The sequence below is a fragment of the Alkaliphilus hydrothermalis genome, from assembly GCF_016908555.1.
In the GTDB taxonomy this organism is placed as follows: Bacteria; Bacillota; Clostridia; order Peptostreptococcales; family Natronincolaceae; genus Alkaliphilus; species Alkaliphilus hydrothermalis.
Genome location: NZ_JAFBEE010000007.1, coordinates 1 through 57,671 on the forward strand (window position 1 = coordinate 1; position 57,671 = coordinate 57,671).

48 protein-coding genes, 2 tRNA genes and 1 other RNA gene (1 of these 51 running past the window's edge) are annotated in these 57,671 nt (G+C 36.1%); 12 read left to right on the plus strand and 39 right to left on the minus strand.

Translation table 11 applies throughout. From position 1 onward, the window contains the following. Nucleotides 1–222 precede the first annotated feature (222 nt). The 8 genes from JOC73_RS06520 to JOC73_RS06555 all read right to left on the minus strand — a co-directional run bounded on the left by JOC73_RS06520 (nt 223) and on the right by JOC73_RS06555 (nt 9,682). Complete coding sequence (locus JOC73_RS06520) at nt 223–831, minus strand: hypothetical protein (RefSeq protein ID WP_204401378.1); 609 nt, start codon at nt 829–831, stop codon at nt 223–225. Between the two features lie 184 nt (nt 832–1,015). After that, a complete protein-coding gene (locus tag JOC73_RS06525) occupies nt 1,016–1,729 on the minus strand; it encodes a M48 family metallopeptidase (protein WP_204401380.1) in 714 nt (237 codons plus the stop codon). A gap of 21 nt (nt 1,730–1,750) precedes the next feature. After that, nucleotides 1,751–4,942, minus strand: a complete 3,192-nt coding sequence (locus tag JOC73_RS06530) for a type I restriction endonuclease subunit R (protein WP_204401382.1) — start codon at nt 4,940–4,942, stop codon at nt 1,751–1,753. A gap of 18 nt (nt 4,943–4,960) precedes the next feature. Continuing rightward, complete coding sequence (locus JOC73_RS06535; protein ID WP_204401384.1) at nt 4,961–5,173, minus strand: hypothetical protein; 213 nt, start codon at nt 5,171–5,173, stop codon at nt 4,961–4,963. 21 nt (nt 5,174–5,194) lie between these two features. Further along, a complete protein-coding gene (locus tag JOC73_RS06540; protein WP_204401386.1) occupies nt 5,195–6,388 on the minus strand; it encodes a restriction endonuclease subunit S in 1,194 nt (397 codons plus the stop codon). Between the two features lie 15 nt (nt 6,389–6,403). Beyond that, nucleotides 6,404–7,921: a type I restriction-modification system subunit M gene (locus JOC73_RS06545; RefSeq protein WP_204401388.1), complete on the minus strand. Its 1,518-nt coding sequence runs from the start codon at nt 7,919–7,921 to the stop codon at nt 6,404–6,406. Between the two features lie 730 nt (nt 7,922–8,651). Next, nucleotides 8,652–8,954: an ATPase gene (locus JOC73_RS06550; protein ID WP_204401390.1), complete on the minus strand. Its 303-nt coding sequence runs from the start codon at nt 8,952–8,954 to the stop codon at nt 8,652–8,654. 209 nt (nt 8,955–9,163) lie between these two features. Next, nucleotides 9,164–9,682, minus strand: a complete 519-nt coding sequence (locus JOC73_RS06555) for an NUDIX domain-containing protein (protein ID WP_204401392.1) — start codon at nt 9,680–9,682, stop codon at nt 9,164–9,166. A gap of 145 nt (nt 9,683–9,827) precedes the next feature. On the opposite strand from JOC73_RS06555, the gene JOC73_RS06560 reads away from it, so the two are divergent. Continuing rightward, a complete protein-coding gene (locus JOC73_RS06560) occupies nt 9,828–10,433 on the plus strand; it encodes a class I SAM-dependent methyltransferase (RefSeq protein WP_204401394.1) in 606 nt (201 codons plus the stop codon). A gap of 51 nt (nt 10,434–10,484) precedes the next feature. Here the strand turns inward: JOC73_RS06560 and JOC73_RS06565 are convergent, their stop codons facing one another. The 3 genes from JOC73_RS06565 to JOC73_RS06575 all read right to left on the minus strand — a co-directional run bounded on the left by JOC73_RS06565 (nt 10,485) and on the right by JOC73_RS06575 (nt 13,459). After that, nucleotides 10,485–10,676, minus strand: a complete 192-nt coding sequence (locus JOC73_RS06565; protein WP_204401396.1) for a hypothetical protein — start codon at nt 10,674–10,676, stop codon at nt 10,485–10,487. Between the two features lie 246 nt (nt 10,677–10,922). Further along, nucleotides 10,923–12,032, minus strand: a complete 1,110-nt coding sequence (locus JOC73_RS06570) for a Ger(x)C family spore germination protein (RefSeq protein WP_204401398.1) — start codon at nt 12,030–12,032, stop codon at nt 10,923–10,925. Then, complete coding sequence (locus JOC73_RS06575; RefSeq protein WP_243427877.1) at nt 12,029–13,459, minus strand: spore germination protein; 1,431 nt, start codon at nt 13,457–13,459, stop codon at nt 12,029–12,031. Before JOC73_RS06575 ends, JOC73_RS06570 begins: the two co-directional genes overlap by 4 nt. A 113-nt stretch (nt 13,460–13,572) precedes the next feature. Here JOC73_RS06575 and JOC73_RS06580 point away from each other — a divergent pair, with 113 nt between their 5' ends. Next, nucleotides 13,573–14,658 (plus strand): GerAB/ArcD/ProY family transporter, encoded by a 1,086-nt coding sequence (locus tag JOC73_RS06580; protein ID WP_204401400.1) that lies wholly within the window; start codon nt 13,573–13,575, stop codon nt 14,656–14,658. Nucleotides 14,659–14,746: 88 nt separating this feature from the next. Here the strand turns inward: JOC73_RS06580 and JOC73_RS06585 are convergent, their stop codons facing one another. Together JOC73_RS06585 and JOC73_RS06590 are read right to left on the minus strand one after the other, a co-directional pair. After that, a complete protein-coding gene (locus JOC73_RS06585; protein WP_204401402.1) occupies nt 14,747–16,441 on the minus strand; it encodes a hypothetical protein in 1,695 nt (564 codons plus the stop codon). A 109-nt stretch (nt 16,442–16,550) separates the two neighbouring features. Further along, nucleotides 16,551–17,693 (minus strand): CapA family protein, encoded by a 1,143-nt coding sequence (locus JOC73_RS06590; RefSeq protein WP_204401404.1) that lies wholly within the window; start codon nt 17,691–17,693, stop codon nt 16,551–16,553. Between the two features lie 324 nt (nt 17,694–18,017). Here JOC73_RS06590 and JOC73_RS06595 point away from each other — a divergent pair, with 324 nt between their 5' ends. The 4 genes from JOC73_RS06595 (at nt 18,018) to JOC73_RS06610 (ending at nt 22,288) form a co-directional block, all read left to right on the plus strand. Next, nucleotides 18,018–19,523, plus strand: a complete 1,506-nt coding sequence (locus JOC73_RS06595) for a spore germination protein (protein WP_204401406.1) — start codon at nt 18,018–18,020, stop codon at nt 19,521–19,523. Nucleotides 19,524–19,528: 5 nt separating this feature from the next. Then, nucleotides 19,529–20,620, plus strand: a complete 1,092-nt coding sequence (locus tag JOC73_RS06600) for a GerAB/ArcD/ProY family transporter (RefSeq protein ID WP_204401408.1) — start codon at nt 19,529–19,531, stop codon at nt 20,618–20,620. Beyond that, nucleotides 20,617–21,732 (plus strand): Ger(x)C family spore germination protein, encoded by a 1,116-nt coding sequence (locus JOC73_RS06605; RefSeq protein ID WP_204401410.1) that lies wholly within the window; start codon nt 20,617–20,619, stop codon nt 21,730–21,732. Before JOC73_RS06600 ends, JOC73_RS06605 begins: the two co-directional genes overlap by 4 nt. 379 nt (nt 21,733–22,111) lie before the next feature. Continuing rightward, entirely contained in the window at nt 22,112–22,288 is a 177-nt protein-coding gene (locus tag JOC73_RS06610; RefSeq protein WP_204401412.1) for a hypothetical protein, read from the plus strand. A 56-nt stretch (nt 22,289–22,344) separates the two neighbouring features. Here JOC73_RS06610 and ssrS read toward each other — a convergent pair. The 9 genes from ssrS to JOC73_RS06655 form a co-directional block, all read right to left on the minus strand. Continuing rightward, a non-coding RNA gene (gene ssrS / locus JOC73_RS06615) (6S RNA) lies at nt 22,345–22,535 on the minus strand. Nucleotides 22,536–22,541: 6 nt separating this feature from the next. After that, a tRNA-Leu gene (locus tag JOC73_RS06620) sits at nt 22,542–22,626 on the minus strand. A 119-nt stretch (nt 22,627–22,745) separates the two neighbouring features. Continuing rightward, a complete protein-coding gene (locus tag JOC73_RS06625) occupies nt 22,746–24,380 on the minus strand; it encodes a peptide ABC transporter substrate-binding protein (protein ID WP_204401414.1) in 1,635 nt (544 codons plus the stop codon). A gap of 111 nt (nt 24,381–24,491) precedes the next feature. Continuing rightward, on the minus strand, nt 24,492–25,115 hold the full coding sequence (locus JOC73_RS06630) for a lytic transglycosylase domain-containing protein (protein WP_243427878.1): 624 nt from the start codon (nt 25,113–25,115) through the stop codon (nt 24,492–24,494). 28 nt (nt 25,116–25,143) lie between these two features. Next, nucleotides 25,144–25,740, minus strand: a complete 597-nt coding sequence (coaE, locus tag JOC73_RS06635) for a dephospho-CoA kinase (RefSeq protein WP_204401416.1) — start codon at nt 25,738–25,740, stop codon at nt 25,144–25,146. A gap of 14 nt (nt 25,741–25,754) precedes the next feature. After that, nucleotides 25,755–28,457, minus strand: a complete 2,703-nt coding sequence (polA, locus tag JOC73_RS06640; protein WP_204401418.1) for a DNA polymerase I — start codon at nt 28,455–28,457, stop codon at nt 25,755–25,757. A gap of 217 nt (nt 28,458–28,674) precedes the next feature. Next, entirely contained in the window at nt 28,675–29,424 is a 750-nt protein-coding gene (locus JOC73_RS06645; protein WP_204401420.1) for an SIMPL domain-containing protein, read from the minus strand. Then, complete coding sequence (locus JOC73_RS06650) at nt 29,414–30,772, minus strand: DUF4349 domain-containing protein (RefSeq protein WP_204401587.1); 1,359 nt, start codon at nt 30,770–30,772, stop codon at nt 29,414–29,416. Before JOC73_RS06650 ends, JOC73_RS06645 begins: the two co-directional genes overlap by 11 nt. A 13-nt stretch (nt 30,773–30,785) precedes the next feature. Further along, the gene (locus JOC73_RS06655) at nt 30,786–31,373 is read right to left on the minus strand and encodes an RNA polymerase sigma factor (RefSeq protein WP_334297441.1); all 588 of its coding nucleotides are present in this window, start codon (nt 31,371–31,373) and stop codon (nt 30,786–30,788) included. Between the two features lie 183 nt (nt 31,374–31,556). On the opposite strand from JOC73_RS06655, the gene JOC73_RS06660 reads away from it, so the two are divergent. Then, nucleotides 31,557–31,643 (plus strand) — tRNA-Leu (locus JOC73_RS06660). 65 nt (nt 31,644–31,708) lie between these two features. Here the strand turns inward: JOC73_RS06660 and JOC73_RS06665 are convergent. Next, on the minus strand, nt 31,709–32,200 hold the full coding sequence (locus JOC73_RS06665; protein ID WP_204401424.1) for a hypothetical protein: 492 nt from the start codon (nt 32,198–32,200) through the stop codon (nt 31,709–31,711). A gap of 142 nt (nt 32,201–32,342) precedes the next feature. Between JOC73_RS06665 and JOC73_RS06670 the strand changes: the two genes are divergently transcribed. Next, the gene (locus tag JOC73_RS06670; RefSeq protein ID WP_204401426.1) at nt 32,343–33,257 is read left to right on the plus strand and encodes a cation diffusion facilitator family transporter; all 915 of its coding nucleotides are present in this window, start codon (nt 32,343–32,345) and stop codon (nt 33,255–33,257) included. Nucleotides 33,258–33,326: 69 nt separating this feature from the next. Next, nucleotides 33,327–34,229 (plus strand): selenium metabolism-associated LysR family transcriptional regulator, encoded by a 903-nt coding sequence (locus tag JOC73_RS06675; RefSeq protein WP_204401428.1) that lies wholly within the window; start codon nt 33,327–33,329, stop codon nt 34,227–34,229. Between the two features lie 87 nt (nt 34,230–34,316). Here JOC73_RS06675 and JOC73_RS06680 read toward each other — a convergent pair whose 3' ends face one another. The 9 genes from JOC73_RS06680 to JOC73_RS06720 form a co-directional block, all read right to left on the minus strand. After that, the gene (locus JOC73_RS06680; RefSeq protein ID WP_204401430.1) at nt 34,317–36,152 is read right to left on the minus strand and encodes an ABC transporter ATP-binding protein; all 1,836 of its coding nucleotides are present in this window, start codon (nt 36,150–36,152) and stop codon (nt 34,317–34,319) included. A 57-nt stretch (nt 36,153–36,209) separates the two neighbouring features. Then, nucleotides 36,210–38,027 carry an ABC transporter ATP-binding protein gene (locus JOC73_RS06685; RefSeq protein ID WP_204401432.1) on the minus strand — a complete coding sequence of 606 codons (1,818 nt, stop codon included), beginning with the start codon at nt 38,025–38,027 and terminating at the stop codon, nt 36,210–36,212. 630 nt (nt 38,028–38,657) lie between these two features. Then, nucleotides 38,658–40,076 carry an aminopeptidase gene (locus JOC73_RS06690; RefSeq protein WP_204401434.1) on the minus strand — a complete coding sequence of 473 codons (1,419 nt, stop codon included), beginning with the start codon at nt 40,074–40,076 and terminating at the stop codon, nt 38,658–38,660. Between the two features lie 111 nt (nt 40,077–40,187). Further along, the gene (locus tag JOC73_RS06695; RefSeq protein ID WP_204401436.1) at nt 40,188–40,838 is read right to left on the minus strand and encodes a response regulator; all 651 of its coding nucleotides are present in this window, start codon (nt 40,836–40,838) and stop codon (nt 40,188–40,190) included. Nucleotides 40,839–40,860: 22 nt separating this feature from the next. Then, nucleotides 40,861–42,012: a sensor histidine kinase gene (locus JOC73_RS06700; protein ID WP_243427879.1), complete on the minus strand. Its 1,152-nt coding sequence runs from the start codon at nt 42,010–42,012 to the stop codon at nt 40,861–40,863. A gap of 165 nt (nt 42,013–42,177) precedes the next feature. Continuing rightward, complete coding sequence (locus tag JOC73_RS06705; protein ID WP_204401440.1) at nt 42,178–42,678, minus strand: hypothetical protein; 501 nt, start codon at nt 42,676–42,678, stop codon at nt 42,178–42,180. Nucleotides 42,679–42,821: 143 nt separating this feature from the next. Further along, on the minus strand, nt 42,822–43,271 hold the full coding sequence (locus JOC73_RS06710; RefSeq protein WP_204401442.1) for a chemotaxis protein CheW: 450 nt from the start codon (nt 43,269–43,271) through the stop codon (nt 42,822–42,824). Nucleotides 43,272–43,446: 175 nt separating this feature from the next. Further along, the gene (locus tag JOC73_RS06715; RefSeq protein WP_204401444.1) at nt 43,447–43,617 is read right to left on the minus strand and encodes a DUF896 domain-containing protein; all 171 of its coding nucleotides are present in this window, start codon (nt 43,615–43,617) and stop codon (nt 43,447–43,449) included. 82 nt (nt 43,618–43,699) lie between these two features. Next, the gene (locus JOC73_RS06720) at nt 43,700–44,545 is read right to left on the minus strand and encodes a hypothetical protein (protein WP_204401446.1); all 846 of its coding nucleotides are present in this window, start codon (nt 44,543–44,545) and stop codon (nt 43,700–43,702) included. Nucleotides 44,546–44,780: 235 nt separating this feature from the next. On the opposite strand from JOC73_RS06720, the gene JOC73_RS06725 reads away from it, so the two are divergent. Next, nucleotides 44,781–45,065 carry a hypothetical protein gene (locus JOC73_RS06725; protein WP_204401448.1) on the plus strand — a complete coding sequence of 95 codons (285 nt, stop codon included), beginning with the start codon at nt 44,781–44,783 and terminating at the stop codon, nt 45,063–45,065. Nucleotides 45,066–45,155: 90 nt separating this feature from the next. Here the strand turns inward: JOC73_RS06725 and hutH are convergent, their stop codons facing one another. The 4 genes from hutH to JOC73_RS06745 all read right to left on the minus strand — a co-directional run bounded on the left by hutH (nt 45,156) and on the right by JOC73_RS06745 (nt 53,205). Then, entirely contained in the window at nt 45,156–46,676 is a 1,521-nt protein-coding gene (gene hutH, locus JOC73_RS06730; protein ID WP_204401450.1) for a histidine ammonia-lyase, read from the minus strand. A gap of 275 nt (nt 46,677–46,951) precedes the next feature. After that, nucleotides 46,952–47,206, minus strand: a complete 255-nt coding sequence (locus JOC73_RS06735) for a YkuS family protein (RefSeq protein WP_204401452.1) — start codon at nt 47,204–47,206, stop codon at nt 46,952–46,954. 101 nt (nt 47,207–47,307) lie between these two features. Further along, entirely contained in the window at nt 47,308–52,734 is a 5,427-nt protein-coding gene (locus JOC73_RS06740; protein WP_204401454.1) for a diguanylate cyclase, read from the minus strand. Nucleotides 52,735–52,764: 30 nt separating this feature from the next. Then, on the minus strand, nt 52,765–53,205 hold the full coding sequence (locus tag JOC73_RS06745; RefSeq protein WP_204401456.1) for a MarR family winged helix-turn-helix transcriptional regulator: 441 nt from the start codon (nt 53,203–53,205) through the stop codon (nt 52,765–52,767). Nucleotides 53,206–53,421: 216 nt separating this feature from the next. Here JOC73_RS06745 and JOC73_RS15405 point away from each other — a divergent pair, with 216 nt between their 5' ends. After that, nucleotides 53,422–54,342, plus strand: a complete 921-nt coding sequence (locus tag JOC73_RS15405; protein WP_330613136.1) for a M23 family metallopeptidase — start codon at nt 53,422–53,424, stop codon at nt 54,340–54,342. 21 nt (nt 54,343–54,363) lie between these two features. Then, complete coding sequence (locus JOC73_RS06755; protein WP_204401458.1) at nt 54,364–54,753, plus strand: bactofilin family protein; 390 nt, start codon at nt 54,364–54,366, stop codon at nt 54,751–54,753. Nucleotides 54,754–54,811: 58 nt separating this feature from the next. On the opposite strand, the gene JOC73_RS06760 is transcribed toward JOC73_RS06755, so the two are convergent. The 3 genes from JOC73_RS06760 to JOC73_RS06770 all read right to left on the minus strand — a co-directional run. Beyond that, the gene (locus JOC73_RS06760) at nt 54,812–55,732 is read right to left on the minus strand and encodes a diacylglycerol/lipid kinase family protein (protein WP_204401460.1); all 921 of its coding nucleotides are present in this window, start codon (nt 55,730–55,732) and stop codon (nt 54,812–54,814) included. Nucleotides 55,733–55,888: 156 nt separating this feature from the next. Further along, nucleotides 55,889–57,373, minus strand: coding sequence for a MocR-like pyridoxine biosynthesis transcription factor PdxR (gene pdxR / locus JOC73_RS06765; RefSeq protein ID WP_204401462.1), 1,485 nt, complete (start codon nt 57,371–57,373; stop codon nt 55,889–55,891). Nucleotides 57,374–57,530: 157 nt separating this feature from the next. Further along, nucleotides 57,531–57,671: the 3' portion of a hypothetical protein gene (locus JOC73_RS06770; RefSeq protein WP_204401464.1), read on the minus strand. The gene runs 51 nt beyond the window's last position; only the last 141 of its 192 coding nucleotides appear in the window; the start codon falls outside the window, past its right edge; the stop codon is at nt 57,531–57,533.

Sequence of the window (57,671 nt, forward strand, 5' to 3'; positions counted from 1 at the left end):
ACAATCCAGTAGAGCAGGCAACAACTAACCTCTACTGGATTTATTGTATCAACTATTGGATTTAGTTTCTATACGTCGATTCTTTGGCGGTTACATTATTGTACGCTTACGAACATTTGGGTGGTTGACAATTCAAATGAATAAATGAAAAAAGTGGAGTCTAATGGTATTCGACTCCACTTTTTTTATTTATTTCCTATTTTCTAATCTGTCACCCTAATATTACCTTGAAAAACCTTCTTTGAATCTATCAAATACACCTTTTTTTCCTCTTTCTTCTACAGCTCTGTTTACTTGAAGAGCTATCTGTTCTATCTTAGCAATATCTCCAACTCTACTTAGAAATTCTGGAACTATAATACTCATCTCATAATCATCTAGTTCAAACTCTTCTTGTATCCATTCTAATCCCACCAATGTTACAGCATTTGCATCTATTTCTATCCCCAACAACGCCATTTCATTAATTCTTTCATTGTATAATCTTATCTTAGACCTAAACTCCCCATCTAATTCTGATGCTAAAAAAGCAACAGCCTCATTTGATTTATCCTTAGATAATTCATATGAAGTCTTTATTACAATACTTTTCAAACTTTGTTCCATTAAATCTCTTCTTAAAGAAGGATTATCTAAAATTGACCAGACTCCAGTTGCAAATGCCCAATTAAGAAATGAAAAAATTTCGAAACATACGTTCCTCTGTTCATAGGATAATGTTCTGTCTGTAGTGTCATTAATAATCTCTAAAAGAAGCTCATTGTGATGGAGTGCATATCTAGCTCCTTCATTTGCAACTAGGTTACATAAATCATTCATGGCCAAATTCATCTAATTTCCCCCTGTGTAATTAATAATTTTAATTTGTAAAATATGTATTTTAATAAATTATCTAAAGACTATACATCATTATTCTATCTAAGTGATTTTAATACCTGTAAGTTTAAATAGGAAAGGTTGAATAGAGTAGAAAGTTACAATCTAAAGAACCACTATTTATTATTGTTCTTCCATATTACAAATCCATCCTAACCCCATAATTCTTTAGCCAGCCTTTCCTTACTTCATAGTCTGGCAATACTGAAGCCAGGAGCTCCCAAAACTCCTTTGAATGATCTTTATGGTACATATGACACATCTCATGAACTACAATATAATCTAATGCACTGGATTTAGCCATAGCACATCTCCAATTAAATAGCAGTTCATTTTTTGATGTACAGCTACCCCATCTCTTTTTTTGTTCTTTAATTTTAATTGCCGCAGGCCTTATGTTAAAGAATCTTTGGTAGTAGTTGACTCTTTCTTCTATTAGTGTCTTAGCCCTATCCCTAAACCATTGCTCCATAGCTTTTCGTATGGATTCTTCAGCCTTATCCTTCACAGTAACAATAAACTTACCCCTATATAGCTTCACTTCAGGTATCTTTATATTTGGATCTATTTCTATCATCATGGAGTAATTTCTCCCTAGATACATAAAGGATTCACCACATACAAATTCCCTGGGGATAGGCTGGTAATGCATATGTTTAAAGGAGTATATCTTTTGAATAATCCAACTTCCTTTACTTTTTACTTTATCTATTATTTGTTCTTCACTTGTACCAACTGGAGCAACAATGGTGATAACATCAGGGGATTCTACTGAAATTTCCATCGTTTTTCTGTTTTTAAAAACTACATTGAATTCTATATTTGTTGTACCATATTTAAATTCTAATTTCATTTAACTCCCTCTAATCTTCAATTATCTTTCTAGTATTGAGAAATGTCTCTTAGCTAAATTTAATAGTGGGTTAACCATACTCTTTCTTATATTTAACTTAATCTGCTTGTGGTAGTTCTTAATTAACATCATAAAAATGGCTCTTTCTATATCAGAGGTTTTTGTTTGATTATTGACCCAGTCTACAACATAGTTTTCTTCTACAACCCTACGAATATCTATTGCAATATTTTTTGATAGATCTATTATGTCATTTCCTAAATAACTTTCAGTTTCTTCCTTAACGACACCATCATCAGTCGCTTCATCTACTATATATTTCTTAACAACCTCGAAGAAAGCAAACTCCTTCTCACTTAAACCTAATACTCTAGATTGGGATTTTGTGCCTACTTCTACTTCTCTTTCAATAAACTCCTGAAGTTTCTTTTTTCTTTCTATAAAGTCGGTTGTAGTATCATCTAATATCTTTTGAAGCTTTTCTAATAGACTTTGATAGAAGACAGGGTTATCATCCATCTTTACATTTATGGCGTGTTTTACAGCATGTTCCATGGCTGAAGCTTGGGCTTCATCAGACTTTAAGGTGTTGATTTTAGTCTTAAAATCATCCTCAAATAGGGTTATTGGTTCTATCCATTGGATGACACCAAGAGATTCTAGATATTCTTCTATAATTTCTCTTACCTTCTCTCCACAATCGCTAATATCCAGCTCTTCATGGGGGCTATATTTCGCCTTTGCACCAGCTCTGATATAACCAAGCCACTTCAGATCATTTAATATATCTGTCCCCACATGGGATGGAAGCAGCATATCTACTGCACCTGAGAATCGCTTATAGCCTATTTCAAATTCTGCCCTCTGATCCTGTGGTTCTAATACCTTTATTAATTCATCGAGGTTATTCTTATCTTTTCCTATGAATAGTCCCATGACGTCTTCTCTATAGGAGAGCATTTCTTTATATAAGTCATTCATTGGCTGCATTGGTTCTCCTAAGTCTTCCTTGTCAAATATCGCTAAAGCTTCTTCTAGGTTATCGGAAACGCCATAATAATCAACAACATAACCACATTGTTTTATAATGTTACTTTTCTTTATCTTTTCTTCTTCAACCTTCCGTACAACCTCCATAGTATGGGTTCTATTTACTCTGGCAATTGCCTGTAATAAGTTATGTTCCTTCAGAGACCTGTCAAGATACATGACCTGTTCTATAGGAGCATCAAAACCTGTCAAAAGCATATCCTTTACAAGAATAAAGCATAGTTTATCCTTTTCAATTGGCTTCTTAAACCTTTCAATTATCCCTTCCTGCTCTGCCTTTGTAGAGAAATGTTTCTTTAGATGAGGAGGATCATTTAAATCCCCAGAAAAGATAACCTTACACTCTAGCTCTTCACCTACAATATCCTTCATATACTTAGTTAAAGCATTGTAGTATTTTACACAGGCTTCTCTACTAACACATACAACTTGGGCTTTAAAACCATTTGGGAGTATATTATCCCTATAATGCTCTAACATATCTATGGCGATATCTTTAATCCGATCTTCAGATTCAACAATAATCTTCTTATTGGCATACTTTTTCTTTATTGCTTCCTTTTCATCCTCTGTTTTATCTTCAAAGGCTTCATTAAATAGATCATCTAATGTTGTATCTTTAATATGAAGACGAGGCATTCTTCCCTCATATACAATCTTTACTGTTGCCCCATCATCTACTGCTTCTTTGATACCATATTTATCAATATATCCCCCAAAGGTTCTTGGGGTAGATTTGTCCTCTTTATCTATTGGTGTACCCGTAAATCCTATAAAAGTCGCATTAGGTAAAGCTGTTCTCATATTAGCAGCTGTGTCCTTATATTGACTTCTATGGGCCTCGTCTGATAGTACAATCACATTAGATTTTGTTGTTAGCACTTCATAGGGAAGACTAAACTTCAGCTTCACCTTCTTACCATCCTCAATGACTTCTCTTTCTTCTGTTTCACTTTCAAACTTCTGAATGGTAGTCATAATTATCTTTGGTTGAGCTTCAGATAAAAGTTCCTTCATAACAGCTATTTTATCTGCTCTTATAGGAGTAGTAATTTTAGATAGGGTTCTTATGAAAGTCCCAAAGATTTGTTTATCCAAGTCTATTCTGTCGGTTACAACCACAATCGTTGCATCTGAGAGCTCCTTAGTTCGTTTTATTTTCCTAGCCAACATTACCATCGTCAAAGACTTACCGGATCCCTGGGTATGCCATACAACACCACCCCTTGATAAGGAGTCTCTTCCCTCAACTAATCTTTTAATAGCTTTGTTCACCGCTCTAAATTGTTGGTATCTACAGATTTTCTTAATTGTAATACCATTATCTGTTTCAAACAATATAAAGTTTCTCATTATATCTATTAAATTCTTCTTTTCTAGTAGTCCCTGTAAGAATAAGTTCTGTCCAAATTCATCTACCCCTTGTACCTTATCCTTTCCAACTGGGTAGGGATCTTTCCATTCTAGATAATGGTTATACTTAGAGCTAATGGTACCTACATAGGCATGATACTTATTCATTATCCCTGTAAAGAAATTCGTATAGAAAAGCCTTGCATTTCCTTCTAATATATTAGGGTCCCGCTCATTCATATATCTTCTAAGCTGTTCAAAAGCTTGCTTTTTACCTATGTTTTCATTCTTAGTCCTTTCTAGAAAGGGTGATTTACACTCTATCACAACTACTGGTATCCCATTAACAAAGACAACTAAATCAGGAAAAATAGATTTTCCTGAAAGAGTTTTCACTTCAAACTGTCTAGTGATTAAAAAGTCATTATTATCTACATTTTCCCAGTCTATAAAATGGACTGTTTGGGGTTTCTTTTGTCCATTACCATAGATATCTTGATCCACCGTATATTTTAAATCTACTATGGCTTCATATAACTTTTCATTAATCTCTAAAAGACTTGCCCCAAGGTTCTCTAGTCTACTTAAATATCGAATGCATTTGTTAATATTTCCTTCATCCATCCATGGATTCAATCTCTTTAATGCAGCATGCAGCCTTTTAATTAATATGACTTCAGTTAGGGTATCCCGTTCATCCTTTTCTGGTACTAATTGAGTACCATGTATGAAGTCATACCCTAAAATATTCTGCATGTAGTCTATCGCTGGAAGCTCTACGAGAGTTTCCTCATTTCCCAAATAGGTCATTCCCCCACCCCCTATTTCCTAACCTATTATTTTAAAATATCTAAATGCACTTTCAATATACTGTTGTTTATCTTCTGGACATGGATACTTTCTTATACTATCATCCATTCTATTATATGCTTTTCTGCTCTCTATCCCCTTAATTTCTTTCATATGAGCAATCCAACAGGACTTAGGGACAAAGCCATAAGTCTCTTTAACATATGTTTGTATTTGTTTATACGTTGCCATATCAAATCCCCCCCCTTATATCTATACTTTTACTCTGATTTTTCCTGTTAGGAGTTTTTGCATTAGTCCTTTTTTAAGAGTTTGGAGACTTTCTCGTTTTGATTCATATTTTTCTATTTGATTGTCTACTGATAGTAATATTGCTGAAATTTTTTGTTGTTCGATATAATCTGGAAGGGGTACTTTCAGCTGATAAATTTTTTGCCCCGAAATAACAGGTTGGGCATTTTGATTAGCAAATTGATTTAAATTCAGATACCCTAATAAATAAAACATAAAAGTAATTTCAAATTTAGTAATTTCGTCTGATATAAATAATGCATTATCAGTGATCCATGATTTTGGTTCCGATATACATACACACCCACACTTTGCACCAACTCTACCTATTACAATTTTAGATTCCTCAATTAAGTATTGATTATGATAACCTGTAATCCCATTACCACCATAAACCGGATATTCTCCCAAAACTATATTCTTTTGAGATAAAAAGTTACCACTTGAAAGCTTAAATACTTCTCCTAAATCTTTTACCTCCCACTCCTCAGGTATCCTCCCAATCTCCGTATCCTTAAACTTTGTATGTCCAATTCCTTTTGTAAGAAGCTTCTGCATAAGCCCTTTTTTCAGTTCCTTTGTTTTTTCTATAAGATTATCGGTGATTTCTATTTGTTGGTCTACTGATGATAGCATGGAGGCTATTTTTTGTTGTTCATTTAGTGGAGGAACTGGTATTAATGTTTCTTGTATATCAGTTGAGTTTACTGCTGGATAATTTGAACCAACCATTTTGTTTGATAATTGATTTAAAAAGCCATCACTTAATGTACATTGATATATATATTGAAATTCTATGTTCTCTTTCGCTCTTAAAACAGCGAAACCAGTTGAACACACTAAATTTTCTAAGTCATCTTTTACTATTGCAAAAGCTTTTAAATATGGTCTTACAGTTGAGATAATAACATCATTTTTCCTAACTTTCCTTCTTGCCCTACTTGGTGCTTCATCAAAAGAATATACTTTTGTATTATTAATAACTCCTGTGCTAACACTTTCTATATCGATATAATTAAGTATAAAGTCTTTATTGGTTTTATTTCCTAGGCTTTCTGGATTTATATTAACAACTTCTCTTATCATCCTCAAGTTCCAACTCTCTGGTATCTCACCTAAATCTGTCATCTTATATCCTTCTCTAACCTTTTTCATTCTTCTCACCTACCTCTATATTGTATCAAATCCCAATTCTTGAAGATACTGGTTTAGTTCCTCTTCAGAATGTGCCATCTTTAATTTTAGCTCTCTTATATCATCTAATACTACCTCAATGTTTACTTCTTCCTCTTCTTCTGTCGTATCTACATATCTACTGATATTAAGGTTATAGTCATTTTCTTTAATCTTATCAAGCTCCACTACATTGGCATACTTTTCTATATCTACATATTCATCAAAGCCTTCTACAATTTTATTTATATCTTTTTCCCTTAATTTATTCTTATTTCCGTCTTTAACAAATCCTTCACTTGCATCTATAAATAATACTTTGGTTCTTCTTTCTTCTACTTTGTTCTTATTGATCACTATTAGAGCCGCAGGAATACCCGTTCCATAGAAGATATTTTGTGGAAGTCCGATAATGGCTTCTACCAAATCATCCTTTAAGAAGCCTTCTCTAATCTTTCCTTCAGCTCCACCCCTAAACAAAACTCCATGGGGTACAACTGTTGCCATTTTTCCCTTAGTATTTAAACTGGCAACCATGTGGGATACAAAGGCAAGGTCTCCATAGGATTTTGGTGGTGTACCATAGGGGAATCTATGATATTGATCTGTACTTGCTTCTTCTAACCCCCAATTTTTAAGAGAGAAGGGTGGATTCGCCAGAACTTTATCAAAGGTTTTTAATACTCCGCCTTCTGTATGTTTTGGTTCTCTTATGGTGTCTCCCTTTTGAATATCCGCTCCTTTTGCTCCATGTAAAAGCATATTCATTTTACAAATAGCCCAAGTAGAGAGATTGATTTCTTGACCATATAGAGATACATTTTTCTGGTTACCGCCATGCTCCTTTATGTACTGTATACTTTGAATAAGCATACCCCCAGAACCACAGGTAGGGTCATAAATACGCTCGCCTTCTTGTGGTTTTAGTAGATTTACCATTACCTTAACTACTTCTGTAGGAGTATAAAATTCTCCCCCCTTTTTTCCACCTTCATCAGCAAATTTTTCAATAAGATATTGATAGGCATCCCCTAAAATATCTTCTGATACTAAGTATTTATTAGATAAATTCATACTATCAAAAATCATTAAAAGCTGATTTAATTTCTTATCAGGTACTCTTTCCTTATCATTGTAGTTTACAGTTGTTAGTACCCCCATTAACTCACTGTTCTTAGGTTCATCTTCAATCGCTTTAAAGGCCTTCTCCAATTCTGGCCCAATATTTAAATTTAAGTTCTTCAGCTTATCCCATCTTGCCTGTTCTGGAATGTAAAAGGTTTCATAAATGGAGGAATCATTAAGAAGTTCTTCTATTTCCTCATCAACCATCCCTTGCTCTTTAAATTCAGCTTCTCTTAATGCTCTTTCCACTTGAAATTCATCATTCATTCTCTTTAAAAATAGCATACCGAATATATAATCCATGTATTGGGTTGCAGATAACTCACCTCTAAGAATATCTGCACACTGCCATAATTTTGATTCTAATTGCTGTAGTGTTAACTTCTCCATCTTCCTGACTCCCTTTCATATATAAATAATTGAAAACACTATAATTATTTTGCATATATTTTAATTCTACAATTATGCCTTGATTCCTTTAATATTACTGACTTTTGATTACATTAAAGGATAAACAATGTGTGAGTAGAAAGGTGTAAGAATTAGTGAAAGCCATTATCCTAAAGATTATAAATTGACTTATTGCTAAATGAGTAAAGAGGAAATTAGTGAAATATTACTTTAATCTTAGATAAATCCCTATAGCAAAAAATTTTGCTTCCAAAAAATATTACAAAAAACATTTGAAATTATATTGACTTACACTTCTTCCGATTGATATATTATTATAAATGCACCACAGGAGGAAGGTTTATGCTAATTTATGACAACTTAGTTACGCATTTAGATAAAGATAATGGAAAGGAAGGTTTATGAATTTACAGGAGGAAGGATTTAACGTCCTAAATATGAATTCACAGGAGGAAGGTTTATGATTACATTTATTAATGTAAATCTTAACCAAAGGTGGTGAGTTTATAGATGAGGAAAATTCTAAATCTATTAGAATTAATATTATCAATTTTGATAGTAGTTCTCTTAATAAAAATAATTCAACTCTAAGACTTCTTAGAGTTCTTTTTTTGCTTTTATATATGCTATAACGTTAATCCTCTGTTTACTAAAGCCTACAAAAATTTTAAAATTTAAGTAAAAAATATGTGGCTTATAATTAGTGTGTTTACGACACCCCTACATGGGGTGCGGTTCCATCAATAATTGCCACCTTAATATCTGGAATCACTACTGCATCGACACTGTCTGGATCTGCTGAACAATGGTGTAGTTCTATGTCATGACCTCTATCTACCATTTCTTGACCTATTTTCTTCATAAGATGGGATTTACCTAATCCTGGGCCTCCCTTTAATAAGTAAAGTCTATTGGCTTCCTTTAAGTTAATAACATGTTGATAATATGAATAAAAGCCTACAGATGTGTTTCCTCCTGGGAACAAGCGTCTAATTTTTCCTTTTTTCGTCATTTTTTTCCCTCCTCATAACTAACTATCCATTTTTAGTCTATTCAATTAATCCCGTTGGTGTGCAGATTAATTCTGGATTTAATATATCATCGCCATATACCCCACTTTCGTCGTATAGACAAATTAAAGCCCAAGGGCATGTTCTATGCACAATGGGCTTTTTACTATTTGGGATCAAGCAACGAATCTATTCTGTTTTTACTTACAATTTACAAAAGTTCCTTCTTCACCAGCTCCAACACCAAAGTTTCCCTCTCAATAGAAAAACCCATGGATTCCTCTTGGTTTGTTATTACCTGTTTATTATGCTTGATTGCTTCATCCAGCTCTATCCAAACAGGTGACGAACCATTGGCGACCTCATAATCCTCCAGCTTTATATTATCAAAGTCTTCCTCTACCCTACAAACATAAAAATAAGATTCCATATGAATTAGATCATACTCTGGTTTATAATGGGGTCTATATTCATCAATATATCCGAATTCTTGGATTAAATCGATCTTCTTTGCCCCTGTTTCCTCAGCCAGCTCCCTTTTTAAGCCTTTAATCAAATCCTCCTTTGGGTCAACCCCACCCCCAGGAAAGCTATAATCGTTGTAGTACTTTGTATAAATCAATAGTATTTTTGTTCCCCTTAGGATAATTCCCCTAGCAGAAGTTCTTTCAAAGGTTCTTCCTGCCGTTGTGTTTAGGTCCCTATGAATCATTTTTTTTATTAATCGCAAGTCATTTACCTCTTTCCTTTACATTTTAACAGCAAAAAAACCTCTCTTTATTTTATATGCGATGGTTTCTTTTGTTATAATATATAATTATAATTGGTTATAATGAAAATAGCAAAGACGCAATCGAAAAGAAAGGAATTTATCAATGAATTATACTGGAGAGAGGGTCATTCCATTTGAAATGAATCCTAAAAGTGGAATCTTAATGGAGCATATAGCCCGTTATGAGTTTGCAAGACAGTTTTGTAAAGGAAGGGTTTTAGACATAGCCTGTGGGGTGGGTTATGGCAGCGACATATTATTAGAAGAAAAACCCAATATTACAGAATATATAGGCATTGATTCTTCAATAGAAAGCATCAATTATGCAAAGGAACACTATCCCTATTTGAAGACTAGCTACTTTGTCGAGGACGCCCTAAATGAAAACCTTCATCAAAAATATGGTACCTTTGATACCATCGTTAGCTTTGAGACAATTGAGCACTTCGAGGGGGATAACATTTTTATAAATAATCTTTATAACCTCTTAAAGCCCGACGGAACCCTGATTATTTCTACCCCCTTTGGAAGAGGTAAAGATCACCCTTGCTCCTGCCCCTACCATGTTTATCAGTACACAGAAGAAGAATTTGTAAAAGTATTGAAAACTTTTTCTAACATCACTATGTATCATCAAATTGATGATGTAATTGAAATACCAAAGCCTGATTTTAAGTATTATTTGATGGTGGCGGTTTGTCAGAAGTAGAAAAACCCTCCAAAGTCTCCAACGACTTTGAAGGGTTTTTCAATTTTTGATTTAATTAATTAAATGGGTAATCCAATGGATTTTAGTTAATGTTTCTTGTTTTTCCTTTTCTATTGTATCATACAACATCCCTACCTCTATCTCCCTGCCTATTTTGTGTTTTTTCAAGTTTTCTGATGAATCTTTATCTCTAGTAATATTAAGCTCCAGTTTAAAATTTCTAATACTTAATGTTTTAGTCATTTCTTACAACTCCCTTTACATATATTGTTAATTTAATTATAGGCTCTATTCAAATTTTCCAAAACCGTCCTTAGACTAGAATTTGTTCAGCCCCACGACGGATATCTAAGCATTAAAAAAGGCCTCCTTCCCTTAGCCCGTAGTTAGTATATTCACCATTTTCAAAAGGTGCTATTCTTTTATCGTAAAAAAACACAGAGTCAATAAAAACGACTCTGTGTTTTGCTATTAGATTGTTATCCTCACCTATCTAAAACTGGTGATATTGGTGCTACCCTCCAGCTGATGCTCCACCTCTAATTGTAGCTGGGTAATGGACAGGGGATCTTCCAAATCTAAATTAGGATATTTCCTCTCCATTAGTTCTGTTATTTGAAATATATCAAAACCCTCCTCCTTCATTTTTGCAAATAAGGCCATACAGTTATCTTTAATGGTTCTTTCTACCGACTCTTCTACTTTTTCAATATTTTCTTTAGTAAAAATTAAGGGGCTTTGGGTTTCTCCAAAGATTGTTCTTATGTAAATTTTCTTCTTTAATAGGATTTTTTCACCATCATACTCTATTTCCGTTTTAGTCTTATTTTTAATGGTATCTACAGAAATCAGTTTCTCCTTATCCTCAATATGAGGGATCGATATTAAAGCCCGATCTATTCTATTTTGCAGGTATCGATAGAACTTCATCTCCGATTGGCTTAACCTTCCCACCATGACATCATCCTGCATAATCGCCCCTTCTTCTGCCATTAGATTTGTACTAACAGGATTTTTTTCCAACTGAAGAATAGAGAGGATATGGGTTCTATCCTCCATTATCCGATAATTCAAATATTGATTTACCCTGTCTAATCGATGCTGTTTTACTAAAAATGGATTCTCCATCAGCTCATCTAAATATAGACCAATGTATTCATTTTGTTTTATCTCATAATCCACAATATCCTGTGGAGATTCAGTTGTCACCAAGGTGTAGGAGCGAAGGATCAATTCTTGATTCCTTTCCAATATATCCATAATGGGCTTAATACCCCTCCGGGCAACCCTTTCAGTCACAATAAAGGCTTTATTTTGCGTATAATCCACCTTATAGCTAGCTTTATGATTGAATTGCCTTGCGGCCTCATAAACAGATTTGCTTTTGGACTGGAGAAAAATTTTTTCCCCTTGCTCAGCATTGGTTTGATTACTCCGATAAGAGTGGAAGCCCTCTACAGTCAGTACATATTCATCATCCTCATTGATGTCCACAATGACAGCAGTAACAAAAATGACCTTATTTATGTCCCTATAGGAGAAACATCCCGTTAAGAGTAGACTTGATAAAATAGTGAATACCAGCACCAATCGTTTCATGATTCTTTCCCCTCTTCAAAGATATTGTCAGATATGCTACGTAAGTCCCCCCTAAAGACTAAATCTTTAAATTTAAACTTTTTGAAGGTTCCCAATGGATAGAGGAAGGGATATCCACAGCTGGTGAGGCTGGATATGTGGGAAACAAACACACTAAAACCTATATAAAAACCCGGTAGTCCCAATAAAGCAGAAAAAATTAAAATGATATTTGACCAAATGACTATGGGACCATATAACTTTGGTATTAAGAACAATGATATTGAAGCTAGGGCCACCACTAAAACGGTGATTTCCGATGCCAATCCTGCACCGATTGCAGCATCCCCTAAGATCAGGGCACCAACAATACTGAGGGCAGATCCAATAGGTTGGGGCAGCCGTATTCCAGCTTCCCTTAATACCTGGAAAAAAAACATCATGATCATGATCTCCACCACTGTTGGAAAAGGTACCCCGGCCCTTGTGACAGCTAAACGGAAAACAAAAATGGTGGGAATAAGCTTGTAATGGTATGTATTCAAGGCCAAATATAGACCCGGTAACAACAAAGCAATCAATAGGCCTGTCCAACGGACCAATCGAAAATAGTTTTGAGCATATTTATTACCATAATAGTCATCTCCAGTACTGAGGTTCTCCAAGAAAAAATGGGGGGCCGTTACGACAAAGGGAGTATTATCTGCCAATATGACAACCCGCCCCTCTGTCATATGGGCTACGGCTACATCAGGCTTTTCAGTATAACCAATCGTATCAAAAATAGAACGCTTTTCCTGTAATCGTTCGTCTATATATTTTGAGCCAACAAGATACTCTACTTCTTCATTTTCTAATCGCTGCCGTATGTAGTCCACCAGCTCTTTGGGGGCTTCACCCTCCAGGTAACACATAACTACAGTGGCATGATTGCTTGTTCCGATACGTAGGTTTTCAAGCTTTAATTTTTTGTCCTTCAATCTTTTCCTAATAAGGGATATATTATCGTTTGTACTCTCGTTGAATCCCTCCCTTGGACCTTTGATAACGGACTCCGTGGGGGGTTCTTGTATAGCACGAAAGCTATACTTTTTAGTTTCGCAGTAAATAATCTCATCAGCAAAACTAAATAGTAAAACAACGTTACCCGACAGAATATGCTGCAATAATTCTTCGTTAGAATGGACATATTCAGTAATTCCCACCTCAATAATAGAGTTCTTTATAAAGTCCATATGCTGACCCCTTAATTCTGTCTTCATCAGTGGCCTAATGACATAATCATTAACTTGCACTACATCACAGATATTATCTATGAAAATTGCAGTTACTTCTCCACCGTCTGAAATGATTATGCGATATGTGACATCATAGCATTTAGCTAATGTTTTTTGAATTTCCTCAAGTTTCTCCTTGTATTTATGTATCATAATATTATTTTTGCTCATCTACATCACCCCATACACTATTGTTGGTCATTGGGTTGAATAATATTCTAATGAGTGGTAATAATGGATAGATGAATCTTAAGATTTACAAGCTAAATAAAAGGAGAGAGTATATGGATAAAATTAATCCAAAGCACTATGCTTTTTTAATACTGGCCACTTGCATTGTATCCCTAAAGACCTATCCTAAGGTTTTTATCCAGAACGGTTTAAGGGACAGCTGGGTGGCAGTGATTACTTCCTCAATTTTAATACTACTGTTCTTGATATACGTCATCAAAACCTGTCAAAAAAATAATGTCTATAACCTTGTTGAAATATTTCAAGGGGCTTTGGGTAAGACCTTCGGCAATGTGATGTTGGGACTCTTTTGTCTAACACTTTTTTTTACTTTAGTGGAAAGTGCAGCGGTAGAGGCCAGTTCGATGCATACCAATATGCTAGTGGCAACCCCTGTATGGTTTTTTATACTATTTTTTGTAGGTCCAGCTATTTATACCCTAAAGCAGGACCTTGTGGCCATCATTACAGTTACCCTAATTGGCATTTCCCTCATTATTATCGCCGGTATGAATTTAGCAGCCATGACCCATCCCTATAAGGATTATAGTCTACTTTTTCCTGTTTTCGCCCGAGGGATTAGTGGCGGTTTTATACTCTCTATCCTCCAAACCTTAGGTTTATTTGGTTGTGTATCAATTACTTTTCCCTACTTAGTGGATGTAACTTCAAAGAAAAGACTCCTCCTTTATGCTGTTTTGGGGATACTCTTCGTCATACAAATGCAGATTGTTTCAACCACAGGCGTCATCGCAACCTTTGATATTTCCCGAATCAATCAAATGCCTTATCCAAAGCTTCTGCAAACCCAATTGGTCAGTCATTTTCGTTTCTTAGAGGCTGGAGAATTATTCGTCATGCTGCAAATAGTCGGGGGCTGGTATATAAAGTATGTGGTCACCTTCTATGCCCTCATTAAAATCCTGAAGGGTTTAAAAATCAATACCCCCTATATGATTTATATCATCAGTCTAATGGTGGCTATATCCGCCTATTTGGCTGGAAATGACTTATTTGTCCTCTTTAGGTTCTTGGCGTACTATACCTACATTGCTTTTGTTGGCTTCGTGGTCATTCCAACCTTTGTGTTTGCAGTATTTTCCTTCAAAAATCAAAAATCCCCCAGTGGAAATGTGTAGCCATCCAGCAACAAGACCTCAACAAAGGGGTAAGGGATACATCAATTAAGCCCCAAAATCCTTTCTAGGATGTCGGGGCTTAAAGTTTTTATTTGTATGTATTAAATTCTAAATCCGCCACCCAAAATGGTCTTTGAAAGGATGTAAATTCCATTACTACCTTCTTCAATGCTTCATTGGATAACTGTAGGTTAATTAGCTCCCAACGATCTGGGATCTTAATCGTATGGGATGCTTTATTCAGATATTTAAGATTGCCATCTTGATTATATCCTTTTATATTAAATTCAATTTGATTAACTGTATTTGACTTTACCCAGAAGCTCAAAGTATCGTAAATACTTTCATCATGCAAATCGACGGAGACATAGGGGGACTCTCCTTCTATTGCTTCTATTTTCCACGAAGCGTCTGTATCCTTTGTGTTAGTATCATCGTCCGATACGCCATCTCCAAGGGTAACACTATACTTTTTCTCATCTTCTATACTACCTACATGCAGCTCTTCCTGCCCTTCATCTACCTTTGCTAAATCAACAGTAATGACCTTTCTATACTCTTCACTCCATTGGTCAAGACGATCCCTCACCTTTAAACTAATGGTATACTCTCCACCTTCATGAAAGGCTAGCGTTAAATTCTTAGTAGCTGCACTGGTGATGACCTTATCCTTCTTAGCAATCTCCCAGTGATATTCCTCTAGGCTGTTTCCTTCTCCCTTGGCTTGACTTTCATTGGTGAATTTCCAACGATCCTCCTTTTCTACCACAGTAAAATAGGCGATAGGCATTAATTCAGACAATTGTTGATTTTCTTCACCTGCATTTAGATTAAAGAAAGTCCCCAAGGAAGCGTTGTTTAGTAGTGCATAAATCCCAACACCCATTAGTAGTACAATAGATGCAACTATTGGGATCACTTTTGAAAACCGCTTATTTTCAGACCTACTTACTTCTTCTAGTGCTAAATCCTGTTCTTCCAGCTGAAGATCCTCTGTATGATCTTCCTTGAAGCCTTCTTTGTAGTCTTCCTCTTTATTTTTTTCTTCTGCATCTAAAGAGGCTTTCTTCATCCAAGATATAATCCCCTTATTCTTACGGGAAGCCCTTGTCCTAGGTTCAATACTTTCTACGCACAAATGATAAATATAGAGTTTACGGAATTCCTCCATAATGTCTTTAAAGCTATTGAACTTTGTATTATTTTTTAAATCAAAAATAAACTGATGTACTTCCTGAAGCAAGATTTCTTCCCTTTTTAAATTCCTATACTCAAAATAAATTAACTTTTCTAAAACTATACTAATCTTATTGCACAAATAATTAATATCTATATCCTCTGAAGCTTCATTAATTAAATACAATTCATCAAAGACAATCTTTCCATCCTTTACAACTAGTTGTGTCTCATCAATCAGAATATTTTTACTGATTGCCTCTAGAGGGTCATATTTCGTAATCTCCTGTAGATATGAAAAAGCAAGGCTCATCCGCCCTTCAATAGGGATATAGTTTTCCTCTAAATAGATTAGCAATGGATCTGCTTCTATTACCTTAGTAATAAATACGACTTCATCCTCCATCACCTCTGAATCTACTAGATTCGTTAATATATCCGATAGTTGCTCCCTTTTTAAAACATCGACAAATTTAAGGTTTTTTATATGGTTAATGACTACAGGATTACCATTCTCCGATAATTCCATTCCAATATATATCTCCTGTTGGTCCGTTATTTTAAAGGTATCTACTATTTCATATTTTGAGATATAGTTGTACTTCATATTTTTACCATCCTTTAATGACATTATTGTCTTACTCTACATATTAATGTTTCTTAGATAATTCATAAATGGGCATAATGTCCTATTTTCAATCTGTAGATTTAATTTCTTAGTGTTTCGGAGTAATAACCCCTTTTTCATCTAGCTTAATAGTAGGGGATATTCTTTGCAGTCTTTCTAGTATCCTTTGTCCATCTACCCCCTCTTTTAAATGCTGTGCCAATGCAAACTTTATTTTACCTGGCCATACCTTCGCAAATTCAATCTTTTCCTTAGAAAGTTCGACTTCAAGGGCAACAAACTCATTTGCCACATTATGTCTACTGGTGGTAAAAATAAAATTTCCTAGGGAATAAGCTGTCAGCTGCCCATTACCCCTCCATTTTATCTCCTGTACTACGTGGGGATGGGCTCCAATGATTAAACTTACTCCAGCCTCCACCAACTTTTCGTCTAAGTTTAATTGATGTTGATTGGGTTGGTGGGCTAGTTCTTCCCCCCAGTGGACAAAAACAATCACATGATCCACCTTTTCCCGCCATTCCTTTATATAGGCTAATAGGGGTTCGTAGGTATATGCAGTTGCCATTCCGGGATGATTTTCTCCTGCAGTCCAAGTATTTATTGGGATTACCCTAGATACACCAAAAATCGCTACAGAGACACCATTGATTTCCTCTACATGGGGTCGAAATGCAGCCTCTTGATTTTCTCCAACTCCAATATATTGATATTGTAGTTTATTTAATTCCTCCATCGTCTCAGCCAAGGGTCCATCCATTCCATGATTGTTTGCTAAGGAAAATAAAAGTTTTTCCCGTAGGGGATTAAATAAAACAAAGTTCTCTGGCTTAGTTTGAAAAGCATAGGCCTTTTCCATTAATTGCCTACTGGTCCCCACGGATGTTTCTAGGTTAAGGACTACTAAATCCCCTTGCTGCAATATTGGCAAAAATTCAGTTAAGGGATAGTCAAGTCCCTTTTCCTTCATCACTCCGTCCACATGTCCATCCATCATGGTGTCCCCTGCGAAAATGAGCTTGATCCTGTTGGATTTGGGGGCATCTACTTTCTTCGTATTGTTGTCTGGGTTTTGCTTTTCCTTTTGATTGTTGTTTTGGTCTTGGTTTTGGTTTTTATTGGGTATCACTGGGCCTTCAGCGATATCCTTCTTTGCATCAGATTGATTACATCCACTTAACATTACCAGGACTACAATACCCATCATTAATAAAAGCTTTAATTTTTTCATTAACCACCTCAGATATTTCGACTTTTATTATATAGGGTCCTACAGTAATCCCCTTTATATTCATTTTAGAAAACATGCTTTGTCACATATTCCCTATTATGATTATACCAATTTAACTAAACTGTTGCAATAAACCATCATAAACCCTTCTTAATTGAAGTCATCAGACATATAGGTATGTACTCCCCCCTTAAAAGTAATACTAATGATGTGGGTTGCCGATTGTGCAGTTGACCAAATAAATAAATCTACAATAACAGTTTTAGTTTTTCAGTATTTAGTTAACAATTAAAATAAAATATATTTGATTAAGGAGAAGGTTTTATGTGGTTCCGAGGCTGGATCAACAATATTGCTAACAATAAAAAAACTTCTTTACAGGAGGAATCCTTCAATCCTAATGCTAAGGGTGAAGTCTCCAAGGAGGCCATTGTAGCCTATCTACAGGATGTTGATGATGCCTTGATTAAGGATATTTCTGTTGGTAAAGGGAGTGCTACCATTGTTTATATTAAATCTCTGGTTAAGATGGAAATCCTACAGGAATTAGTCATTACTCCCTTAAATACATTTGAAAACCAAGATGATCCCGAAGAAGTCCTAAAAATCTCAGAAAAACTGGCATTTGATGAGCTCCCTAAACTTATTGAAGGGGTTATGAGTGGTCTTTGCATCATTATCTTTTATGATAGGAAATCAATTTATACAATAGATACCTTCAGTCCACCGGTTAGAAACCTTACCTCCAGTGAAAGCGAATCAACGGTTTTAGGCCCCCAGGAGGCCTTTATCGAGGCTTTAGAATCAAACTTTTCATTAATCAAAAAACGTATCCGTAACCCGAATCTTAAGACGAAGGTCTTACTATTGGGAACCGAGACTAGGAATTCAGTTGGGGTTTTATATATTAGGGGTATAGCCAACCAAGAAAATGTCCAACGGGTACTGTATCGTCTGCGAAACATTGAATTTATGGGTTTTGGAGGAACAGCAGTTTTAAAGCAAATGCTGGAGGACAAACCCTACTCCCCCTTCCCTCAGTTTGGGATCACTCAACGGGTTGATGCGGCTGTCTCAGCCCTACTGGATGGAAGGATAGTTATTTTTCTCAACGGCAGTCCAGAGGCAGCCATCTGTCCCACTTCATTTTTTGAAATGTTTGTGTCCCCTGAGGACTACTATAACCGCTGGACTACAGCTTCATTACTGAGGTCTCTGAGATTTTTCGGCTTTTTTGCAACCATTATGCTGACACCCCTATATGTATCGGTACTTACCTATCATCCAGAGGTATTACCCTCAACCCTCCTATCCCTTTTAATGGAGTCCAGGACTAAGGTTCCCTTTCCTCCTGTTATCGAGGTGCTGATTATTGAATTAGTCATAGAGGTTTTAAGGGAGGCAGGGGCACGGATGCCTACTAAAATTGGTCAGACCATCGGTATCGTAGGGGGTATTGTCATCGGAACGGCAGCCGTTGACGCAGGATTAGCCAGTAACATATTAATTGTCCTGGTGGCGATTTCCGCCCTCCTATCCTTTCTACCCCCAAATTTTCTAATGAGTAATGGGAGTCGCTTTATAAGATATTTCTTTATTTTGGCAGCTGCCCTCTATGGATTTTTAGGACAGATGATTGCATTAGCATGGTTGTTGGCCCATCTGGCTAATTTGACCTCCTTAGGTAGTCCCTATATGACTCCTGTTATCCCTAGATCAGCTACAGATCTACTGGATAGTGTCCTAAGGGCTCCTATCAATTTTTTTATCAAGAGAAAAGGCATATCTAGATCAAAAAAGGAATTGACTAGACCTACAGATGAGGAGTAATAAAAATGGATAAAGGAAATTATCAAAAACTCAATCAATATCATGTCATTTTCTTAATCAATGGAGGAATTGCTGGACTAGGTATTCTCACTCTACCTAATGACTTAAGCTCAATGGGATTTAATCAGTGGTTGGTGCCCCTTATCTTAGGATTAGTTGCAAATCTAGCTTTATTCCCCATGATTAAGCTATGCTCCAACTACCCTAAAAACAATTTATATGAAATTAACGAAAAATTGTTGGGACCCCTATTAGGAAAAATAATAAATATTCTTATAACTGGTTACGCCATTATCGCTTTATCAAGGGTATTGAGGGGTTACCTTACCCTTATCCAAACAACTTTACTACCCCAAAAAAGCATTATAGGTCCCCTTATCATTCTTCTCCTCTTATCTGCCTATGTAGTTAAGGGGGGGATTAAGTCGGTGGCACGATTTGCCATATTAGGTTTTTTCCTTACTGCATGGACCATTTACTTTTCCCAGTGGCCCATCATTAATGGGGATGTAAGAAATTTTCTTCCCCTGTTTAACTTTACGAGGAATGATTTTCTATATGCCTTCCATAGGGGTTATTTCTCTATGCTGGGTTATGAAATCATATTGTTTTATTTTCCCTACATTATGGATCAAAAGAGGGCCTTCAAACATGCTTCAATAGGGATCTGGATAACGATGTTTTTGTATTGGGCAGTATGTGCCTCCAGTGTTGTCTATTTTTCTATATGGCAGATGAGTCACCTTCGGTATCCTGTCCTTAGTCTGCTAAAATCAATTCAATTATCCTTTGTAGAAAGGGTTGAGAATTTTTTTATTGCCCTTTGGGTATTTCTTATTCTATCTACAGCTTGCCTACTTCTTTGGTTGGCTCAGAAGGGGATTAAATCTATTTTAAAAAAGCCGACAGATTTATCCCTCTATGGAGTTCTCCCCATTATTTTTCTTATGATCAAGGGGCCCATACCAAATCGATACGAAGTTTTCCTATATGAAAATTTGACCATTTACGGTGGATATTTCTTAAATTTATGGGCAATCATTCTTTTATTCCTCCATTATATAAAACAGACCAGGGAAGGGAAGGAAGCAGCATGAGGAAGTTATTGATTTTTATACTTTTGTTATCTATCACGGTCTCCAGTGGATGTGCCCGTCGGGTGCGGGGGCCAAAGCTAGAAAGTATGGGTCTTGTTGGAGTCATTGGATTTGATCTAGCAGAGGATGGTAGAACTGAAATGACTGTTGCCATGCCCCAGTTCCCCTATGCCTTTGAAGAGGAGATCCAATTCTTTTCCGCCACTGTAGACCTTACCCACGAAGCCTTAGTTGAGTTCACCAAAAAATCCGATAAACTCCTTAAGTATAGCCATTTAATGGTGGTTCTTTTTAGTGAAAAATATGCAAGGGAAAAGGGCCTTATACAGCCTATTTTGGATATGTATCGCAACTGCGATATAGGGGATGACGTTTACATAGCTGTTACTAAAGCCTCTGCAAAAGAAATTATGATGATGGATCTCCCCCATCATCCCACCCTGGTACGGTATTTGAGCTTCCTTCTAGAACCTAGGGAGGAGACAGCCTTTAACCCCTTTGCCACCATTCATGACTTTGTCCGTCGTAGTACCAGTAATGTGTATGATCCTGTTGTTCCCTATATCGAAAAACAGAAGGATAAATCCATTAAAATTTCCAAAATTGCTATCTTTGAGAATGATAAAATGATTGATACCATAACCCCTGAAGAGGCCAATATTCTAGAAAGTCTAACAAATCGTAAAAAATTGTCAGCCATTAAGTTGGAGACAGAAGAAAAGGATGACCTAGGAAATCCCCTCTATGTCATGATAGAATTTATTCAGTCTAATGTAGAGATGTCCAGTAATAAAAATTTAGATTCCCCAAAGGTGAAGGTTAAGCTGAATTTTGTTGGAACTTTAATGGGATATACAGGGGATAGAAACTTAGATAAACCCGAAGGGTTATTGGCCCTTGAGGACCTTCTTAACAAAAATATGGAAAAACAGGTTTTTGACTTGCTCAACAAACTAAAAAAGCTAAAAGTCGACCCCATCGGTGTCGGTCAAGAATTTAGAATGTATCATCGGGGGAAGTGGAATAAAGATCTTTGGAGGGAAGCTATTCCTAATATTGAGTATAATATAGAAGTAGATTCAAAATTCTTGAATACAGGAACGATAGATTAGAAAAACAACCATTTACTTAAGTGAGCAAATTTCATAATTCTTAAGCATTGATTTTACAAGTTTTTTTAGTCACAAAAAATGGATTCACCCCAATTTGTCGAAAAGATTAAATCGATTAAAGATCTTGTAGAAATATCCAACTATCCCCATGCTGTTATTTTTTAGGTGCTCTATTAAGTGCCATCTATTATAATCGCAAAGGGGCAGAATTTAAACCAAATGATTTATTTTCTATGGTCCTTTAAATTTCTTATCATTGGCATAATTTACTAGGTTTTTGAGTAACCTAAACCTATAGGCTAAACGAACTATATATTATATGCTTTATTTCGTCATTTTTCGACATATGTATCACTAAAAATTTTAGGGGGTTACCAAAATGAGCTTTACAACTTTTCAATCAAGCCTTAATCTAATCCAAATATTTGCCAACAAACTAAATAAAGAAGATATCCACTTTCAAGGAAAGAAAATTCTCATGAAAAATTATGCTAATCATCTTCGCCTTAATCTAACTGACAATATGATTGAAGAAGTTTTAGGGGGATGTTATTAGGTAAAATATAAAAACAAGCACTAAAAAAGAGAGGTTATAAGCCTCTCTTATTGCTTGTTATATCCAAAATACCGTTTGCCCTATTTTGACACCTATCATGACGATAGGTGGGTGCTCGCATAAATACTTCAACCTTCCTCTGCCTCGTTAGGTCTTACTCTAGGCTCGATTTCCATATCTAGTATTAAAGCTCCCGTATTTATATTGTAGGTTCAAAATAAAAGCTTCACAAGTATTTCAGAAAACTTTGTATTGGTGCGGATGGCGGGATTTGAACCCGCACGCCCAGTGAGCACTACCCCCTCAAGATAGCGTGTCTGCCGTTCCACCACATCCGCTGATTACTTGGTACTTTAATATTATAATACCCTAAATCCTAAATGTCAATTCCTTAAATCATAGTGGTTAAAAGAGGAAGCCAAGTCCAGTCTTATGACTTCCTCTTAAGTTTATCTAGTTATTCTGCCTTAGTATTAATATACCATTCATTAATATTCTTAAATACATCAAAGCTGTTAGGCCCCTTATCTCCCTTTACATGATCCTTTACTAGAATGCCATCATTTTGAAAGAATAGGCTAAAATATGGTAAATCACTAACGATATGCTTCTGTAACGCTTGATAATGCTTCAACTTTGCTTCTCTATTGGGAGATTTAAAGGCTTCCTCTAATAGTACATCCATTGTCTCATTTGAATACGAGATAAAGTTTGTCTCACCGATTCGAGAAGAATGAAAGGCAAAGGATAAATCAGGAACATGAGCTAACTCCCAGCCTCCTAAAACAATATCATAGTCGCCTTTTGTAATTGCCTCATTGAAGGCTTCCCATTCAAGGAAAACTACTTCAAGTTCAATTCCCACTGCCGCCATCTCCTCTTGAATCAAGTAGGCAGTTTTTTCTCTTAATAAATTGCCTTGGTTAGTTACTAGCTTGAAGGATAGTTGATCCCCCTCTTCATTACTTCTCACCCCAGCATTTTCTCCAAGGGTAAAACCAGCTTCATCTAAGGTCTTCTTGGCAGTTTCTACATCATAGCCATACTGAAGGCCAGCTTCGTCATATAGCCACGACTGAGGATTGATGGGAACCTCTGCCACTGTGGCATGGTCTAGATAAATGTTCTTGACCATCTTATGGCGGTCAATACCGTAAGCAAAGGCTTTTCTAACGTTTAAGTTTTGTAGTAGTCCGTTTTTAAAGTTAAAACCAATGAATTCATAGTTATTGCTTACAAACTCATATACATTTACATTTTTCTTATCAGAATATATCCCCCAGTCAATGGATACTGGTCTTGCAAAATCCAACTCGCCATTTTCAAATAAAGACAGTTGTGCTTCTGTATCTGGGACAATTGCAACTTCAACTGTATCGATATAAGGTTTATCACCCCAATAGTTAGCGTTTTTCTTTAACTTTAAAGACTTCATACGTTGATGGTCTTCCAATTCATAAGGACCAGTCCCAATGATCGGGAAGTTTTCGTTTGTTAATTCTGCCACCTTAGCTCCACCAAATAGATGTTTAGGAATAATTGGAAATGACATTACTTCAAGCCCATTACTAAAGGGTCTTGTGAAAGTAACCTTTAAAGTACCATCTTCCTCCACCCTCATATCTGAGATTTGCTGTAGACTCATTCTATAGATAGATAATCCTTGTACGTCTTTAATGTTTCCCTTTATTACTTGATAAGTAAACACTACATCTTCAGCTGTAAAGTATTGTCCATCATGCCATTTCACATCATCTCTTAATGTAAAATTCACACTTTGTCCATCTCCTGCTATCTTCCAGCTCTTAGCTAATAAAGGCTCTACGTCCAATTGCTCATTAAAGGTCACCAAACCCTCATAAATTAAATGTTGCATTTGTTGAAGGCTTCGATTGCTATTGAATAAGGGATTAGCAGTGTTGAATCTTGTAACGGATAGCTTTAAGTTTCCACCCTCAGCTGGCTGTTGGTTTTCCACAACGGCTTCATTTTCTGGTGTTGGATTGTCCTGTTGAACTTGATTGGTACATCCGCTCACCAGGAGTGCCAATATTAACGATAAAATTATTAAACTGTACTTTCTTTTCTTCATCTTTTGTCCCCCTCTATAGCACCTAGGTCATATCTATCTTTACGCAAACTGAAACCCTATATTTTATTATAAACCATATCGATATCTCACGAAATATCAAATTGATATTTGCTAAAATATGGTTGGTTCTTGTACAAGATGCTTAATCAATTGTAATGAATTCTGCTCTCCATAGATCATTTGATATCGTTCATAATCCCGAAAAACCTTCCGCACATAATTTCTAGTCTCTGGAAAAGGGATAACATCCAAATAATCCCCTGTACTGCTATACTCAGGATTTTTTATCCATTTAGTGACATTGCCATTCCCTGCATTGTAGGCAGCCACCATGAACTGTAGATTGGATTTAAACTCCTTGTCTAGCACTGTGATATACCATATCCCAATTCGAATATTCAACTCTGGCTCATATAAATCTTCATAGGTAAAGTTTTTAATCTTTAGCATTTCTGCTGCCCAATCCCCTGTCACAGGCGCTATTTGCATCAATCCCCTTGCTTCCCTATGGGAAATGGCCCTAGGATTAAATCTACTTTCATTTCTAATAATGGCGGCCACAAGGTAAGGGTCTACATCATATTTTTCTGCATATTTCTCCACCATGTCCCGATAATGAAAAGGATAAATGGTGGTGAGGATATATTTAGCGTTTACCATAACAATTGCCATAATTGCTACTAAGATAATCATTAGTAGGATGTTACGAACTTTTCTGCTTAATACAATAATCAATGACAACCCCTCCGAAAAAAACTATTGCCTATTCTATTTCCCTCCACATTTTTACTAACCGTTGCCTTAAGGTCTCCACCCCCCCTGAGTTATCAATGATTTTATGGGCATACTTCTTCTTTTCTTCAAGGGTCATTTGGGCATGGACTCGTATGTTGGCCTCTCGGTATGCAATACCCTCCCGTTTCATTAACCGCTCCAACTGAAGGTGTACAGGTATAGCCACCAACCATACCTCCTCGACTAAACTAACCATGTTCATTTCTATTAATAGTGCTGCATCTACAATTATAACAGTATCTGGCGCGTTTTTCTTGTGGCAATTTATCTCTTTTTTTATTTCTTGAATAATCCTTGGATGGGTTATTTCATTCAGCTTTTTTAAGGCTGTTTCATCCTTGAAGACTAAAGCTCCCAGCTTCTTTCGGTCTAACTGACCATCCGCTAATATGTATTCCTCCCCAAAGTAATTCTTAATTTCGTCTAGGGCCGGTGTACCTTTTTCTACAATTTTTCTGGCAACAAGATCTGCATCGATCACAACTGCCCCTAGTTCTGACAACATCTTTGATACAGTACTTTTTCCACTGGCAATGCCCCCAGTTAAACCTATCACTTTACCCATAGCTTTAAATCTCCTTACTTAGCTTCATACCAATTATCCCCTTGAGATAAGTCAGCCTTTAGCTGGACCTTTAATTTCATGGCGTTTTCCATACCCATCTCAATAATTTGAGAAACCTTTTCCATTTCATCCAGCGGTGTTTCAACAATCAATTCATCGTGTACTTGAAGTATCAGCTTCGCCTTTAAGCCCTCCTCCTTTAACATCCGATGCACATTAATCATGGCAATCTTAATAATATCCGCAGCACTTCCTTGAATTGGGGTGTTCATTGCCATACGTTCGCCGAAGGAACGAATGTTAAAATTCTTTGAAAGAAGCTCTGGTAGATATCTTCTTCTATTCAGGAGAGTCACTACGTAGCCTTTATGCTTTCCTTCTTGAACAATGTTTTCCATATAGGCCTTAACGGATGAATACTTTTCAAGATAACGGTCAATATATTTCTTAGCCTGTGCCCTTGAAATCTTTAGGTTTTCCCCTAGACCAAAATCACTAATACCATAGACAATTCCGAAGTTAACGGCCTTTGCACTACTTCTCATGGAAGAGGTTACTTCATGAACTTCCACACCAAAAATCTCAGAAGCAGTCCTTGTATGGATATCTTGACCCTTTTCAAAAGCATCTAAAAGATTCTCGTCTCCTGAAATATGGGCCAGTACCCGAAGCTCTATTTGAGAATAGTCGGCATCAATAAATTTATGTCCTTCCTTTGCCACAAATACCTTTCTCAGCTGACGACCTAACTCTAGCCTTACAGGAATATTTTGTAGATTTGGCTCTGTACTAGATATTCTCCCAGTGGTTGTTACAGTCTGATTAAAGCTAGAATGAATCCGTTCAGTAACAGGATTAATAATCCCCAGTAGTCCGTCCACATAGGTGGATTTCAACTTTGCAATAGTTCTATATTCTAGTATTTTAGGAATAATCTCATGTTTTTCCCGTAGCTTTTCCAACACCTCTGCATTGGTGGAGTAGCCTGTTTTCGTCTTCTTGATAGGCGGAAGTTCTAATTTATCAAAAAGTACTTCTCCCAATTGTTTTGGTGAATTAATATTGAATTCCACCCCTGCCAAACGGTAGATGTCCTCCGTCAATTGGCTAACCATATCTCTAAATTGTATTTCTAAATCCTTCAGCATATGCTGATCAACTTTAATACCCGCTACCTCCATAGATGCCAATACCTCCGTCAAGGGTAGCTCCACCTTGTAATATAAGTCTTCTAATTCTAACTCATGAAGTTTTTCTTTAATCCTTGGAACAAGATTAAAGGTTACATTTACCTGTTGACTAAGAAGTTTTCTAAGGTCTTCTTTTTCAAGCTCCTTTAGGGTTTTACGGCTCTTTCCTTTCCCTAATAATTCTTCTTCATCAACAATATTCTTATTCAAATAGACTACCCCTAATTCCTTCACATTGTAGGAGGATTTGGCAGGGTCTATCAGATATTCGCCGATGAAGGTATCAAAGGATACATTCCTAATCTCTATTTGATGGGGGGCAAAGTGTACCAACTCCTTCTTAATATCGTGGCCGATAATTTTAGTCTCATCATCCTCCAGGACTTCCTTCAGTAATTGTAGTACTGCTGATTTGTCATCCATCATCCTAAAGTCTAAATAATAGACTTCATTTGCATCCGCCGCCATGGCAATAGCCACTATTTCATCGGTGGTAATATTCTTTTCTTCACTGACGGTTTTAATCGCAAGGTATTCGCTTTCCCTCACCTTTTTAATGAAGGTCTTCAATTCCTCTATTGATCCAATCTCATAAAACTGATCAGATGAAACAGTTTCTAAACCAGTATTACCTTCCCCTTCATCTGTTTCTGCTCCTTCATTTTTCGTAAAGCGACTAATCAAACTGTTAAATTCGAATCTTCTAAATAAAGTGAGTAGCTCATCATAATTTGGTTCTTCCTTCTTTAAATCATCTAATTTGATTTCAACTGGAATATCAGTAATAATCGTGGCCAATCGCTTACTTAGAATAATGTTTTCAATATTACCTTCTACCTTTTCCTTGAGCTTTGCCGCAGATATTTCGTCTGTATGTTGGATTAGGTTTTCAGTAGTACCAAACTGTTTTAATAGCTTGATGGCGGTCTTTTCCCCTACCCCAGGTACCCCAGGGATATTATCTGACTTGTCCCCCATTAGCGCCTTTAAGTCTATAAATTGAAGGGGGGTTACTTCATAATCCTCCATCAGCTTTACATCATCATATATATCTAAACTAGAAATTCCCTTTCTAGTAATCAACACCTTCACCTGTTGAGAAACCAATTGTAGGGCATCCTTATCCCCTGTTACGATTAGTACCTCCATACCTTCTCTTTCACAATGCTTTGCCAGTGTTCCAATTAAGTCATCTGCCTCATATCCTTCAGCCTCGATTCTAAAAATATTTAGGGCATCCAGTACTTCCTTTAGGGGCTGAATCTGTTGGCTAAGCTCCGAGGGCATTTTCTTTCTACCTGCTTTGTAGTCTCCATACTCCTTGTGTCTAAATGTTGGAGCCTTCAAATCAAAGGCTACTCCTATGTATTGAGGCTGATAGTCCTCCATCACCTTTAAAAGCATTGTTACAAATCCATATATGCCGTTGGTATACTGTCCATCCTTTGTCACAAAGGGTGGCAGGGCATAAAAGGCTCTATTCACTAGACTATTTCCATCAATAATCACTATTCGGTCTTTTGCCATCTCTTCTCAATCCCTTCAAAATAAATGTTTATCATTATTTTATCATGTAATCCTATGAGAGTAAAATAAGCTTCGCTATTTATATTATGGACATTTTTACCCAACAATAAAGACAATAACTGAAAAAACAGTAGGGACGTATAGCAATACGTTAACCTACTGTTTTTGTGAAATATAGAAGAGTAAAAATATAACTTATTAAATCCCAATAAGGATATTAGTAATTATAGATTACTTGTATTTGGGCTGTAATTTCTAACTCACCTGAAGCAATTGGTGTGCCTCCTGCATCATTCATACTCTTCATCGCTTCGTAGTATACATTTCGTTCTTGATATGGTTGAGCTATACCACCTTCTGTTACTTTAGATGGTTTTCCTACCTTAACTTCTAATGTGTCTGCAATGGTGGTTGCCTTTACATTTGCATCTTTTACTGCTAACCTTAGTGCTTCTTGATAATATATACTGGTGTCAGAAATTCCAAAGCGGATATTATTTACTTGAGTTGCTCCACTTTTCGTAGTTGTATCAATAACATTACCTACTTTATCTATATCCCTTACTATAACCTCTATACTGTGGCCTACTTTAAAATCTCCATCTGTGGTTTTACCATTCTGATGATTATAATGACGCTCCCGATACATATTGTAGGAACTTGTTTTGATGTCATCCGCTTTAATACTCATGTCTTTTAAAGCCTTCATTACTTGATTGCTTAACTTCGTATTTTCCTCTTGAGCTATCTTGGAGTCCTTGTGGGAAGTCTCTATTCCAATATTAACAATACCTATATCTGGCTTTGCCATAACTTTACCTGTACCAGCCACTGATATTTCACCAGCTCCTTTAGGGGCTTCTGCCTTAGCTGTGATGGAGCTTAGTCCACCTAGTAGAAAGAATCCTACCATTGTAACAGCTAAAAAGGCCACCAATGCTACACTTTTTACACGACTACTTTTCAATGTTATTCCTCCTTTTTTTAAATTGATGATAAAACCTAACACATGGTAAGATCACCACTGCCGAAACGATTCCCCACGGAAGTAAACTGTAGAGATTAATAAAACTTTTTTGCCCAAAGCTAATCATCTGATTAATGGACTTAACAAATCCTGCTTTTGCTCTGCTCCAAACCCCATCATTTACAGACTGAATCTTCACTGTCTCTTCTTTAATTTCTCTGACTTCCAGTTCAATGGTTGATAGGGTCACCAATCGATCGTAATTTTTTAAATTTCCCCTCATGCTATTGATTTGACCCCTTACCCTGGACAACTCATTTTCAATTTCTAAAATATCACTTACCTTTTCAGCCTTCTTTAGGATTTCTCTAAGACGTTCCTCCTGTACCTCTAGGTTGAGGGCTTCGTTTTCTATATCCCTATAGGTAAGGGTGATATCTTGGGCACTGGTATTCTCATTGATGACCACACCTAGCCCCTTTAATTCTTCAAAGACCCCATCAAAATATTCCCGTGGTACGCGAATTGTCAAGTTGGATGTTCTAAGGGAGTCCTCTGGTTTTTCTTTATTTATGAGTCTATAATGAACGTCTGATGTCTGATAATAGCCACCTCTTCCTGATACGATTAGACTGATATTATCCATTACATTATCAAACTCTTGGGTTTCTAAATATAATCTACCTGTATTGATGATCTTTCTATCTGTCGTGGCGGCTATTGAGGCCACCTGTTCCTCAGCTACATCCCCTAACTGTTCAATAGTCTTTACTTGAACATCAGGGTTTGAGTTTTCTGCTATACCAAATGCCTTCGCTTCTTCTTCAACATCAACAGACTCTACTTCTCCCTTCCCTGAATCTGTAAAGGCAGTAGTTCCTTGGACCATTGACCGATTGCTAAGACCTGTTTTTACCTCCTCTGGTGCTGTAGTTGTATTATCCATCACCACCCCATAGCCTTTATCTGTAACTTGTGATAGTTCAGCTTGGTCAAATGGTGCATCCTCTAGGAGGGCCATGGAGATGGACATAATTACAAAGGCTGCTGCAATACTACTTAAAATCTTCCAACTAGAGATAGGTCCTTTGTTCCACTTGTTGCTATCCTTTTTATTGATGACTTCTTGTTCCTGTAGAAGCTTTTCCCTCAAGGAAAGGGTAAAGTTCTCAGGTAAGTCTATTTCCTCCATTTCGTTTACGGTAGTAACCAGTGTTCTTAAATTCTCCACTGATATACTACAGTTTTTACAGGTTTTCAGATGTTCATTAAAGTTAATCATTTCTTCCTCCGTCAGCATTCCGTCTATATACATGGATGCGTACTCTTCTATCTGATTACAATTCATTTTACCCCTCCTTTCATGCCTGCTGTAGCTCTTTGGTTAATAAGATTTTTTTGAGTTTGCCCCTTGCCCGATTAATCCTAGACTTTACTGTTCCTTCTGAGCATTTGAGGATATTGGCAATTTCTTGATAGCTAAATCCGTTGATATCCCTTAAAATGATAATTTCTTTTTGGTCTACATTTAACTGGTTAATCGCTTCATGTATAATGTTCTGAATTTCTTTCTTTTCAAATAAATACTCCGGAGTATTCATTTCATCTGCTACTTCAATACGATAATTTTCTCCTGTGGCACCCTGCTGTTCTAAATACACCACTTGATTTTTCTTTTGCTTTCTAATAAAGTCGATACAGCTATTACTGACTATCGAATATACCCACGTGGAAAAACTGCTCTTTCCTTGGAATTTATCCACCGATCTAAATATCTTTAATAGGGCCTCTTGGGTAATATCGTTGGCATCCTCTATGTTGCTTAACATTCGATAGGCTATGTTGAAGGCCTTCTTCTGATAGGGTTCTATCAATTTTTCGAAGCTGTCTATATCTCCCTGTCTTGTTTTTTCTATTAAGGAGATTTCTTGTCGATTCAAGTGCTTCACTCCCTTCCCGTTTCCTGCTTATACTTTTTAGACGATTGTAAATAGATTTTGTTCCATGTTTTATAAGTAAATTAATTACCCTACCACTTCATTTTAGTATAATTTCCTATGTTTTACTACATGCAAAAATAGTATTGACACTCCTCAAGGGATATGGTAAGATTAATTTTGTCAAATAAATACGCCGCGGTGGCGGAACTGGCAGACGCAGCAGACTCAAAATCTGCCGATGGCAACATCGTGGGGGTTCGATTCCCTTCCGCGGCACCACATTTTTAAAAAGGACATTAACTTAGTTAATGTCCTTTTTTTATAACGAATAGGAAAGCCCTACATTAAATTAATATAATCCTTGAAGGTATGGTGGTTAAAATCGTAGCATAGAATCGCTGAACCATATCATCCATTTCCTTTTCCAATTCAATTGGATCTATGAAAATCATTTCGTCCTCTGTATAATATTCTAGTATTTTCATCAGGGTTTCTTTGAACATTTCTATGTTTTCGCTGTTTTCAATGGATGATAGCTCTGGGAATTGTTCCCTCAAGTCACTATTCTTCAGAAATACCATGACCATAAAGGTAATCATGGGTATATGAAAAAAATTTACTACATGACTACTTACTTTATGTTTTCGCGTCAATCCAACAAACGTATTATGAAAATCTACCAGTATTTCATCAAACTCATTCTCTAGATTTTTATTTAAAAAACGGTATAAGTTCATGAAAAATTCCCTTTTTCTTGTTGCACTAACCCCACTTTTTCCAGCATCCTTCAACATTTTATAATTTCTATATTCCTTCATATCTATTATCTGTGCCATATGAATACCTCCTTAAAAGTTATTTTTAATATTTGCATATCTTAGGAATTGTATTCAGATAATAACATTATGAAAAATAGAGGTTTTTATAAAAAAATTGGATATAAATAAAAGAATGAAGATATAAAGGATGGTGTCTTTAATGGATGATCAACAGCGTTATAAAGAGGTCAAGAAAGTTTCAATAATTAGCATGATAGTCAATATTCTTTTGACCATAGTCAAAGGATTAATAGGATTTACTGCAGGAAGTACTGCATTAATCGCAGATGCTTTTCACTCTGCCTCAGACTTGTTTACGACTGTCGTTTTATTACAGGGACTAAAGATTGCCCATCGTCCAGCGGATGAAAATCACCCCTACGGTCATTACAAGGCAGAGCAAGTTACATCTAAAATTATTGCTTTGACTTTAATTGTTACAGCCTTAGGGATTGGAAATGAAGCCTATCAGGTGCTTAGATCTGGAGAGGTTAATCCTCCTGCCACAACTGCAATATATGCCGTTATCCTATCTCTTATAGGGAAGGAAGCAATGTATCGTTATACCATTAAAGTTGGTAGAAGAATCAAAAGCAATGCCGTTATCGCCGATGCTTGGCATCAAAGGTCCGATGCTTTTTCTTCTGTTGCTACCCTTGTTGGTATTGGTGGTGCCCTTTTAGGATACCCCTTAATGGACCCGCTGGCAGGAATTTTTGTATCCTTTTTAATTCTTAAGACTGGTATTACTATTTACATGGATGCCATAAGGGATTTGATGGACACAGCCCCAAAGCCAGAGATTGTTGAGGGTATAAAAAAATCCGCCAGCGCTGCTGAAGGTGTTAAGGAGGTACAGGATGTAAAAGTCCGTTCCTATGGTTCAAAATATCTAGTAGATATGAAGATATGTGTCAATCCCAAAATCACCGTTGAAGAGGGCCACGGAGCTGCTGCTAGAGCTAAGGAAAATATCATTAAAGAAAATGATGATATTTTGGATGTTTTAATCCACGTGAATCCCTGTTTCCCCACAAAACCCCATAGCCATGACGCTGGGAATAAGGATCAGTAGATTATTGCTTTTTTCCTCCATCAATGCTAGTATTTTTATATACAAACTTGTAGGAAAGAGGAAGAGTTAATGGATTTTAGACAATTGGAAACCTTTGTGGCAGTTGCAAAGTTTAAAAGTTTTTCTAAGGCGGCTGATCACCTATATTTAACCCAACCCACCATTAGTAGCCATATTTCAAATCTCGAAAAAGAATTAAATACAATACTTATTAATCGGACTAATCGAAAGATTTCCTTAACTAAAGCAGGGGAAATTCTATTTGATTATGCCATGAATATGGTTAACCTAAAGGAAGGCGCTATTTTCAAGCTCAATGAATTTAAAGGTAAAATCGTTGGTAACATAGAAATTGCCGCCAGTACTGTTCCAGAGCAGTATATCGTCCCAGAAATCATCTGTGGGTTTAACAAGAATTATCCTGATGTGACCTTCAATATGCTTCACTATGATTCTCAGCAGGTGGTGGAGGGAATTATTCATGGAGATATTGATTTTGGAATTGTCGGGGCAGAAATTCCCCACAACCAACTTAACTATGTGGAGTTATTGCAGGACGAACTGTTTTTGATTACCCCTGCATCTGCACCCTATTGTGACTTTCCAGAAGAAGTCCCACTGGAGAAGATTCTCGAAGAAAACCTAATTTTACGGGAGAAAGGTTCTGGTACTAGACGACTCCTAGAAGAAGCCCTCAATGCTTCAAAGATTGACCTTAACAATCTGAAGGTTGTGGCATATATCGAGAGTACAGAAGCCATCAAACAATGTATTCGCAGGAATTTAGGGATTTCATTTTTATCAAGTCGCGCCGTTGTTGATGAAGTTAATTTTAATTTCTTTAAAACCCACAGGGTCCAAGGATTAGATTTAAAAAGAAAATTTTACTTTGTTTACCATAAGTATCGTAATCCTTCACCCTTAGAACATGCCTTTCAAGAATTTGTGTGTAAATATTTTAAGTTTAAATAACCCAATGATAATTTGCGTAAAAAAAAGTTAGAAACCAGAAGGTAAACTGCTCCTGTTTTCTAACTTTTTTATTTGGGCCATTTGCTTTTATTTTGCCCCCAATACCTTCTTCCCTTCTTCCTCCATAAACTGATTGGTATACAATCTATAATAATACCCCTTCTGTTTCATAAGTTCCTCATGTTTACCGATTTCTTGAATCTTTCCTTTACGGATTACTAGTATTCGATCGGCAGAACGAATTGTTGAAAGTCTATGGGCTACGATAAAGCTGGTTCTTCCCTTCAAGACTTTCTGTATGGCTTTTTGAATAATTTGCTCTGTCTCTGTATCTATAGAAGAAGTGGCTTCATCTAAAACAAATATTCTAGGATTTGCCAAGACTGCCCTAGCAAAGGAAATCAACTGCTTCTCTCCAGAGGAAAGCAATCCTCCCCCATCCCCTACTTCTGAGTCATACCCATCCTTCAGCTTCATAATAAAGTCATGGGCGTTCACCAACTTAGCTGCCCTTATGATATCCATTTCACTGGCATCCAGCTTACCATATCGGATGTTGTCTTTGATCGTCCCGCTAAATAGATGGGGGCTTTGAAGTACATAACCAATGTTTGATTGAAGCCATAGTTGAGAGCCTTGTCGATATTCCACACCATCTATTAAAATTTCCCCTCCAGTAGGCTCATAAAAACGGCAAGCTAAGTTTACAATGGTACTTTTACCCGACCCAGTCTCTCCAACTAGGGCGATAGTCTCTCCCGCTTTGATCTCAAGGTTGAAATCCTCCAATATGGGTTCTTCTGCATTGTAGTGGAAGGATACATTTCTAAATGTAATATCCCCCTTGATTTCAGGCCAATTATCCCGCTTAGGTTCAAACGCATCCCCATACTTTAAAATTACCTGTTGCTGGTCTTTAATCTCTGGTTCAGTATTAATCATTGACATAACCCTTTCTGCAGAGGCGTGGGCTGATTGGAATTCTGCAAAAACCCTTGCCATTTCTCGAATAGGCTCAAAGAATAATATTGTAAAGGAGATAAAAGCCACTAATGTTCCATAACTTACTGCTCCTCCAGCTACCTCAATTCCTCCAAACCATAGTGCCAATCCTGTTCCAATGCTACCAAAAGCAAGAACTGTTGGTAGGAATAATGAAGAGAAAATTGCTGCTCTAATGGAGCTTCCCCTCATACCACCTGTCAATTCTGAAAAATCATCAAGATTTCTTTCTTCCCTTACTAGAACCTTTGTAGTCTTAGCCCCTGTGATTCCTTCATTGAAAGAACCAGTAATTTTAGAATTAATCTTTCTTACCTTCCTATATTCCTTTAAAATTTTCTTTTGGAAATACAAACTAGTAATTGCTAGGAAGGGAGTCACTGTAAGGGAAATTAATGCTAACTTCCAGTTAAGGAAAAGCATTACCACCACAATTGCCGTCATTTTAGTGAAGCCCCAAACAAGGTCCACTGTCCCCCAAGATATAATCTCTCCTAATCTTACAATGTCCGAAGTCATCCTTGCCATGAGCCAGCCTACTGCTTTGTTATCGTAATAGGAGAAGGATAATTCTTGAAGTCGCTTAAATCCTTGTTTTCTAATGGCATAGATTACACCCGTCTCTATTTTCCCGGCCACCGATATAAAACCAAATACTGAGGTTGAAAGGGCTACGATTAACACAAAATAAACGAAAGCAAAAACTTCAAGCCCCTCGATTGTTCCCTGTTGAACAAAATGGTCTACAGCGATTTTATTCATGTAGGTAAATACTACGTCAATCACCGCCACCAGTACCATCAAAATCCCTAAAATAATCATTTTTCTCTTCATTGGTATTGTATATCGAAAAATCTCTTTCCAAAGCTTAAAATCAATTTTTTGTTGGTCTTGATCTTGTTCTTGAAATTGATTACTCATTTAAAATCAACTCGCTTTCCTACCCCAGCACCGAATCCCCTCCAGTGCTGGATTATATTAATTAGCATATTTAGCTCCGCTTGACAATCCACTGTCTTCTTCGTTTGAGTTTTGAATATCCCATATTCTTCGGTAAAGTCCAGTTTGCTTCATTAGGTCGTCATGTTTACCCATCTGTACAATTTCACCTTGCTCCAACACGATAATTTTATCAGCTTCTGAAAGGGTGCTGATTCTGTGGGAAATGATAAATGTGGTTGCATTGTTTTTTCGCTTCTTTAAAGCACTTCTAATGGATGCGTCGGTTTCTGTATCCACAGCACTTAAGGAGTCATCAAATACGATAATCGGCGTATTTGCGATTAATGTTCTCGCAATGGCAACCCTTTGTTTTTGCCCGCCTGATAAGGAAACTCCCCTCTCCCCTACAAGGGTTTCATACCCTTGATTGAAGTCATTGATCACCTCATGTATCGAAGCTACTTTTGCAACATCATAGACCTCGCGGTCCTCTGGAAAATCCTTACCTAGACCGATGTTTTCCTTGATGGTCTTAGCAAATAGGAATGGTTCTTGAAGGATTAGACCTACATTTTTTCTAATCCATTTTTTATCAATCGTCCTTAGTTCTTGGCCATCTATTTTGATGGAGCCCTTCTCATAATCAAACAATCTTGCCAATAGATGGACTAGGGTAGTCTTACCTGCTCCCGTAGCCCCTAAAATTGCGATTGTTTCTCCAGCTTTAACTTCAAAGGTAATATTTTTTAATACTGGCTTACCTTTATCATATTGAAACTCTACATTTCTAAAGCAGATATTTCCCTTAATGACAGGCTTGTTTCCAGTAGCCTCCATCTCTTCTTTTTCTTCATTCATGATTTCTTGAATTCTTTCAATAGACACCATAGCCTTCCCCATATCGGTAATTACTCTTCCCAGCTGTCTCACTGGCCATAATAGCATTCCAATATAAGTAATAAAAACCACCATCGTTCCTAAAGAAATATGACCTAATGCAGTCCAATAGATTCCTGCCATAAGGACCATTCCCATCTGAAACATACAAATTAAGTCAGATATTGACCAATACCATGCGAATAAACGGATCAGCTTATAGGTTAGTTCCCTATTTTCCCTGTTCTTTTCTTCAAATTTGTCTACCTCATATCCCTGTCTTCCAAAGGCTCTAACAACCCTAAGACCTGTTAGGTTCTCCTGCAAAGTGGTGGACATTCTTCCCTCTGCTTCGTCGGTTAATTTAAATGCCTTCTTAACCTTCCTAAAAAATACAATTGAAAACCCAAATATGAATGGGATTAAGGATAATGACACTAAAGTCATTTTTACATCCAACGAAAACATAATCGAAGCTGAAAAAATCAGCATAAACAAAGCGCTTCCAATTTCAACAAATTGGGCTGCTAAAAATCTTCTTACTGTCTCTACATCAGAAGTACATCTTTGAATTAAATCTCCAGGTTCTGCCCTCACATGATATTTATAGGGCAGGTGTTGTAGATGATCATATAGATTATCCCTCATTTTTTTGGCAACAGTCTCTGCTGCTTCAGCTGACCATCTTCCCTTTAGAAAAAGGAAGATTCCCCTCAGTAGAGTAAATATGATTAACGCCATTGCTGGAATCCAAAGGTTCCTTTTAAGGTTCTCAATTCCACCCAATGAGTCTATTATTGTCATTACTGCTGTTGATTCCTTCAATCCATTAGACCCAATAACGGAATCGATTGTGATTCTTATAATCAGAGGTCCAATTAAGCTAAATAGGGTTGCTATTCCTATACATAAAACTGCCGCTAAATACTTTCCTCTATTTCCCTTCATATAGTTCCAAATTAATTTCATATTCTTCATTTTGAGACCCTCCCCTTGTGGTCAATTTTTCTCTCTTTATCATTTTTTCCTCTTCAAATTCTATTATCACCCATTATACAACTCTCCCCCTTATCTACAATTCCAATAGACGATAAAAAGCCCAGAAAAGGCTGGTGGCTCTCTCCTGGGCAAATATTGATATGTGCATAAATATATTTGTTATATCTACAAAAATACACAGAAAAGCCCAGGAAAGCATATCCTTACCTGGGCTGATTATTCAAAAATGAATCAGTTAAGCGAGTAAAGATGATCTACTTCTCCTAGTTAACACATTATTAAATTGTTTTTCTACTATGCCATTGCCAAAAACATTTGCAGACATGATTAAATTCATTTTTTGAGCGCTAACTAGAATGTTCATTCACCTTACACCTCCTTGTAATTTTTAACTCTATTGAATTATAACACGGAATAATTTGGAATACAAACATTTTTTAGTATATTTTAAAAATTTTATTTTATCTGTTCTTGTATTATAGTCAAAATGGCTCTTCAGCAATAATAAAATATAATATACAAAGGACATAAACATTGGATTCTCCAATAATTTATGCCCTTATACACAAACATTAAACCAATAACTTAAAAACTGGATTGAAGGATTTACTATACATAAAAGGCCTTGTAGGCTTTATACGTCATATACAAGTCAACCTTACTGATTAATTCCAACGGTGCATGCATACTAAGCATTGGCGTTCCACAGTCAACTACTTCTGCTCCGTAGTTAGCTAAGATATAGGCTATTGTTCCACCGCCCCCTTGATCTACCTTGCCAAGCTCCCCAGTTTGCCAGATCACTTCGTTATTATTGAATATTGTTCTTAGTTCTCCTAAGAATTCAGCATTGGCATCATTACAGCCACCCTTGCCCCTCACCCCGGTATACTTACTGATGGTTACACCCTTTCCAATAAAGGATGCATTTCTTCTTTCCAGAACTTCTGGATAGTTAGGGTCAAATCCAGCTGTTACATCTCCTGATAGAACTTGAGTCTTACTAAAGGCCCTATGAAGAGATAAATAATGATTGTTTCCTTGTAGAGCTAATAACTCAGCTACGATATGTTGGAAGAACATGGACTGCATACCAGTATTACCCATACTTCCTACTTCTTCTTTATCTACAAATAAACCTACTACTGTTTTGTCAGTTTCTTCTATTTCCAATACTGCTTCAAGGGCTGCATAAGAGCAAACTCTGTCGTCATGGCCATGGGCAGCTATCATACTTCTATCAAGCCCAACGTCCCTTGCTTTACCAGCGGGCACGATTTCTAATTCTGCCACAGTAAAGTCCTCTTCTGTAATATCATATTTGTCGTTTAATAATTTCAATACATTAAGCTTTACTCGATCACTGATGTCTTTATCTTCATGGGGAATGTTTCCAATTAGAATATTAAGCCCTTCACCTGTAATCCCTTCACCCATTTTTTTACCCATTTGATCACTGGCAAGATGAGGTAATAAATCTGTTATGTAGAATACTGGATCTTTTTCATCTTCCCCAATTACTATATTGATCTTCTCACCATTGGCTTTAATCATTACACCATGAATCGCTAAAGGAATTGCTACCCATTGATATTTTTTAATTCCACCATAATAATGGGTCTTTAGAAGGGCTAAGCCGCTTTCTTCATATACAGGCATAGCCTTTAAATCTAATCTAGGGGCATCTAAATGAGTACCTACAATCTTCATACCCTCTTCTAACTTTTCTTTTCCGATAATAAATAGGGCTACTGCCTTTCCTTTGTTTTCAGCATAGATTTTTGCACCCGTTGCAAGATTTCCCTTTGCTAATGCTTCTTCAAAGGATATAAAACCTTTCGCCTTTGCCTTTTTGATGATTTCTGTTACACATTCCCGTTCCGTCTTTCCATTGTCCATAAATGCTTTATAGGATTCGCCAAAAGAAAATACTTTTTCCATTTCTCCCTCTTTCAGCTGATCCCATGCACTTTTGAACTCTTTTGTTAGTTTGCTTTGTAGATCCTTTGCTTTTTCTACTGAATTCATTTCCTATTACCTCCCATTAGTGCATATAAATTTCATGTTACGTATTAAATATATTATACTTATATGATATATTTCTTAATTTCTATTGTCAACTAATCTTTAGGGAGAAGATTATATTTTCTTAATATTATGTTTATAGGCATAAATTGCAGCTTGGGTTCGATCGTTAACGTCAATCTTCTTGAATATATTAGAGACGTGATTTTTTACAGTTTTCTCACTGATAAATAGGCTATTGGCAATCTCTTTGTTATTCAATCCCTCTGCAATAAGAGTCAGCACCTCGTACTCTCTTCTGGTTAATTTATTTTCCTTTGCCTCATCTTCATCGTTACTTTTTCTGCTAAATTCCCTTACCAAACCAGTTGTTAAGTTAGGATGTATGTAGGTGGAGCCTTTATATACATCCCTTACTGCTTTGATTAAACATTCACTTTCCGAGTCCTTTAGTACATACCCATTTGCCCCTAGATTGATGGTTTCAAAAAGATACTCTTGGTCCTTATGGAAGGTAAGCATAATTACCTTTGTTGTCTTATCTAGATCCTTTAAACGTCGCAAGGTCTTAATACCATTTAGTTTTGGCATATTAATATCCAAAAGTACGATATCTGGCTTCAGCTGCTGTACCTTTACAAGGGCTTCCTCTCCATCACCAGCTTGACCAATGATTTCAATGTCTCCTTCTAATTCTAATATTTGCTTTAAGCCCTGACGCACTAAAGAATGGTCATCCACTAACAAAATTTTTATTTTTTTCATATAAAGCCCTCCTATTCAACATTTATTCAACATTTGATATATTTACAAGAATCTTTGTTCCATTATTTATTTCACTCTTGATTTCAAAGGACCCATTTAATAATTCCACCCGCTCTCGAATACTAAAGAGGCCAAATCCCCCCTCTTTTTTAGGCTTAAAAGCGGTTTCACTTACATCAAAACCAACACCATTATCAACAATTGACAGTAAAATATTTTTAGGGGTCATCTCCAGTTTGATTTTCACAAGGGATGCCTCTGCATGTTTTCTGATATTATTGAGGGACTCCTGTATAATACGGAAAATTGCAAGATTTTTAATCGGGTCCTCCATAGGCATCTTAGATAAAATAATAAAATCAACCTGAATTCCCGTCTCATCTTGAAAGTCATCCACAAACCGTTGTACTGTGGGAACGAAGCCTAAATCTTCAAGGGACATTGGTCTAAGGTTATAAATAATTTTGCGAATCTCTTTAATTCCATCCCGTAAAAACCTCCTTAGATCTTGAATTTCTTCCTTCGCCCTAGTACGATCTATATCAATGAGCTTTTCACATATTTCAGACTTAATAATGAGATTTGCTAAGGATTGAGCAGGTCCATCATGGATATCCCTTGCCACCCTTTGTCTTTCTTCTTCCTGAGCTTGAATAATACGCTTCCCGATGACAGCTCTTTGTTGAATATCCTCCAAAGTACTGGTGAAATCCACCAGGTTTCCTGTTAAAAACTCCATTGCCACTCCAATTTTAGAAACTAAATCCTCTGCCTTTTTGAGGATTCCCAATGTGTTTCTAAATCTAAGCTCTAAATCTGTCCGAGTTCTAATTAGGTCAGTCTCCTCCTGTCGCTTCATTGCCAATTTGATTTGAGTGTCGTTGGCTTTTTCATAAGCCCTTCTTATATCATCTTCGCTGAATCTGGAGAAATCTCTACTGACTTCCAGAAGTTTGCTACGGCTATTTTTTTCTAAGATCTCCATTTTCTCAATTTCTTGTATTAAAGTTTTTACCTTTATCTGTAAAATTTCCATTTGTTCCTTTAGTAATTTACATTCTTTACGGGCATTTTCAGCAATATCAAATATTGCATCCTGGCTCTCTTCAATTGCACCAACAGTTTTTTTTAGTATCGAGTTTAAATCCTTTGCATCAATTTTTTGACTGTTCATTTTTCCACCCCATAAATTTTCCTTCATGACTTTATTTCTGCATTATTTCTTTGTTTCCCTCTATTTTTCAACAGGAAATATTTATCTTTTACATTTTCCGACTTTTTGCCTATAAAAAAAGCCAATCTCTCCAAGAAAAGATTGACTTTGTCCATTTACATGGTCTTAATTTTCCATTTGTTGTACTACTCGGTAATTCCACAAAAACCATTTCCCATTATTTTCAGATAATTCCACAACATAATTTACGCTGGTTTTGTCACTGATGCCGTAATCCTCATAGCTCTCTAACTCCCATACGATGTTCATATGTAATTTCATAATACCCTTCTCTAGCTCTAAAGGACTACACTCGTCTATTCTAAAATTTTTAATCTTCTCATAGGAAGTAGGATTCTCCAACATCTGCTTAAATGTTCTCATGTCCTCCCGTAGTAGAGGGCCTTCTACATATTGCACCAGTTCTTCTTGAATTTTCGTTAGACTTCTCTTTCCTGAATCTTCCAATATTTTATTCCATACTTCCGTTCTAACTTCAAAAATTTCCTGTACTCTTGGAAGTAAAGTATCTATATGGGGCTCTTCTTCTTGAAAAGCTGCAAATATTGATTGAAAATGGGATGAAAATAAAATCAGCAACAAAAAAAATACCAGCATCCGCTTCATGTTTGCTCCTCCTTTGTTTATTACTTAAAGTACCGTAGGTCTCTATTATAAACAAAGTTATAGAAGAAATTTGCTTGTTTTTGCTGGTATTTTAAAATTTCGATTTTCAATATTCTACATATTCTATTAAGAACTAATATCTTCTACAGAGATTCAATCTTCTTCTTTTCTTCCTCGCTTAAAACCTTCTCTAAATCAAGTAAAATGATCATTCTCTCGCCAATTTTTGCAATACCGCTGATAAACTTTTGATCTACACCCGTGATTATTTCTGGAGCTGGATCCACATCCTTTTGGTCAATGGTTAAAACTTGAGAAGCATCATCTACTAAGAAGCCCACCTGCTTATCGTTTAAGTAGATAATAATAATACGGGTATTTGAGCTGACTTCAACCAAATCGAGGTTGAATTTTTTTCTTAAATTAATGATGGGGGTAACCACACCCCTGTAATTCACTAATCCATCAATAAATCTAGGGGAATTTGGAACCTTCATACTCTCCTTAAATTCGCTGATTTCCTTTACATGCATGATATCAACACCGTATTCTTCTTTTTCAAGTTTGAATATAACATATTGTCTCTCTGACATAATATTCCTCCTTTTTGGACAAATTTCTTAATGATACTTAAATAAATTCTATACAAACATTTTTTTTCCTCCTTAGGACAAGAGAATAAATCCAATAATTCCTTTTAAAAAGCAAAAATCCAGCCTTAAGGTCTTCAGACCCATCAGCTGGAATTAAGTCTATTTTATTATTCTATTAATCTACATATTCAATTGAATCCAATTGCTCCTTAAAAGACTTCCGGAAAGCTCCAATATATTCTTTTCTCAATTCTTGTCTTTCCTTTTCTTCTTCTTCTGTTAATTTCCTCATTTTGGATATTTTAGCTAATTCATTTATTCTAGCAATTTTCTCTTTTGATACCATACTAACACTCCTTTGTTATTACTCTTCATGATAACAATATATCATAAATCATGCTGTAGTAAAAGTATATGTTCCATCCAATTTACTCCTTTGGCCCATTTTCAAATAAATCTATCGCATCCTGTAGTTTATTTTCTTTAGTAGGAGGATTTAACAGACCTTCTTCTAAAGGCTTAGAACCTTCCTCCGCTGTTTTTTCCGATGACGAATCATTATTAAGGGCACCAAAGACCTTTGCCAACTGAACCATTTTTGTTAACTGTTCTCTCTGTTCCCCACTAACAAAAGGCTTGATAATTTCCAATAAATCCATTTCATCCATTTGTCCCTTCTTCTCTAAGGATTTCATAAGCTTCAATATTCCCATCAAAACCTTTAGCTCCTTAGTTTTATTCTTTAACTGTCCCTCTAAGATAGGATCAAATAGCTCAATATATTTCTCTATACTCTCTAGACTAAGATTATGGGCATCCAGGCTTTGGATCTCCTTAATCTTATCCTCCATATGATTTGCTTTTAGATGTAGATTGATTGCCTTATGTATAATTTCTTGCTTATCTTCATCAACAAATTCGCTGATATCCATTAGCATATGGCGTTTTTTATCGGTGGACGATAGAGAACTCAAAGTCCCAGCACTGAATACATGTGGAGCCTCCATCATGGTTTTCACCTTACCGATAATTTGTAAAAGCATTTCCGCCCGATGAACTACCAGTTGCTCATCGGCACTCATATAGCCCTTAATTCTGTTGAGGAGCTTCGCCTTTTTTTCTAAAGATCCAATCTCTAGTTCTCTAATATTTAACTTGCTACTGCCATTTTTTAGGTACAACATAATGATTGGAAGAACCCATAACCAGTTGGAGATTATACTATTATCATTTATTTCTTGATTAAGTGTATCCTTTTCCCTCATACTATCCATTTCCTTCCTCCTTTTGCAGCATAATATTCTGTTCTATCACTTTCCTTATCTGTTAATATATATTGCCTATGTAATTATTTTATAAGTTATATTTCTAAAAAGTTCCTAATAAGTTTCCAATTAAAATATTCTTTTCAAAAATTAATGTGGCAAAAAAAGTTTCTCCTGCATAGGCTATATAGATAGCATTCACACGTGATACTTGTAATAAATAAAGAAATTAGGAGGGATATTGGTGGATCAAAGAAAAATAAATGAACTATTATCAGCTGCAAAAAAAGGTGACTACTCAAAGTTAGAAGAAATTAAAGGCTATGTCTCCGATGAGGAATACCAAATGGCGTTGCAATTATTTCAGCAATATGCAGGCAAATCTCAAGCAGAGATCATCAAGGAATTGGCTAAGTTAAAGAAAACAGTTCCAAATCAACAGGAAATAATTGATAAAATTCAACCCTTTTTGAATGACGAGCAAAAAAGCAAGTTAAAACACCTACTTGATATTTTGGACGAAGAGTAAGTAATCGTATCATAGAAAAATAAAGGACTGATTCCTTCTCATCAGATAGGAGTCAGTCCTTTTTTAGCAAATGTTATTTTCTTAGTTTTATTAATGTAAAGAAACTACCTTATCGACTCTATCTACAATCGTATGCTTTATCACTAACTCATTACAAGCATTGATATCCACATACATTACTCTATCTTCTTCTAAAGTAGTCACCTTTTCTCTAATCGCTTTATAGGCTTCAGCTGTACCTTTACCTAGTGTAAAGTTTTCATGAAAATCAATCCCTTGAGCCGCTGATAATAGTTCAATGGCCAATACATTTGAAGCATTGAAGTAAATTTCTCTAGCTTTTCTGGCTGCAATAGTTCCCATAGATACATGGTCTTCTTGGTTAGCTGAAGATGGTATAGAGTCTACACTGGCAGGATGGGCTAATACCTTATTCTCTGAAACTAATGAAGCAGCTGAATATTGGGCAATCATAAATCCAGAGTTTAATCCACCCTTTGCTGTTAAGAAGGCTGGTAGTCCACTTAGCTGTGGATTAACTAATCTTTCGATTCTTCTCTCCGAGACATTAGCTAACTCTGCTATGGCAATCCCTAAGAAATCAAATGCCAACGCCATTGGTTGTCCATGGAAGTTTCCACCTGAAATTACTTCTTCCTCATCTGGGAAAATTAATGGATTATCTGTGGCAGCATTCATTTCTATTTCTAGTTTTGCCTCCACATATGCGATAGCATCTCTGCTGGCGCCATGAATTTGCGGTGTACAACGAAGGGTATAGGCATCCTGCACTCTGATTTCACCTTGCCTAGTCGTTAGGGAACTATTTTCTAACAGCGTTAATAGGTTGGCTGCTGCCTCCTGTTGTCCTTTATGGGGTCTTACTTGATGAACCTTTGGATCAAAAGCATCAATGATTCCTTTTTGAGCCTCAATAGTCAAAGCGGCTGCGATATCTGCTAATTTAATTAATTTCTTGCAATCATATACAGTTAATGCACCTACAGCAGTCATTACCTGAGTACCGTTAATTAAGGCAAGTCCTTCCTTTGAGGTTAGCTTAATTGGCTGAATTCCAGCAGTCTCCATAGCCTCCTGACCAGACATTCGCTTACCTTTGTAAATTGCTTCTCCTTCCCCTAGCATTACTAGTACCATGTGGGATAGGGGTGCCAAATCGCCACTCGCCCCTAAAGAACCTTTTTCAGGAATGATGGGATGTACACCTTTGTTTAGCATAGCTAATAAAGTCTCTACAGTAGATAATCTAATACCTGAATGTCCTTTTGATAGGGCATTGGCTCTAAGCAGCATGATTGCTCTTACAATCTCCTCATCTAATGGGTTACCGACTCCACAAGCATGGCTAATAATTAGATTTGTTTGGAGTTGCTCTGCTTCGTCCTTTGAAATGGCAACATCACTGAACTTACCAAAACCTGTTGTAATCCCATAAACAACTTTTTCCTCATCTACAAATTTGTCCACAAGATTTCTACTTACTTTGATTTTTTCTTTAGCATCTTCTGTCATTTCTACCTGGCTAAAATCCCTCGATACCTTCACTAAATCTTCTAAAGTCAAGCTATTGCCATCAATTTTAATAATCATATTGTTCCACTCCTTTATTCATAAGACTAAAGATATATTGAATATATAATATCTATCTTTCGCCGTGGATTATAGAATACCTTCTTGTTTTGCAGAAAAATTTTAAGCCTTAAAATTATTTCAGTAGTTTAACGTTTTAGCATGCTAAATTGTTAGAGTGTAATTCCATAAACAAAGCCTTCTTCGGAAGATTTAATGATGGGGATAAAAAAACAGTAGGTTGTATGCTATTCCATACTTTACCTACTGGGCTTTTTAAAAACAATCACTTTGCTTTAAGATAAACGATTTAATCTGCTCTCAATTTGATCGTAAACAGCTTCTGCTGATAATCCTCTAGCTGTAATCACCGGAGTTTTTGTTGTAGCGTTCTCTATTCCCAGCACATTTGAATCTTGACCAGTTACCACTACAGCATCTAGTCTATCCAAATTTTTAGCATTGTTGAGGCTCTCTACTTGAAATCCTTTTTGTTGTAGATAGTCCCTTACATCTGCCAATGAGTGATCTACGGCAACTTTTCTTTTCATATTGACACCTCCACTTTTTCTTCTATAATAATAAATCATTAGAAGTTGCTTAATAAAAACACCTTCGTTTATTATTATTTGAAGTAGTGGAGGATATTATGCTATAATTCAGAAATTGCCTTTTCTACAAAGGGTCCCATCACACTACTGGTGATTTTAGCCAAGTTATAGGCATTAAAGTCAAATTCTCTTTCCTTTACAGTGGCTGATAAATATATGACTCCCCTTAAATCTCCATCGTAAACAATAGGCACAACAATTACAGATTTCCAGTTGGGAGTACCGGTGATAACATCTATCTGACTTATATCTTCCCAGTCTATTAAATAATCACCCTGTAGACTATAGATAACTTTTTCGATAAGCTTAGCATTATAATAAACTTGAGGTATCCATTCATCTACAAATCGCTTACGACAATATTGCTTTTTGATTTGTTCTTCATCTATCAAAAACAGTATTCCTTCCTCAGCCTCCAATATTTCTATTAGACGACCAAGTAATAAATAGATTTTATCTTCATAATATCTATTTTCTGTTAGAATCTCAATGGCCTCTGCCAAAACCAATACGTTTCTTTGGTCTTGTACGATATTTCCTGTTACGATTCCGGCTAACTTATCCATCCTTTTATCAACAAAACCCATACCATCCTGCCAGATGACAGTTTGGTTCCTTCCCCTTTCTTTTGCATTGTAGAGGGCTTGATCGGCTTTTTGAATCAAGAGCTCTTTAGTATCTCCATCCTCTGGGAAAGCAGCTACACCACAGCTTAACGTTAGATCTACTTCCTCTCCCAATAGGCCAGCATTCTTGAAACTGACCCTGATTTTCTCCGCAATACTAAAGGCATGCTTCTTATCAGAACCGGGTAATAGAATAATGAACTCTTCTCCCCCATATCGTCCAACAAAATCATTACTTCTAATATTATTGGAAATTACCGTGCCAACTTCCTCAAGAATTTTATCACCCCGTTGATGTCCGTAGGTATCGTTAACACCCTTGAAGTAATCTATATCACACATGATAATTGATAGATGTTGCTTCATTGTATCGGCAATTTCAAGATTCTCATCTAGTAGTTTTTCAAAATACTTTCTTACATATGCTCCCGTCATTTTATCAATAGAGGAGGCAATTTTTAAATAGTAGTTATTGAGCATCATATAAGCCAATGGTACTAGTCTTTTACACTCATTAAATGCCTCATAAGAGAAGTTATTGAAGACTTTATCTGTCTCTAAATATAAATAGCCGGTTATCTTTGATTGCTCTTTGAATTGCCATTTCCTTTTATCATTATTTACCTCTACCCTTCGTTTCCCATTTTGAATAATTGGTAAGCAGATGGTGGCTTTCGTTACTTTATGTCCGTACTCTCTATTGCCATCAGTTGCTTGATTAAACTGATTCATAATCAATAACCCATTTCTATTGGAAGCCGTTTTTTCTAAGAGATGATTTATTTTTTCTACATTAAGTTTTGATCCAATGGAGGATATAACCTCAAACCCATCTTCATTGACTCCTAACAATGCTCCTGTTGTAGCTAACACATATTTACCTGCTAACTTCAGCAACATATCTAAATTATAATAGATATCGTTAGTAAGATTCTGCAATAGGTCTTCTAGATTATCTACATCTATTGATACCAAGGACTTATATTGTTGAAGTGCCAAATCATAAAAAGCTGGGTTTTGGAATAACTCTTGGAATCTACTGATGTCAAAGAAGTCCTGTAGGTCAATATCTTCCATAGGCATTAGCTTCTTATTACTGGAGAAGTCCATCTCATCAATAAGTCCCTGTTGGATTAGTCTCTCCATTTTTAGGAGTTGATGCTTTAACCCATATTTATCCTCAGACAATAGGTAGGATTTTTTATATTGATCAGGAGTTCCGTTTAGCAGCAGTTGAATTACTTCTAAGGCATTTAAATAATAACTTGTGGCCCTATAAAAATCACCTTCTACAAAGTATGCATATCCAAGATTGCTATAAATCTTCCATTGTATTTCCTTGTCATTTCTGGGATGTAGTTTTCCAATCAGAGCCTCAAAGATCTTGATTCGTTCTTTATGATTCTTTATGGCTAAGCCCTCATAAAAGCCCCTCTTAATCGTTAGTATATGATTATTAAAGCTTCCTATTAAGGAAGAATCCCTCTTCAGTAGCTCCTCAGCCATGTCCATTTTTCCAACATAATAAAAGTATCCAATGGCCTCAATTAAGGCCTTTCTATAATCACGAACATTGGCCCTTCTTCTATATTCATCAAGAATCTCCATCATTTCACCATCTACTAAGGCTTCTCCTAGATAGCTTTTAGCTAAAAACTCAGTCATTCGTAACCTTAACAATATTAAAGGATCAGTAGAATCACTTTTCTTTAGCATATCAGCTAACTCCAAGGCATCTTTAAAGGCACCTATGGTCATATAAAAGGAAATCAACACGCTATAATGGGAATCAGAATACAATCCACTAAACCCTATTTCATCTAATTCATTGAGGGTTTTAAGGAGATAATGATATGCCTGTTTATACTCTCCTATGTTGATATAACACTCCACCAGATTACTATATCCCATCAATTTCATGGAAGTATCTTCATATTCGATTGATAAGTTGATGTTTTTTTGAAGCACTCCAATAGCCCTATCATACTCACATTCTATTATATAACAATCGGCGATATTGTTGTAAGCCCTGAAGACACCGTCCATTCGATGATATTGCTGAGAGATTTTTAGGGATTTTTCAAAATACTCCCTAGCTTCCTTTGTCTTTTGATAATATTCGTGTAGGATGATTCCTATATTATTGATGGGTCGTCCAGTCTCTTCTATTCGTTTCCCCTTTTCTAAGAAACTGACGCTGATTTCAAAATACTCCTTTGCCTGTAGTGCATTACCCTTAAGTAATTCTACTAAGCCCTTTTGATTAGTAAACATTCCAATATAATCAAATCGATTAAGTTCCTGAGCTATTGGCAAGTATTCTTCAATGATATGTTCCATTTTATCTAAGTCTTTAGCATTGAAATAGACCCTAGTCAATATGTCAGCAGCCTCTAAGAACCCCTTCCCATACTTCAGGTTTTTTCCATATTCGATACATTCCTTAAGTGTCACCTCCGCTAAAGCCAATTCATTTCTGCTAAGGTAGATTTGTGCCATGTGGCACTGGGCATCGATTGTATATGGTTTAATTCCTTCTCGGAGGGAAATCTGAATAACTTCTCGATAACATTTTAATGCTGCATTGTTATTCCCCTGATTTTGATAGACTCCCCCCATTCTAATGAGGAGCTTGACATATCTCTCGTCAGGATTATCCCTCAATAAATCAAATACTCTTCTATAAAGCTCCATAGCCTGGGAATAAATTCGAAGATTATACATCCCATCCCCAGCTTCCATACAGTAATCTATCGCTTTATCCCTTTGATTGGATTGAAATAAATGAAAAATAAGTTCTTCCTTATTTTCCCTTGCCTCTCTTTTGTAGAGCTCCTCTAAAATATTACTCACCTGAAAATGCAGTCTTATCCGTTCTTTTTGATCAATAGAATCATAGATATAGGCCTTTAGCTGACTTCTATAGAAGCCGTAGGTGAATCCCCAATCCTCTAACTTTTCATTCAAGATTTTCAGTTGAGTTAATCGGCTTAAGTAAGGGGTGTAGTCCTTTTCAACCCCCAATAGCTTAGAAATAATTTCAAGAGAAACGGAGTTGTTAAAAAGCGAAATAATCTCCAATAGTCTCCTGGTAAATTGATCAAAGGTATTTAACAAAGTAAAAATCGAATCATCAATATTCACAGGTAGAGTGATACTTGTAAGACCATCAAAATCACTATGCCATGAGTAATACTCCCCATGGCTACTGTAGTCTACATAGATTTGTCCTTGGGCGTATAGTTCTTTGAAGGCTTCTTCAATGTAGGAGGGGTTCCCCTCCGCCTCCTTCATTAGTTTTGTAGCAAAATTAAGGGGTTCCTTATACCACCCTAATATATGCTTAATCATTTTGGCTGTCTCTTCAACTGTCAGACGAGTTAATTTAATATCTAGACAATTAAAATCTCTCCTCCAAGTGTTTAAGTGTTCGCTAGCACCCTCCCAGTATAATTTATCATTAGTATAACCTAATAAAATGACAATAGGTGCCTTCTTCATTTTGTTAATTTTCAAAAAGTAGTCTATAAAGTCCACCACAGTTTGATCAGCTAAGTGAAAATCATCTAAAGTTAAAAATGTTTGGCGATCGCCAACAGTTTCAATGATAAAATTTGCTACCCGATCATATAGCCTTAATAGTTCCCTTCCCTCCATAAGTTCTCGAGAAGGCGTAATTTTTCTATTAAGCCCCACCTCTGGCAAAATTTTAACCAATTCTTCCCCATACTTATTAATAATATTTGAAGATGTATCCCTTAAAACCTTTCGAAGTAAGACTGGTACTACTCTGTAAAAATCACTCTTTTCTTGTGATAACGTAACGGTATAGACGTGAGCCTTATTCCATCTCATCTGATATTTTACTTCATTGATTAAGCGGGTTTTGCCTATTCCCTTATCACCATGGATAAAAATAATACTTTTATCCCAATGATCTAACAAAGCCATAATCTTTTTCATTTCCATTTCTCTTCCAACTATCGGAATTTTAAAGTTTAGTATCTCAATTTGAGATTTACTTTCGATAGGTTCTGGGAGGTTAAAAAGCTGCGCCATTGCTTTATTCATTTGATGTATTGTTTGATAACGTTCACCATAATCTGATTTGGTAGCATATTTAATAATGTTATAGAACGCTAAGTCCCACGTTAATAAATTACTGGATTTAATTCCAATAATCTTTTCTTGCAGTTTATGGGAATGGAATTCTTCACCTGTATAAAGATAATAGATTAAAGCCCCTATTGAATAGATGTCTGTATAGGGCCCCAGGTTCCTATTATATAGTAATTCCGGGGATTTACAATTAATCTGTTTTGTAAGATTATATTGTTTACTCATTTCTAGCTTTTTTATAGTTACTAGATCAAGTAATTTAACCTGGAGTCCTTCATCAGTACAGATAATGGACAGGTTGTCTAGCTCTATGTATTTATAGATCAACCCATGAAAATGTAAGAAATCCAATAAACTAGCTATTTGCTTGTACACCTGAAGGATATCTTCTCTGGTAAGGGAATATTTCATCATGTCTACAATGGAAGGTTGAAAATATTCTGTCGTATAGTAATGTAATGTCTCTTTGATATGTTTATCGTCTATTGTGTCAATTACTCCAAAACTAAGTAATGCCACTAAACTCCTATGGTTTAAAGCAGAAGTTTCAAAAAAATCGTGACTACAATAGTTTATAAAAGACTTAGAAGCCTGGTTATCCTTTATGACATACAATAGTATTTTTTTGTTTTTTTGTAATAAATCAATAGCGGCGAATTTACTAGAAAAACTATCTACTTCTAAGCATTCCTCTAGCTTGTACCGATTATTAATGATTTCCATGTCTCCACTTCCCCATATTGATTTTACTTTTTACTCTACAGTCCTCGAATAAACCATTTCAATACTTTTTAAAATATTGTCCTTCTCCCCATTATTTAGATCCATCAAAATATTACCTAAGTATTGTCTCCTGGCATGTAGCACCTCATTGATAATTTCATGCCCCTTGTCCAATACAATAATCCGAACAACTCTTCTATCTTTGTTATCTCGAACTCGCTTGACTAAACTATTCTTCTCCATTCTGTCTACTAGATCTGTAATGGTACTACAAGCAAGATACATTTTATTACTTAATTCCCCAATGGTTATGTTTTCCTCAGTAATCAAATACTGAAGAGCTTGAAATTGAGGGGGGGTGATTTCAAAATTAGTTAATATCTCTCTTCCTTTTTGTTTGATTACGGTACATAAATGACGTAATTCCCTCTCTAATTCGATTATGGTGCCATCATAATTTATATCCTTCATAGATAACCTCCTATTTAACTATTAGTGTATCTAATAACTTATTAATACCTATTAAATTCTAAACACTAATATAAAAATCCTCCTTTCAAATAACTATTTTTGAAATTTTATAGTCATCATAAACTTAAATATTTTTATTTTCTATTTTTTAAAAGGGTTCTTCCTCTTTTTGTAGAATATTATGTTAGTTTAAATGGTTTTTAAGGAGGTTTTTTAGTGAAAAAAATTACCCATTCTGTCCATAAAAATAAAAAAATCCTATCTTTTACATTGATTCCCAGCACAACTAATCAGGTTGTTCATTTTAGTATTCCTTACTGGATTCCAATTCTTTCACTCTCCATAATACTCTTAACGGGTTTATATGCTGTTGGTGTTTCCAAAGAATATATTAAATCTCAAGAAGAACTCAATACAGCACAACTAAGCCTTGTCCAATTAAAAACAGAAAACGCTACCCAAGCGGCGGAAATTAGTTTCTTAAAGAATCGTTCAGCTGAAATTGAAAATAAACTCTTAGCTTTGAATGAACTACAAAATAAAGTTCTCAATATGGTGGGCTTAGAAGAAGCAGCAGTATCATCAATTACTCCACCAACCTTTCTCATTTCTAGGTCCGATGCCCGTAATTCTAACTCAGAAGAGACTTTAGATGAAGACTTGTCAAGCCTAAATAATTTAATAGAACAGCAGACAAATAGCATGGAAAAACTCGTAGTAGATGTAGAAAAGCAACTTAAATACATAGACTCACTTCCCAACCTTAGACCAGCGACAGGTAGGTTATCTTCTCCCTATGGCTATCGTATATCCCCCATCAGCCGTAGAAGAGAATTTCATTCAGGTATAGATATTGCTAATACCACCAATACAGATATTGTTGCTGCTGGTAGTGGTATAGTTACCTTCTCTGGATACAATGGGGGCTATGGTAAAATCGTTATGATTTCCCACGGTTATGGATATACAACTGTTTATGCCCACAATAACAAAGTCCTCGTAAAAGTGGGGGATCGGGTTAAAAAAGGGGATTTGATCGCTCAAATGGGAAGCACGGGACGTAGTACTGGACCCCATCTCCATTTTGAAATTAGAAAAGATGGTAAACACATCAATCCAAAAACTGTTTTAGAATAATAATTTTAAAGGAGGATTTTCATGTTTAACAAAAAGGAGGATATCCAATATAGTAGGGCTACAACCATCATTGGGGAAAATTGTAAATTTGAAGGACAACTGCGGGCTACAGGAACAATCAGGATAGATGGTGAGTTTAATGGTGAAATGTTCATAGAAGGGAATCTCTATATCGGTGAAAAAGGCAACATATCAGGTAATATTAAGACTTCGAACCTATTGGTTTCAGGAAAAATTAAAGGAAATGTAGAGGCAAAAGAGCAGTTAAGGATCTCCCCTGGGGGAAGTCTCCTAGGAGATGTTCGAGCAAATACCTTTATATTAGATGAAAATGCCTACTTTGAGGGTAATTGTAAAATGTCTAAGTCCAACACAATGACTACAGGATCGCAGGAAGAGGCTCTCCAATAAATTTAATTCACACAAAATGTTAACCCCCTACAAGGATTCTCCCAGTAGGGGGTTCTTACTAACCGTTAATTTTGAAGTACGCTTCAGGTACTATAATTTTGATGGCTTCCTTAATCACCTTAAAATTCATAGGCAATGAAGCTCCCAACTCTCCATCGACATCTACCACGATTTCAGACGGCCCTCCAATAGTTAACTCATTTACTTGATAGTATTTAAAATAAGGATGATTTATATGATTACCCTGTAGCATTAGAAGAAACAAACTAGCTATATCCTTCAAAGGACAACTCTCTATGATTAATAAATCCATTAAACCATCGTTGATTTTGGCCTCGGGTGCTATATGCCTAAATCCTCCTACATGGGAGGTATTAGCTAAAATAAAGAAGAAAATCTCCTTTTCCTCTATTTTGGTACCTATCTTTAGCTCCACCTTGATGGGCTTAAAAATCTGCTTTGGAAACTCTTTAATCCCTTCTAAATAGTAGGCAAATTTCCCCAAAGCTGTTTTTGATTCCGAAGAAACTTTGTAGGCTACGTCTGTCAAAAGACCTGCTGCCGCTACATTTAGAAAATAAGTTTCTCCTGTAAAGCCTACGTCCATTTTCTGTTGCCGATTCAAGTGAATCATATGGGCAAACTGATGAACATTTTTAGATATTTTAAAATGATTTCCTAAATCATTCACTGTCCCTGCTGGATAAATTACGAGAGAAGTGTTTTGGTGGCAGCCACTATGCATCATTCCATTTAGGACTTCATTAACAGTTCCATCTCCACCAGCTGCAACAATCATAGTATACCCCTGTTTACAGCTTTCTTGGGCAATTTCTATTGCATGAAGGGGGCCTTGTGTCCCTTCAATATCTGCTTTTATTCTATAATCCTCCCATAAAATCTCCTTTAGTTCTGGCACGTTTTTTTGTAATATTCGTCTACCAGAGTCTGGATTATATATGATTTTAACACGATTCATATGATTTCCCCCTAATCAATTTTAGTTCCAGTGTATAATCCTTTTACTTATTATAACAAAGTCTTCCTTCGGAAGATTTGATTGATGACTTATGTTGAAACTCATTTACGAAAAAGCTCTTATTTATACTAAATTAATGTAGAACTTTCCTATTCGTTACAAAATAGGTTTTATAAAACTTCCCCTATTGATTGGCTCTTGATTGTTAATATAACTATCTATATGACGACAAAGAATTTTCATGCCTGTTTCAATCTCGATTAAGTTAACAGCTGCAATACTAAGTCTAAAATATTCCCCATGTTGATTGTCAAGGTAAAATAGATTTCCGGGAGCAAAAACAACATTGTCCTTTACCACCTTTTCATAGAGTGTTTGGGAAGAATAGTTGTTTGGTAGCTTAAACCAAAAATTAACTCCACCCTTTGGCTTAATCACTTCCACCCCAGTAGGCATATATCTCTGAATGCAATCATTCATCTTATCAAAACGCTCTTGATATTTCTTCTCCATATACCGGAGGTGCTCCTGCCAAGTTCCCCTCTTTAAATACAGTTCCAATGCCCTCTGTAGCAGTCCAGAGGTGGATATATCAGAAGTATGTTTTGCCCTCAGGAGACGACCATGTAGATTACCAGGAATAACCATAAAGCCAAGTCGTAATCCCGGCATAAATATCTTTGAAAAACTCTTTACGTAAACAACGATTTCTTCATCATCCATTTGTTTTAGATTGCCAATATCTTCACTGTAATAATTTAACTCACTTAAATAATCATCCTCCATGATGTAAACCCCATATTTGCTACAAAGCTCCAATAATTTCTCTTTTTTTTCTTGAGTATAGGAGATCCCTGTAGGGTTCTGAAAGTTTGGCATAATGTATAAAAGTTTTGGATTGTAGGCTTGAATCTTTTTTTCCAGTATATCTAAATTTAATCCATCCTCTTGGAGGGGAATATCAATTATTTTAGCTCCCCTAGATTGAAAAGCTGCCATCGCTCCGGTATATGAGGGACTTTCTATAATAACATAATCCCCATAGCTTAATAATGCCTTAGATACAAGGTCAATCCCCTGTTGGGCCCCTGAAATGATTTGTATATTATCAATTTCTGTGTTTATACCATATTGAGCCACATACTCTCCTAAAATTTGTCTTAAAGGATAATATCCTTGACCCTCTTGATACCCAAAGGCATAGCCTTTATCCCTGTCTAAAACTTCATTCAATACCTTCTTAAAGTCCTCCACTGGGAATAGCTCTGCTGATGGAGTCGCACTGGCAAAGTTAATCATATTCTCTTCTATTTTAATTTGCCCCTGCTCCATCAAGGTTATTTTTTTATTTGAATCAACCTCTTCTCCTAGGTTATCCTTTATTTCCTTCTCTCTATGGGATACATACGTACCACTACCAATTTTTTTGTAGACCAAACCCTCTTGCTCTAAAATTTCGTAGGCTTTCACAACAGTAACATTATTTACCTCCATCATTTTAGACATTTTCCTCACAGGAGGTAGGCGATCTCCTTCTTTTAATACGTCCCCCAAGACCATTTCTTTAATAGCTTTATATAATTGTATGTATAGATGCTGTCCTTCCCTTTTGTTCAAATGAATATTTTCATAGGATTCCATCAGCTCACCTCATTCATATTGTTACCATACAATTATTATACCAAATTTTACAGTAATAGAAACAAAAATAAAATGTAACTAATAGTTTTTAACACAGAAGAAAACCCAGTGGGCATAGGATGAAATATTCCTTGCCAACTGGATCTTCTAAATGGGATTAATCTCTTCTATATTTATCTGCCATTCTTTGTAATTCTTGTGCTTGTGTACCGCTTTCTTCAGCACAATTCTTAAATAATTGAGCTAGATCTTTGTCATTAGTATGCTTTGAGAACATTTCGAAATCCCTTACCATTTC

Coding starts and splice junctions, on each gene's coding strand:
- JOC73_RS06520 (WP_204401378.1), bottom strand. CDS start 831: ATGAATTTGGCCATGAATGATTTATGTAACCTAGTTGCAAATGAAGGA.
- JOC73_RS06525 (WP_204401380.1), bottom strand. CDS start 1,729: ATGAAATTAGAATTTAAATATGGTACAACAAATATAGAATTCAATGTA.
- JOC73_RS06530 (WP_204401382.1), bottom strand. CDS start 4,942: ATGACCTATTTGGGAAATGAGGAAACTCTCGTAGAGCTTCCAGCGATA.
- JOC73_RS06535 (WP_204401384.1), bottom strand. CDS start 5,173: ATGGCAACGTATAAACAAATACAAACATATGTTAAAGAGACTTATGGC.
- JOC73_RS06540 (WP_204401386.1), bottom strand. CDS start 6,388: ATGAAAAAGGTTAGAGAAGGATATAAGATGACAGATTTAGGTGAGATA.
- JOC73_RS06545 (WP_204401388.1), bottom strand. CDS start 7,921: ATGGAGAAGTTAACACTACAGCAATTAGAATCAAAATTATGGCAGTGT.
- JOC73_RS06550 (WP_204401390.1), bottom strand. CDS start 8,954: ATGACGAAAAAAGGAAAAATTAGACGCTTGTTCCCAGGAGGAAACACA.
- JOC73_RS06560 (WP_204401394.1), top strand. CDS start 9,828: ATGAATTATACTGGAGAGAGGGTCATTCCATTTGAAATGAATCCTAAA.
- JOC73_RS06565 (WP_204401396.1), bottom strand. CDS start 10,676: ATGACTAAAACATTAAGTATTAGAAATTTTAAACTGGAGCTTAATATT.
- JOC73_RS06570 (WP_204401398.1), bottom strand. CDS start 12,032: ATGAAACGATTGGTGCTGGTATTCACTATTTTATCAAGTCTACTCTTA.
- JOC73_RS06575 (WP_243427877.1), bottom strand. CDS start 13,459: ATGAGCAAAAATAATATTATGATACATAAATACAAGGAGAAACTTGAG.
- JOC73_RS06580 (WP_204401400.1), top strand. CDS start 13,573: ATGGATAAAATTAATCCAAAGCACTATGCTTTTTTAATACTGGCCACT.
- JOC73_RS06585 (WP_204401402.1), bottom strand. CDS start 16,441: ATGAAGTACAACTATATCTCAAAATATGAAATAGTAGATACCTTTAAA.
- JOC73_RS06590 (WP_204401404.1), bottom strand. CDS start 17,693: ATGAAAAAATTAAAGCTTTTATTAATGATGGGTATTGTAGTCCTGGTA.
- JOC73_RS06595 (WP_204401406.1), top strand. CDS start 18,018: ATGTGGTTCCGAGGCTGGATCAACAATATTGCTAACAATAAAAAAACT.
- JOC73_RS06600 (WP_204401408.1), top strand. CDS start 19,529: ATGGATAAAGGAAATTATCAAAAACTCAATCAATATCATGTCATTTTC.
- JOC73_RS06605 (WP_204401410.1), top strand. CDS start 20,617: ATGAGGAAGTTATTGATTTTTATACTTTTGTTATCTATCACGGTCTCC.
- JOC73_RS06610 (WP_204401412.1), top strand. CDS start 22,112: ATGAGCTTTACAACTTTTCAATCAAGCCTTAATCTAATCCAAATATTT.
- JOC73_RS06625 (WP_204401414.1), bottom strand. CDS start 24,380: ATGAAGAAAAGAAAGTACAGTTTAATAATTTTATCGTTAATATTGGCA.
- coaE (WP_204401416.1), bottom strand. CDS start 25,740: ATGGGTAAAGTGATAGGTTTAACTGGGGGCATTGCCAGTGGAAAAAGT.
- polA (WP_204401418.1), bottom strand. CDS start 28,457: ATGGCAAAAGACCGAATAGTGATTATTGATGGAAATAGTCTAGTGAAT.
- JOC73_RS06650 (WP_204401587.1), bottom strand. CDS start 30,772: ATGAATTGTAATCAGATAGAAGAGTACGCATCCATGTATATAGACGGA.
- JOC73_RS06665 (WP_204401424.1), bottom strand. CDS start 32,200: ATGGCACAGATAATAGATATGAAGGAATATAGAAATTATAAAATGTTG.
- JOC73_RS06670 (WP_204401426.1), top strand. CDS start 32,343: ATGGATGATCAACAGCGTTATAAAGAGGTCAAGAAAGTTTCAATAATT.
- JOC73_RS06675 (WP_204401428.1), top strand. CDS start 33,327: ATGGATTTTAGACAATTGGAAACCTTTGTGGCAGTTGCAAAGTTTAAA.
- JOC73_RS06680 (WP_204401430.1), bottom strand. CDS start 36,152: ATGAGTAATCAATTTCAAGAACAAGATCAAGACCAACAAAAAATTGAT.
- JOC73_RS06685 (WP_204401432.1), bottom strand. CDS start 38,027: ATGAAGAATATGAAATTAATTTGGAACTATATGAAGGGAAATAGAGGA.
- JOC73_RS06690 (WP_204401434.1), bottom strand. CDS start 40,076: ATGAATTCAGTAGAAAAAGCAAAGGATCTACAAAGCAAACTAACAAAA.
- JOC73_RS06695 (WP_204401436.1), bottom strand. CDS start 40,838: ATGAAAAAAATAAAAATTTTGTTAGTGGATGACCATTCTTTAGTGCGT.
- JOC73_RS06700 (WP_243427879.1), bottom strand. CDS start 42,012: ATGAACAGTCAAAAAATTGATGCAAAGGATTTAAACTCGATACTAAAA.
- JOC73_RS06705 (WP_204401440.1), bottom strand. CDS start 42,678: ATGAAGCGGATGCTGGTATTTTTTTTGTTGCTGATTTTATTTTCATCC.
- JOC73_RS06710 (WP_204401442.1), bottom strand. CDS start 43,271: ATGTCAGAGAGACAATATGTTATATTCAAACTTGAAAAAGAAGAATAC.
- JOC73_RS06715 (WP_204401444.1), bottom strand. CDS start 43,617: ATGGTATCAAAAGAGAAAATTGCTAGAATAAATGAATTAGCTAAAATA.
- JOC73_RS06720 (WP_204401446.1), bottom strand. CDS start 44,545: ATGGATAGTATGAGGGAAAAGGATACACTTAATCAAGAAATAAATGAT.
- hutH (WP_204401450.1), bottom strand. CDS start 46,676: ATGATTATTAAAATTGATGGCAATAGCTTGACTTTAGAAGATTTAGTG.
- JOC73_RS06735 (WP_204401452.1), bottom strand. CDS start 47,206: ATGAAAAGAAAAGTTGCCGTAGATCACTCATTGGCAGATGTAAGGGAC.
- JOC73_RS06740 (WP_204401454.1), bottom strand. CDS start 52,734: ATGGAAATCATTAATAATCGGTACAAGCTAGAGGAATGCTTAGAAGTA.
- JOC73_RS06745 (WP_204401456.1), bottom strand. CDS start 53,205: ATGAAGGATATAAATTATGATGGCACCATAATCGAATTAGAGAGGGAA.
- JOC73_RS06755 (WP_204401458.1), top strand. CDS start 54,364: ATGTTTAACAAAAAGGAGGATATCCAATATAGTAGGGCTACAACCATC.
- JOC73_RS06760 (WP_204401460.1), bottom strand. CDS start 55,732: ATGAATCGTGTTAAAATCATATATAATCCAGACTCTGGTAGACGAATA.
- pdxR (WP_204401462.1), bottom strand. CDS start 57,373: ATGGAATCCTATGAAAATATTCATTTGAACAAAAGGGAAGGACAGCAT.